The following is a 55,993-nucleotide window of genomic DNA, read 5'->3' on the forward strand; positions in this document are numbered from 1 at the left end:
GTTGGGGGCCCAGGTTTGACCCCGCCGGGGGGCCGGGGGCCCGGGGGGGGGGGCCGGGGGGCGGCCCCCCCCCCCCCGCCGGGGGGGGGGGGGGGGGGGGGGGGGGGGCCCCCCCCGGGGGCCCCCCCCCCGCCCCACGTCGTCATGGCCGGTTCGCCGTCACGGCCGGCTCATCGCACGGGCGGGTTGTTGCCGGCGAAATCGTTGCCGTTGTCACCCGGCCCGCCGGGGTCCTGGCCGTCGCCCGGGAGACCCGGGGTCTGGCTCGTCGGCGTCTCCGGAGACTGGCTCGGCGGCACCTCGGGCGGCGTCTGGACCGGCGGCGGCTCCGCCGACCGGCTGGGGGTCTGCTCCGGACGGGTCGGCTCCTGGACCGGGGTCTGCTCGGGGCTCTCCGGCGCCGAGGGCGGGCTCGACGGGGTGTGCCGCACAGTGGACTGCCCTTGCTCGACGTCCTCCAGGTCGAACCTCGCGGAGGATCCGCCGTTCAGCGCGGCGAGGGTGTAGCCGGCCCAGATCTGCGCCGGGAAGCCGCCGCCGTTGGCCCGTCCGGCGTTGGCGGTGCCGGTGAGACTGACCTGGGCGCCGCCCTGGGGGTTCTCGCCGAAGAGCGCGACGACCGTGGTGAGCTCGGGGGTGTACCCCGCGAACAGCGCGGCCTTGTTCTCCTCCGCGGTGCCCGTCTTGCCCGCGGCGTCGTAGGCCGTGGTGTTGGCCTCACGACCGGAACCCTCGTCCACGACGCCCCGCAGCACCGAGGTCGTGGTGTCGGCGGACTTGCGACTGATCACCTGCTCACCGATGCCCTCGACCGGCTCGTACACCCGGCTGCTGTGCTTGGCGGACTTCACGATGAAGGGGGTGACCTTCTTGCCGTGGTTGTCGAGCGTGGCGTAGACGCCCGCCATGTCCCAGGTGGAGGCGTTCATCGTGCCGAGCGTGATGGCGGGGCGCTCGGGGAAGTTCTTGTCGGGCACACCCAGCGCCAGCGCGGTCTTCTTCACCTCGGCCGGGCCGACGTCCACGACCATCTGCGCGAAGACCGAGTTGATCGACTTGTTCATGGCGGTCTGCACGGTGACGTCGCCGTAGCTGACGTCGTCCTCGTTCTGCGGGGCGAACGGGGTGCTGCTGCCGACGACGGGCCGCTTGCTGGTGCCGTCGTACCGGGTGTTGACGCCGATCAGGTCGCCGTTCTGGGTCTTCGACCCGTTCTCCAGCGCGGAGGCGAACACCAGCGGCTTGAAGGTGGAGGCGGGCTGGTAGTCCTGGCGGGTGGCGTTGGACGTGTAGTGCTTGACGTAGTCCACCCCGCCGTACAGCGCGACGACCGCGCCGGTCTTCGGATCGAGGGAGGTGGCGCCCGCCTGGACGGTCGCGTCGACCTTGTTGTTCTTGCGGTCGAGCTTGGACTCCAGCCGCTCGTCGACCGCCTTCTCCAGGGCCTTCTGCCGCTTCCTGTCGATGTTGAGGGTGAACGTCCAGCCGCCGGCCTGCCGCACCTCCGCCGTGATGCCCTGCTTGTCCAGCTCCTTGTTGGCGGCCTCGACGAGGTAACCGGCCTGGCCCTCCATGCCGGGGGCGGGCCTGGGCTTCATCGGGACGGGGAACTTCAGGGTGTCGCGCTTGGCCTTGTCGAGCCAGCGCATCTCGACCATGTTGTCGAGCGTGTAGTCCCAGCGCTCCCTGACGAGCTTCCGGCCGGTCGGTGTGGCGGTCGCCCAGTCGTACTGGCTCGGGGCCTGGAGCAGTGAGGCCAGGTAAGCGCCCTGGGCGACGTTCAGGTCCTTGGCGTCGACCCCGTAGTACGCCTGCGCCGCAGCCTGGATGCCGCTCGCGCCGCGCCCGTAGAAGGCCGTGTTGATGTACCCGGCGAGGATGTCCTTCTTCTCCATCTTCTGGTCGATCTTGAGGGAGATCACCAGCTCCTGGAGCTTGCGGCTGACCGTCGGCTCCTGCGACAGGTAGTAGTTCTTCACGTACTGCTGGGTGATGGTCGAGCCGCCCTGCTTGCCCTTGCCCATGAGCGTGTTCAGGATGCCGCGCGTGGTGCCCTTCAGGTCCACGCCCTTGTCCTGGTAGAACGTCTTGTTCTCGGCGGCGACGAAGGTGTGCTGCACGTCCACGGGGACCTCGGAGAGGTCCACGTTCTGGCGGTTGACCCCGTCACCGGTACGGGTCAGGAGGGTGCCGTCGCTGTACTGGTAGACGTTGCTCTGCCGCTCCGCGAGGGCGTTGGCCTTCGGTATGTCCACGTACAGGTAGAGCGCCACACAGGCACCCATGACCAGCAGACAGAGCCCGAAGAAGGCGCCCAGCATCTTCCGCCAGGTGAAGAGTCCGCGTATGCCGCCCCTCTTCGACGCCCGCCGCGCTCCGCGCTGCTGGGCTCGTCGCGCGTCCGCTCGACCCATCGCTGTTCCGCTCCTGTTTCTCCACTCGACCGGATGGTCGGCTCGACTCAGCTAACACCGTCCACACGGACGGAAAGCAAGCGATGCGGACTTTTCCGGACGTGACAATCAGCACGCGCTCTCTAAGGAACCGACTCACGAGCGGCGCCCAGGGTTGCGAAAACCAGAAATGTGTTATCACATTGCTAGCACACGATCTGCCGACGTAACGGGGGACCCCATGACCGAACGCACCGCCGAGCACACCGTGTCCGCGCCGGCCGCCGACCTCGCGCCGGACACCCCGCGACTGCCCGATCCGCAGGTGAGAGAGGTGACGGCGCACAGCATCCCCGGCGGACTCGGTCTGCTGCTGACGGTGCTGGGGGTGTTCGCCGGGATCGCGCTCGACGTCATCGGCGTCGTCGTCGGCTCGAACGGCAGCACCGCCGTGGGGGTCACGACCTTCATCCTCGGCCTCCTGCTCGTCATCGCCTCGTTCTTCTGCATGACCGGCGTGAAGATGGTCGCACCGGGTGAGGCAAGGGTCATCCAGCTCTTCGGCCGGTACGTCGGCACGATCCGCACGGACGGGCTGCGCTGGATCAACCCGCTCACCAGCAGTCAGAAGATCTCCACCCGGGTGCGCAACCACGAAACCGCGGTCCTGAAGGTCAACGACGCCTACGGCAACCCGATCGAACTCGCCGCGATCGTCGTCTGGAAGGTGGAGGACACCGCGCAGGCGCTGTTCGAGGTCGACGACTTCGTGGAGTTCGTCGCCACCCAGACCGAGGCGGCCGTCCGGCACATCGCGATCGAGTACCCGTACGACGCGCACGAGGAGGACGGGCTCTCCCTGCGCGGCAACGCCGAGGAGATCACCGAGAAGCTGGCCGCGGAGCTCACCGCCCGGGTGCGGGCCGCCGGTGTGCAGATCATCGAGTCGCGCTTCAGCCACCTCGCCTACGCCCCCGAGATCGCCTCCGCGATGCTCCAGCGCCAGCAGGCGGGCGCGGTCGTCGCGGCCCGGCAGCAGATCGTGGAGGGCGCCGTCGGCATGGTCGAGATGGCGCTGGCCCGGATCGCCGAGCAGGACATCGTCGAACTGGACTCGGAACGGAAGGCGGCCATGGTCAGCAATCTCATGGTGGTGCTCTGCGGTGACCGGGCCGCACAGCCGGTCCTCAACACGGGCACGCTCTACCAATGACCGAAAAGACGCCCGGCCTCCCGGAAGCCACGGGGCCGCCCGAACCCCCGGCGCCCGCCGGGGCCCCGGGCGCCGGCGGACGCCGGACAGCGCCGCGGCGCAAGCAGATGCTGCTCCGGCTGGACCCCGCGGTGCACGACGCGCTGTCCCGCTGGGCGTCCGACGAGCTGCGCAGCGCGAACGCGCACGTGGAGTTCCTGCTGCGCAGGGCGCTGACGGAGGCGGGCCGCCTGCCGGGCTCGGCCCGCCCGATCCCGCGCCGGGGACGCCCGCCCAAGTCCCCGGACCCGAACCCGGACCCGGGCCCGAAGCAAGGGCAGGGTTAGGGACAGGATCAGGACCACCCCGCACCATCCGACGGCGGGGCCCGGAGCGGATTCACTCCGCTCCGGGCCCCGCCGTCGGGCGTTTCCGCGCACCTCCCGGCCCGGATATACATCCGGTGTATACACACCATGTACAGTGCAGGGCATGTCTATCGGCCACACCTTGCTCGGACTCCTGGAGTCCGGCCCCCGCCACGGCTACGACCTCAAGCGCGCATTCGACGAGAAGTTCGGCCACGACCGGCCCCTGCACTACGGCCAGGTCTACGCGACCATGTCCCGGCTCCTGAAGAACGGCCTCGTGGAGGTCGAGGGCATCGAGAGCGGCAGCGGTCCCGAGCGCAAGTGCTACGCCATCACCGAGGCCGGGATCACCGATGTCGACACCTGGCTCGCCCGACCGGAGCGGCCCGAGCCGTACCTCCAGTCGACGCTCTACACCAAGGTCGTCCTGGCCCTGCTCACCGGCCGCAGCGCCAGGGCCCTGCTGGACACCCAGCGGGCCGAGCACCTGCGCCTCATGCGTGCCCTCACCGAGCGCAAGCGCCGCGGCGACCTCGCCGACCAGCTGATCTGCGACCATGCGCTCTTCCACCTCGAAGCCGATCTGCGCTGGCTCGAAGTGACCGCGACCCGGCTGGACCGACTGGCCGAGGAGGTCGGTCCGTGATTCCCGTGGGCTCCCTGCTCAGCGCCAGCGGACTGTACAAGTCCTACGGCTCCACCCCGGCGCTCGACGGCGCCTCCTTCTCCATCCACCCCGGTGAGGTCGTCGCCGTGCTGGGCCCCTCCGGCTCCGGCAAGTCGACCCTGCTGCACTGCCTCGCCGGAATCGTCACCCCCGACCGGGGCACGATCACCTACGCGGGCCGCGAGCTCTCCGCGATGTCCGACGCCGAACGCAGCGCCCTGCGCCGTTCCGAGTTCGGCTTCGTCTTCCAGTTCGGCCAGCTCGTCCCGGAACTGACCTGTGTGGAGAACGTCGCCCTGCCGCTCCGCCTGAACGGGGCCCGGCGCAAGGACGCCGAACGCACCGCCCGCCACTGGCTGGAACGCCTGGAGGTCGACGGTGTCGCGGGCCACCGCCCCGGCGAGGTCTCCGGCGGACAGGGCCAGCGGGTCGCCGTGGCCCGCGCACTGGCCGCGTCGCCGAAGGTGATCTTCGCCGACGAGCCGACCGGCGCCCTGGACTCCCTGAACGGCGAACGGGTCATGGAACTGCTCACCGAGGCGGCCCGGTCCGCCGGCACCGCCGTGGTGCTGGTGACCCATGAGGCCCGGGTCGCCGCGTACTCCGACCGCGACGTCACCGTGCGCGACGGCCGGGCCCTCGACCTGGAGCACACGGCATGACCCTGCTCGACGGCACGAAGGCCACGGCCGGTTCGCCGCCCCGGCCCGCCGGCTCCCCCTCCTCGCTGCGCGACCTCGCCCTGGGCATCCGGTTCGCCGCCGCGGGCGGGCGCGAGGGCTGGATCCGCACCCTGCTGACCGCCGTCGGCGTCGGCCTCGGCGTGGCGCTGCTGCTCACGGCCGCCTCCGCGCCACATCTGATCGATGAGCGTTCCGCGCGCAGCCAGGCGCGCTCCGTGAGCGAGGGGCCCGACTCGCCGGACGAAGCGGTGAAGAAGTCGTCCACCACGGTGGTCCGGGTCAACGCGACGACCGAGTACCGCGGCCGCGTCGTCGAAGGCTTCCTGATGCGTCCGGACGGGGCCCACCCCGTCGTCCCGCCGGGTGTGGAGCGCCACCCCGGAGCAGGCGACATGGTGGTCTCCCCGGCCCTGAAGGAGCTGCTCGGCTCCCCGGAGGGCAGCCTGCTCAGGGACCGGCTGCCCTACCGGATCACCGGCACGATCGCCGACCCGGGCCTGGTCTCCCCGGGCGAGTTGGTCTTCTACGCGGGCAGCGCCACGCTGACCACCGACAACGGCGGACACCGGATCGCCAGTTACGGCAACCCGGAACCGCCCGAGCCCATGGCGCCGATGCTCATCATCCTGATCATCCTGATCTGCGTCGTCCTGCTGATGCCGGTTGCGATCTTCATCGCGACATTGGTGCGGTTCGGCGGCGACCGGCGCGACCGGAGGCTCGCCGCGCTGCGCCTGGTCGGCGCGGACATCCGGACGACCCGCCGGATCGCGGCCGGCGAGGCATTCTTCGGGGCGATGCTCGGCCTCCTGGCCGGTGTGGCGTTCTTCCTGGTGGGGCGGCACTTCATGGGCTCCGTCGTGGTGTGGGACCTCAGTGCCTTCCCCGCGGACCTGGTCCCGGCCCCTTGGCTCGCGGCGCTGGTCGTGGTCGCGGTGCCGGTGGCGGCGGTCCTCGTCACGCTGCTCGCCATGCGTTCGGTGGTGATCGAACCGCTCGGCGTCGTGCGCGGCAGCCGCGACCACGGGCGCCGGCTCTGGTGGCGGTTGCTGGTCCCGGTCACGGGCCTGGCGGTACTCGTCCTGACCGGCGAGGTGGAGCCGCACGGCGATGTGAACCCGTATCCGGTCGCGGGCGGCGCAGTACTGGTGCTGGTCGGACTCGCCCTGCTGCTGCCCTGGCTGATCGAGGCGTGCGTGAACCGGCTGCGCGGCGGCCCGGTGCCCTGGCAGCTCGCCACCCGACGGCTCCAGCTCAGCAGCGGCGCGGCCTCCCGCGCGGTCAGCGGCATCACGGTCGCGGTGGCGGGCGCGGTGGCCCTGCAGATGCTGTTCGTCGCGGTGGGCGACGAGTTCAACCGGCTCACCGGCCAGGACGAGCGGCGCGCCCAGTTCTACACGTTCTCCGAGGTCGTCAGCGGTGACGCGGCCACCCGGACCATCGAGAAGTTCCGGGCCACCGAGGGCGTCACAGGCGTCATCGGCCTGGTCCAGTCGTTCGCGGTGAAACCGGGCAAGTACGAGGCGGAGGACGCCCGGCCCACCACCTCGCTGGTCATCGGCGACTGCCCGACCCTGCGCGAGATCACCCGGATCGGCTCCTGCGAGGACGGCGACGTCTTCGTCGCCCACCCCGAGGGCGACGAGGAGCAGGCCGACCGGATCGGCCAGACCGCCCGCAAGGGCAAGCCGGTCGAGCTGAACTATCTGGTGGGATGGCAGCCGGGCGGGAAGTCGGTGCTGTGGACCCTGCCCGCCGACACCCCGACCGTCACCACCCGCCTCGACCCGATGGGCCAGGAGCACACGGGCATCGTGGCCACGCCCGGCGCGATCGATCCGAGCACCTTGCCGCATGCCACGACCAACGCGCAGATCCAGGTGGACCGGAGCGTGAAGGACGTCTCGGAGTACGTACGGAACACGGCGGCCGAACTCGACCCGGGGATGCGGATCGTCGCCCTGACCTCGGTGGCCAAGGACCGGCAGTACCTCACCGTGCAGCGGGGTCTCCAGGCCGGTGCGACCGCGACACTGCTGCTGATCGCCGCCGCGATGCTGGTCTCGCAGCTGGAGCAGCTGCGGGAGCGCAAGCGCCTGCTGTCGGTGCTGGTCGCCTTCGGCACCCGGCCCTCGACGCTCGGCTGGTCGGTGCTCTGGCAGACCGCCGTTCCGGTGCTCATCGGCCTGGCGGTCGCGGTCGTCGGCGGAGTCGGCCTGGGGGCCGCGATGATCCGCATGGTCGGCAAGAAGGTGACCGACTGGTGGCTGTTCCTGCCGCTGGCGGGGGCGGGCGCCGCGCTGATCCTGCTCGTCACCCTGCTGTCACTGCCGCCCCTGTGGCGCATGATGCGGCCGGACGGCCTGCGCACGGAGTGACGGCGCGTAGGTGAAGGGGGTGCGGTTCCTCAGGGACCGCGCCCCCGCGCCCTCCGCGCGGCAGGCGGCAGGCGGCAGGCGGCAGGCGGCAGTGGAACAAGGCCGCCGGACCCCTACCGGTCCCCCTCGCGCCCACGGGCTGACGAAGCGCCAACATCCTTACGATCTGGGGAGCAAGAGGGAGTACGGCAAGGAGCGGTGTCCGGCAACGCCGCGAGCGGACGTGCCGGGCCTCGCGACGCCGCTCACTCCTGCTCCCCAGGTGGTTGGAGTGAGTCGGCGCTGGTCGTGTGCTCACACCGGACTTACCGACGGCAGTGCTGTCGGCTTCAGCTTGGAGAACTCGAAGAGACCGGCTTGTCGGACGACCAGAAGTCGGAGTGCACATTGGGAGTGGGCACGGCCTTCCCGCGGTAGTCAGTACCCTTCCCTGGAGTGGAGGGCTGCGCCACCTTCGACTCGTCCACGCAGGCCGTTTGAACAGTCAGGAAGAACTGTCCCTTGTACCCGACGAGCAAGCCCATCCTCAATACTCCGTCACCGGCATCGGCATAGACGGCGGGGAACGTCTTGTCGGGGTTGACCTTGGTGATGGTGTAACCCGACTTCTTCCATGACCGTTCGATAATTCCGAGAAGCGAACCTCTGCGTTCCTCTGAAACCTGAGTCATGACCACAGCACGACGCGTGACGTCGCCGAGCCCCGAGGCACCGCGGCACATTCCGCTATCGGATTCATCGTGCGTCCACTCCAAGGGAGGGTGCACAGAAGACAGCGTGTTACCGATGAGCCGGTCAGCCTTGTCCGCAGCCTGCTGCATATTCACGCCGGAACTCCTTTGGGGAGCATGGTAATTAATGCCGCCACCCCCGCAGCCTGCTACGAAGGCTACGGCAAGCATAGGGACGGCGATTCGAGTGGGAACGCACTTCACCGCGGGGCCTCTGTAGTGATCGAGTCTGCACGTCCGGCAACGATCATAGCGATATTGTCCGCCGCTGAACGGTTCTTGTCCGGGTCAAAATAACCAGAATGCGCGGGAGTTGGGCCTTGACCCGACAGCCAGAGCGGGAGCGGACCGTCGTCGCTCTCCATTCTCGTGGCCCCGAACTCCCTACTCGCCGGGTCCGTACCGAACCAGATGTCATGGCCTCCCGCTACGGCTATCCCTAAAATAGGGCTGACCACGCCGAGCAGATCCTTTTTTGCGGGCAGTTTTGTCACGGGATCGTTTTCAGCGGAGCTGACGAAAACGTGCCCCTTGCCGACATTCAATTCCGAAGCGTTGTCGGCCCCGACGCCCGGGCTGCCGAGCAGGACGATGTCGTCAGCACCCGGGATGCCGCCTTCCTGCCGGGCCGCGGTACCTACGGTGAGCGATCCGTAGGAGTGGCCGATCGCTGTGATGTGCGGGTCCTCGTTTTCGTTGGTCGCCTGAATGCCGTCCATGAACGAGTTGTAGGCAGGCGCGCCCTTGTTCGCGTTGGTCGTCCACATGACATCCTTGAAGCCGGGTGCGTCGTAGCCCAGCCAGACGATGGAGGCACTGGACGGGTCTAATGCTTGGGCACCCTTCGCGGTCCGGTAGGCCCTGCGCACAGTGTCCTCCGCGAATTCTTTGTCGAGAACCGTACCGAGGCCCGGCACGTACGAGGAAACATTCCTGGAGGTGTCGGGGTTGCCGTAGCTGATTATTGCTCGGCCTTTCCCCTCTGTTCCAAACCCAAGCAGGTACATGGGTGGTTTTGAATCGTGCGACAACTTGGACTGAATACCCTTCAGACCTGCGAGTTTGTCCTGTGCGCCGTCGGCCGTCTGGCCTTCGAGGCTGGCGATCACCAAGGGGAGGTTCGCGCGGTTCGCTTCATCACGCACCGTAGCCGGGATGCCGTCGAGGTTCCCGATCACGTCAGGGAAGGCCGTGATGTACTCCTGGCGCTCTTCCCTGCTCAAGTGGTCCCACCATTCCTTGCGCTCAGCCGGTGACTTGTCCAGCACTTGATCTGTCAGATACTCACGGGCCGCGTTTCCCACGGCGGTAACGTCCCCCGCCACGTTCGCCCAGGTCTTTTTGTCAACCGTGAGACCGGGCACAGCCTTGAGCTCTCGAAGCGCCGAACTGTACCGTTCGTCAATCAGGCAGGCCTCACTCAGGGCATGAGCAATGCGGTCCGCGACATCCTGAGCCCTGGCTCGGTGGGGGTTGGGACTCCTCAACTGCGGGGCATCCGGCCCCAGAGCGGGGTCGTACATGCCATTGGCGTCGCGGTACTGACCGGGGTTCCCAGCGCCGATCAGACCGTTGTTACCCATCACGGAGCCACCCGGTATCGCGTCACCAGTCATCGCGTTCTTGCCGCCGGCTGGGTAGTCAATGCTGCCGTTGCCGTTGACCTTGTAGCCCAGGGAGGTCAGGTCGTCGAGAGCATCACACAACCGGCGCTGCGGGGCAGCGAGTTCGGTGGCCAGGCCATCAAGTGTGCCTCGGATCAGGCCCGCCTCGGTCTGAATATAGTGGTAGTTCTCGCTGAGGCGCTTTAGCCGCTTGACGGCCGATTCCGCCGACTCGCTTTCCTGCGTCTTGGTGAGCTTTCCGCTCATGTCACCGTCGACGCGCTCGCGTGCGACATCAGCACGACGCATCAGCACAGCCCAACCGTCAGCTGCGTCGGTCAGCTCGGACAGCTTGAGGTCGCGGAGCTGCTGCCAGGTGAGTCCGGACGCCATGGCTACTGTCCCATCCTCGTGCCAGGAACCTTCACTGCCTCGGTCTTGGCACCCGCCTCGATGTCCACCTCTCTGAGGTCGACAGCCACCTGCCGCAGCTTGGGTTCGAGTGAACTGCACTCTTCCCGAACCGCTTTGAGGCGCTCTTCCCAGGAGTTGAGTACGGTCTTCAGCGAGCCAAGGCTGGCCAGCCCTTCAAGACCTCCGCCTATGCCCTCGTGAGCGGAGCGGAGTTCCACTCTGCACGTGCTCGTGGTGGTCTGCAGGTCATCAGCCGTACCGGCGGCCTCGGTCCACGGTCCGCCTTTGTGCTTCAGCCTGCCCCCTGTACCAGTCGACGTCGCGTATCCGCCTTCGTCTTGGAGGCTGTTGATCTGCGTCTGTGTAGTGTGGCGCTGCGCCGCATCGGCTTTGAGCTGTTCCCATTCGTCCCAGGCCATGTCTGGTCTCCCCCGCGTCCCGGATGCCACCGGGCACCCCATGGGTCCGTCGCACTCATTGAGGTTGCAGTCGCAGATCCTACGTGTCCAGTGCGCCAAGTGACGTCCGTACGATCACTCACATTCCGGCCTGCAGTATCCGTACCTGGGAAAGTCTGCATAGGTAACTTGGCTTGAAATATTGCCCGTTGCCGACCATCCGGGACGACCGCCATAGGTCCTGGGGTTTCCCGGCACCGAGCCGCTGCTCACAGCGTCGCGCCCCCGCTCGGGCTCGATCGACCAACGTCCGGCCTCCCGGGCGGAAGACCTCCGCCTACGCCTCAAACAGGCCTCGTTGGAGCAACAGGGCCCGGACGGGCTACGCACGGAGTGACGGGCCACGGGGTGCGGACTCTCAGGGGAGGCACTCCCGCGCCTGACACACCCTAAGACCAGCCTGCCGGTCCGGCTCGGGCCCGAGATGCTGATGACGGCCGACCGGGGCATCACGGTCTTCGAACTGTGGCAGGCATCATCAAATCCGGTCTCGCCCCGGACCGGGTCTCCTTCACGCGCACCCTGAACGCCGCCCGCCGCCACGTCACCGACCAGGCAGCACTTTCCCCCTCACTGCTGAAACGAGCCCTCTCCCACACCAGCCGTGAACTGCTGGAACGAATCCAGCCACCCCGCAGACCACGCACCAACCCCCGTGTCATCAAACGCAAGATGTCCAACTGGCACCTCACCCCCCCCATCACCGCAACCCACCACGACCACCAGCAGGAACAGTCACACTGATCCCACCCGCCAAACCCGCCAGCAAACACCATAGAAGCCCTTGGAGCAGCGGTATTGCCTCTAAGGGCCGCCCGTCACCCGGACCGGCAGCGTCCGCATGGCCTCCCGCAGCGCCTCCGCGAACTCCTCGAACTGCTCGTGCCGCGCCGCCCCCGTCCGCATCGCCAGCGCCACCCGGCGCGAGGGCGCGGGCTCCGCGAAGTACCCGGTGGCCAGCGCGTCGTTGCGGGCGGTCTCGACCGTCACCGCGGTACGCGGCAGCAGCGTCACCCCCAGCCCCCCGGCCACCAACTGCACCAGCGTGGAGAGCCCGGCCGCGGACGTGGTGACCGCCGCGCCCTCCGTGCGCCCCGCCTCCCGGCATATGTCGAGCGCCTGGTCGCGCAGGCAGTGTCCCTCGTCGAGCAGGAGCAGCGGCAGCTCGCGCAGCGCCTCGCGCGGGATGTCGGCGCGCCCGCCCAGCCAGTGGTCCCGCTCCGTCACCAGTACGAAGTCCTCGTCGAAGAGCGGAAGTTCGCTCACTCCCAGTACCCCGAGCGGCACGGCGAGCAGCAGCAGGTCCAGTCGTCCGGCGGCCAGTCCCTCCAGCAGCGAGGAGGTCTGTTCCTCATGCACCTGGAGGTCGAGTTCGGGATAGCGGTCGTGGACCAGGCGCAGCACGGTCGGCAGCAGATACGGGGCGACGGTCGGGATCACGCCGAGCCTGAGCACCCCGGTGAAGGGCGCCCGGGCGGCCTCGGCCTCCTCCATCAGCTCGCCGACCGCGTCCAGCACCGCGCGCGCCCGGGCCGCGAGCCGCTCCCCCGCCGGCGTGAGCAGTACCTTGCGCGTCGTACGCTCGATGAGCTGCACGCCCAGCGTGTCCTCCAACGCCGACACGGCACCGGAGAGCGCCGGCTGGCTCATCCCGATGGCCACCGCCGCGTCCCTGAAGTGCAGATGCTCGGCGACGGCCGTGAAGGCACGCAGCTGCGACAGGCTGGGCTGTTTCGTCCGGTGGCCGTGATGGCCGTGATTACCGCGCGCCACTGATAGGCACCTCCGATCAACACGACCGATTATAGCTATTTCCATTATCAATGCACTCTGTGCCAAGGTGGTGACCGTCCAACCCTCAGGAACTCCCCCACCAGGGAATTCCACACTGCAAGGAGAGCGCGTGCTCACTGTCGGTGACAAGTTCCCCGAGTTCGACCTGACCGCCTGTGTCTCGCTGGAGAAGGGCAAGGAGTTCGAGCAGATCAACCACAAGACCTACGAGGGCAAGTGGAAGATCGTCTTCGCGTGGCCGAAGGACTTCACCTTCGTGTGCCCCACCGAGATCGCCGCCTTCGGCAAGCTGAACGACGAGTTCGCCGACCGTGACGCCCAGGTCCTCGGCTTCTCCGGCGACTCCGAGTTCGTGCACCACGCCTGGCGCAAGGACCACCCGGACCTGACCGACCTGCCCTTCCCGATGCTGGCCGACCCGAAGCACGAGCTCATGCGCGCGCTCGGCATCGAGGGCGAGGACGGCTTCGCCCAGCGCGCCGTCTTCATCGTCGACCAGAACAACGAGATCCAGTTCACGATGGTGACCGCCGGTTCCGTGGGCCGTAACCCCAAGGAGGTCCTGCGGGTCCTCGACGCCCTCCAGACCGACGAGCTGTGCCCGTGCAACTGGTCCAAGGGCGACGAGACCCTCGACCCGGTCGCGCTGCTCGCGGGCGAGTGAGCTGACGGCACCATGGCACTCGACGAACTGAAGGCCGCTGTCCCGGACTTCGCCAAGGACCTGAAGCTGAACCTCGGTTCGGTCATCGGAAACAGCTCCCTCCCGCAGCAGCAGCTGTGGGGCACCGTCCTCGCCTGCGCGATCGCCTCGCGCTCGCCGAAGGTGCTGCGCGAGCTGGAGCCGGAGGCGAAGGCCAACCTCTCCGCGGAGGCGTACACCGCCGCGAAGTCGGCCGCCGCCATCATGGCGATGAACAACGTCTTCTACCGGACCCGGCACCTGCTGTCGGACCCCGAGTACGGGACGCTGCGCGCGGGGCTACGGATGAATGTCATCGGCAACCCCGGTGTGGAGAAGACCGACTTCGAGCTGTGGTCGCTCGCCGTCTCGGCGATCAACGGCTGCGGCCAGTGCCTGGACTCCCACGAGCAGGTGCTGCGCAAGGCCGGCGTGGACCGTGAGACGATCCAGGAAGCCTTCAAGATCGCTGCGGTGATCCAGGCGGTCGGCGTGACCCTCGACACCGAGGCCGTGCTGGCCGAGTAGGACCGGCACCGCTCCTGGCACGGGAAGAGCCCCGAGGACGATCACGAGAATTCGAGTCGGTCGTCCTCGGGGCTCTTGCCTGTGCGCGCCGCTCGCGTCGTCTCCTCACGGCCTGCCGATCCCCGCGGGCGACCGCTGCCCTCGGCGCCGCACACCCCGCCACGGCACTACACGCCACCGCTCCCGGCTTCGCCCACGCGGGTTTCGGGCGAGGCCCCGGGGGCGGGTGTGGGAGCGATCTCCGCCGCGGTCGCCCCGTGCGGCTGCGGGGAGTGCCTCAGCGCCTCCTCCCGCCCGTACGCGCGCAGATAGCCGACCACCGTGTTGGTGACCGCGACCAGCGGCACCGCGACGACCGCTCCCCCGATGCCCGCGACCATGCCGCCCGCCGCGACGGACAGGACGACGGCGAGCGGATGCACCCGCACCGCGCGCCCCAGGATGAACGGTTGCAGGACGTGGCCCTCGATCTGCTGCACCGCCAGCACCACGACCAGCACCATCAGCGCGGTGAACACGCCCTCGGTGACCAGCGCCACGATCACCGCAAGCGTCCCGGAGATCACCGCGCCGACGAGCGGGATGAAGGCGAAGAGGAAGATGAACACGGCGAGGGGCACCGCCATCGGCACGTCCAGGAACCAGATCCCGAGCCCGATGAAGATCGCGTCGATCAGCGCCACGATGACCGTGCCCCGCACATAAGCGGTCAGCGTCCGCCAGGCCCGCGGCCCCGCGCCCGCGATGCCCGGCCGGGCCTGGGCCGGCACCAGCTTGAGCGTCCAATGCCAGATGCGCCTTCCGTCGTACAGGAGGAAGAGCGTCGAGAACATCGCCAGCAGCGCCCCGGTCAGGAACTCCACCATCACAGTGACGCCCTGGAGACCGGCGGAGGTTATCTCCTCGGTGTTGGTGCCGATGGTGTCGCTGAGGTTCTTCGCGACATCGTTGATCTGCTGCTCGGTGACATGGAACGGGCTGTCGAGCAGCCAGTGCTTCAACTCCTCGATCCCCGCCCGCACCTTGTCCGAGAGGGTGTCGAGGTTGTCCATCACCTGCCAGACCACGAACCAGCTGACCAGGCCGATGATGACGAAGCCCAGGACCGCGGTGACCGCGGTGGCCAGCCCGCGCGGCAGCCCACGCCGCTTCATCCAGGCGACGGTCGGCTGGAGCATCGCGGTGATGAGCAGCGCGGCGACGAACGCCAGCACCACCAACTGCACGGTGCTGATGATCTGCGCCAGTACCCAGAGCGTGCCCGCCAGGACGAGCAGCCGCCAGCCTGCCTCGGCGGCGACCCGCAAACTCCAGGGGAGCGCCGCTACCGGGTCGGGCCGGGCGGTGACCGAGGGGGCGTACGCGGGCGGGGGCGGCACATGATCGGCCGCATCGCGCCGGACCGTTTCGTCCGGTACGGGCGCGCTCGTCATCGGCGGCTCGATCGGCTCATGCTCGTCCCCCTCGGCCCGGGCCTTGCGCTGGTCCAGCCGCTCGCCCAATTCGGTCAGTTCCGCACCCAGGCGGCCGAGCCACCCCGGAAATCTCGACATGATCGTTTCTCTTTCCCCCGCTCACTCTCCAGCCTCGCGGCGTTCCCCCACTCGCCCGCCTGGCCGCCTGGCCGCCTGGCCGCCTGGCCGCCTGGCCGCCTGGCCGCCTGGCCGCCTGGCCGCCTGGCCGCCTGGACCGACCGTACACGCGCAAAGCCCCCCACCATAGGACGGTGAGGGGCTTCGGAAGGTTGAGCGGTGAACCTCGGCCGGCGCATGTCCGCCGACTCCGGTGCCGTGACCGGCGACCGCGACCGCGCGCGCCGGGCGGCGCGGCGGGGCGAACGTTGCCGGGAGCGGTACTAGTACCAGTGGTTGGCCTGCCAGAACGACCAGGCGCCGCACGGGCTGCCGTAACGGCCGTCCATGTAGCTGAGGCCCCACTTGATCTGGGTGGCCGGGTTGGTCTGCCAGTCGGCGCCGGCAGAGGCCATCTTGGAGCCCGGCAGCGCCTGCACGAGGCCGTAGGCACCGGACGAAGGGTTGCTCGCCCGGTAATTCCACGTCGACTCATGGCTCACGATGTTGCTGAAGCACTGGAACTGGTCGGCGGGCACCAGCTGACGCGCGATCGCCTGAACCTGAGCGACGGTGTACGAGCTCTGCGGGGCGAAGGTGGCCGTGCTGCGCACCTGGGAGCGGCTGGCGCGCTCGGCTTCCCTTTCCTTTTCCTTCGCCTTCTGAGCCTGGCGCTCCTGCTCCAGCCTCTCCTCGGCCGCCCGCTTCTTCGTCTTGGCGTCCTTGGCCGCCTGGATACGGGCCGCTTCCTCCGCGGACTTCTTCGCCGCCGCATTGGCCGCGGATGCCTGGGCATCGGCCTGCTGCGTGAGCGAGGCGGTCTGCACCTGGGCCTGCTGACCGGCGGGGATGTCTGCGAGCAGCGTGGTGTCGGCTGCGGTCGCCTCGAAGTTGTTGTCATCGGCAGCGGGAGTGCTGCCCGAGGCCACGCCTACGACGGCGCCGACGGTGGTGACCGCGGTGGCCGACGCCACTGCGAACCCCCGGACCGAGATCCGGCTCACACGGTTTCCTTCCAGCATCGCTCGCTTAGGTGACCTCGCGGGCGCAATCGTGCCCCTGACACTGGCCTCCCTACTGCTTGGGTCACGGGAGGCACGGGCCCGGTGGGCGGCTCCCGTGGGGGGAGCGCCGCGTGGTACTCGCGGGCGGCATACGGCCAACGGTTGTTGAGTTGTGTGGTGCGTGGCACCTCGGGAGGTGCGGGTGTGCCGTATGCGGGGCCTGACGGAAGCAAGACTCTGCCGGAACGTCACGCCAGGAAGCAATTCTCCGTTGCGTGGGAAAGCTCACACCTCGTTCGGAGCAAATGATTTAAGGAAACAACACCGCAGCACGGTGCCGCCCGGCTAAGCTACGCCGCTCGCCGGGCGGCACCAACTCCTGCATCCCGTATCAGATCTGCCCGTCCTCCAGCATTTCGGTCACCAGCGCGGCGATCGGAGAACGCTCGGAACGGGTGAGCGTGACGTGGGCGAAGAGCGGATGCCCCTTCAGCTTCTCGACCACGGCGACCACCCCGTCGTACCGCCCGACCCTCAGGTTGTCCCGCTGGGCCACGTCATGCGTGAGGACCACCCGCGAGTTCGCCCCGATCCGGGACAACACGGTCAGCAGGACGTTCCGTTCCAAGGACTGCGCCTCGTCGACGATCACGAAGGAGTCGTGCAGCGAGCGGCCACGGATGTGGGTGAGCGGCAGGATCTCCAGCATGCCGCGCCCCAGCACCTCCTCGATCACCTCGCGTCCGGCGACCGCGGACAGGGTGTCGAAGACGGCCTGCGCCCAGGGGCTCATCTTCTCGGCCTCGGTGCCGGGGAGGTAGCCCAGCTCCTGACCGCCGACCGCGTACAGCGGGCGGAAGACCATCACCTTCTGGTGCTGCCTACGCTCCAGCACGGCCTCGAGTCCGGCGCAGAGCGCCAGCGCCGACTTGCCGGTACCGGCCCGGCCGCCCAGCGACACGATGCCGACCTGCTGGTCGAGCAGGAGGTCGAGCGCGATGCGCTGCTCGGCGCTGCGTCCGTGGATGCCGAAGACCTCACGGTCGCCGCGCACCAGCCGGACGTTCCCCTCGGCGGTGACCCGTCCGAGGGCCTTGCCGCGCTCGGACTGGAGGACCAGCCCGGTGTGCACCGGCAGCTCGGCCGCCTCGGGCACGTACAGCGCCTCCTCCGCGTAGAGCAGGTCGATCTGCTCGGCGGCGAGTGACAGTTCCGACATTCCCGTCCAGCCGGAGTCGGTGATGGCCAGTTCGGCGCGGTACTCCTCGGCGAGGAGACCGACCGAGGACGCCTTGATGCGCAACGGCAGGTCCTTGGACACGACCGTGACGTCGTACCCCTCGGCCTGGAGATTGCGCGCGACCGCGAGGATCCGTGAGTCGTTGTCACCCAGCCGGTACCCGGCGGGCAGTACGCCGGGGTCGGAGTGGTTGAGCTCGACGCGCAGCGTCCCGCCCAGGTCCCCCAGGGGGATCGGATCATCCAGCCGGCCGTACCGGATCCGCAGGTCGTCCAGCCGGCGCAGGGCCTGCCGGGCGAAATACCCCAGCTCCGGGTGGTGCCTCTTGGCCTCCAGTTCCGTGACCACGACGATCGGGAGCACGACCTCGTGCTCGTCGAACCGGGCCATGGCGTGGGGATCGGCCAGCAGGACGCTGGTGTCGAGAACGTAGGTGCGCCTGTCGGACATGCGGCGCTTTGTGCTGGTCACCACGGAAGGACGTACCCCCTCGGACGAGGTTGGGGTGGACGGCGTCGCGGGGCATCCCAAAAGGAGAGAACGGGCCGGGCCGCGGCCCCGTTGCACGGGCCGGGCGCCGGCCCTCCGCGTCGGACGCGCTGTGTACGGTCCTTCGTGTGCAAAGGGCCTCCCGGGCGAGCGGACTCCGTGCCGCTCACTTGACACGACGTCCGCCTTGCCCGCGACCGGACGTCGACCTGCCAGAGGTATTCCCTCGAACAAGCGAAGCCATGCCGCCGAGCGAAGCCATGCCGCCGAGCGGGGCCATGCCGCGCCACGGGCGCGGGCGGACCGACGAGATGTCCCGGGAAGGGGAAGGGGAAGGGGAGCCGGTGAGCGGTCGGGCGAAATCCGGGAGGAGGCGCGAGCCCGGTGAACGGGCGGTGTCAGCCGCCGAACCGGCGGTGGCGGGCCGCGTAGTCACGCAGAGCGCGCAGGAAGTCGACGCGGCGGAAGGCCGGCCAGAAGACTTCGCAGAAGTAGTACTCGGAGTGCGCGCTCTGCCAGAGCATGAAGCCGGACAGCCGCTGCTCGCCGCTGGTGCGGATGACCAGGTCCGGGTCGGGCTGGCCCCGGGTGTAGAGGTGCTCGGAGATCAGGTCGGTGGAGACGATCTCGGCGAGCTCCTCGAAGGTCGTGCCCTTGGCCGAGTGCTCCAGCAGCAGCGAGCGGACCGCGTCCGCGATCTCCTGGCGCCCGCCGTAGCCGACGGCGACGTTGACCAGTATTCCGTCGACACCGAGGGTGGCCTGCTCGGCCTCCTTGATCACGGTCTGGGTGTGCGCGGGCAGCAGGTCGAGCGTGCCGACATGGTTGATACGCCAGCGGCCATCCGCCGCGAGGTTCCGCACAGTGTTCTCGATGATGCCGAGGAGCGGGATCAGTTCGGACTCGGGCCGGTCGAAGTTGTCCGTGGACAACAGCCAGAGGGTGACGACCTCCACGTCGGTCTCGCTGCACCAGCCGAGCAGTTCCTGGATCTTGTCGGCCCCGGCCTGGTGCCCCTCCGCGGCCGTGCCTCCCGACGCCTTCGCCCAACGCCGGTTGCCGTCGAGGATGACGCCGATGTGCTTGGGCACCTGGGTGTGGTCGAGGCGGGCCTCCACCCGGCGCGCGTAGAGCCTGTACACCAGGTCACGCAAGTTCACTGAGTTCACCTCTCGGTTCCGTGCGGGCCCGCCCGCCCCTCCGACCGGGGTCCGGGTTCGCCTCTCTGGGGATCACGGCACCGCTCCGCAGAATCCATCGCTCCGCGCGTTCCCTCGCCATCCCCGGGACCGCAACATTACTGCGCGGGCGGCAGACCAACCCAACCCGGTCTGTCACAAGTCCGTGATAAGGAGGGAAACGTGACTGATTCCCCTCTCTTCTACCGAGCCGCCGACACGCGTTACGACTCCATGGAGTATCGCCGCACCGGCCGCAGCGGACTCAAACTCCCCGCCGTCTCCCTCGGCCTGTGGCACAACTTCGGCGACGACCGCACGCTGGCCTCCCAGCGGGCGATCCTGCGCCGCGCCTTCGATCTCGGCGTGACCCACTTCGACCTGGCGAACAACTACGGGCCGCCGCCCGGCTCCGCCGAGCTGAACTTCGGCAAGATCTTCCGCCAGGACTTCGCCCCGTACCGGGACGAGCTGATCATCTCCACCAAGGCCGGCTATGACATGCACCCCGGCCCGTACGGCGAATGGGGTTCCCGCAAGTACCTGCTGTCGTCGCTGGACGCCTCGCTGCGGCGGATGGGCCTCGACTACGTCGACATCTTCTACTCGCACCGCTTCGACCCGGACACCCCGCTGGAGGAGACGATGGGGGCGCTGGCCTCCGCCGTCCAGCAGGGCAAGGCGCTGTACGTGGGCGTGTCCTCGTACGACGCGGCCCAGACCGCCGAGGCCGCCCGGCTGCTGAGGGAGATGGGCGTGCCGGCCCTGATCCACCAGCCCTCCTACTCGATGATCAACCGCTGGATCGAGGACGACGAGCTGCTCGACACCCTGGAGGCGGCCGGCATGGGCTGCATCTCCTTCGTGCCCTTGGCGCAGGGACTGCTCACGAACAAGTACCTGGCGGGCATCCCGGAGGGTTCGCGGGCCACCCAGGGCAAGTCGCTGGACCCCGGCCTGCTCTCCGAGGAGGTGGTCCGTCGCCTGAACGGGCTCAACGACATCGCCGAGCGGCGCCGCCAGTCGCTGGCGCAGCTCGCGCTGAGCTGGGTGCTGCGGGACAGCCGCATGACTTCGGCGCTGATCGGGGCCTCGAACGTGCGACAGCTTGAGGAGAACGTCGCGGCGCTCTCCAGCCCGCCGCTGTCCTCCGAGGAGCTTCGGGAGATCGACACCTTCGCCGTGGACACCGCGGGCACCAACATCTGGGCCGGGCGCGGCTGACGGACGCCGGGGCCCGAGCCGAACCGGACCGGGTCAGGGCCCGGTCGGGGCTGAGCCGACCGAGCTGTGGCCGGTCGGGGGTCGGAGACCAGGGCCGGTCGGGGGCTGGTGCCGGTCGGGGGCCGGGCCGTGGCTGGTGGGACGAGGACGGCGCGGCGGGCCTCGCGGGGTGGTCTTGACGGTCCGCGTTGACGGAGCCGTCACCGATCCGCGTTGACGGGGCCGACGCGACGGGGCGCCCCTACCGGGGAGGCGCTGGAGGCACTGCGGGAGACGGCCTGGACGGGGGCGCGGTGCCCGAATGGGCCACCGGGATTCCGGCGCAGAAAAACGGGCCGGTCCGTGGGGGGGGGGTTACGGACCGGCCCGAGGGGGGGTTTCCACCATAACCCTTCGTAAGTCGTCCTGGGTGCCACGCCACTCCACAATTACTCTGCGAATTCGCGGGACTCCGGTCCGAGCACTCCGGGGGCGGTGCGCACCGGAGCCGGACCGACCGACGCGCCGCAAAGCCGTGCGGGCGCGTCGTCGGGGCCGCCCGGGACGGGCCGCAGGCGGGCCTTCCGCTCAGGCGGTGGCCGGTGCGCCGCGGTGGTCGCGGGTGAAGCGGATCGTCAGGGCCTCTCCCCCCATGACGACGAAGCGTCCGTCCTCGCACCGGATGACGGCCTCGTACACCTCGCCCCGCCCGTCCCTGCGCTCCTCGGTGCGGGTGACGGTCCAACCGCCCTCGGGGGGCCGCGGCAGATTGGGCACGGCGGCGAACTCCCACTGCCCGGACGGTACGCACCAGGCGGGCAGGCGCGGCCAGGCACCGGGCCCCACCTTCAGGGTCTGGTCGAAGGCGCAGGTCAGCAGCACCGACTGTCCGTCGGCCAGCAGGAACTCGACGGCCTCGGGCTCCCCCATATGCCCCTCCGGCCGGTAGCGGACGCCGAAGACTCCGACGATCCGCGCCCCCCTGAGCCAGTCGGCCCTGCCCTGCCGCGGAACTCGCGGTGCGCCCTCTTCGTTGCCCGCCCTCATGGCCTGTTCCCTCCCATGTACTCTCCGTACAGGGTCGCATCACCGGCGGGAGGCGGCGTTCGCGGCCCACCCGTGTTGCCGGGCCTGCGAGTTCAGGGCCGGGCCGGCTGTCTACCCGGGTTTGCGGGCCTCGATCAGGAACCGGGTGGTGTGGGCGACGAACGGCCCCTCGGTCTCGATCTGGTGGTGCAGTTCGGCGAGGCGCGGGCGGTACTCCCCGACGGTGAAGCCCGGCACCATCCAGATCACTTTCCGCAGGAAGTAGACGACGGCACCGATGTCGAAGAACTCGGTGCGCAGCCTCTCCATCCGCAGATCGACGACGTCGAGTCCGGCCGACTCGGCCTCGGCCCGGGCCCGTTCGGGGTCACGGGCGCCACGCACCTCGGGCGGTTGCGGCCCGAGGAAGTACTCGACGAGTTCGAAGACGCTGGCCGGACCGACCTGCTGTGAGAAGTACGTGCCCCCGGGAGCGAGCACCCGCGCGATCTCCGACCACCAGGTCGTCACCGGATGCCGACTGACCACCAGGTCGAAGGCGCCGTCCCCGAACGGCAGCGGCGGCTCGTCCGCGTCGGCGACCACGGCCACGCCGAGCGGATGCAGCAACGCGGTGGCCCGGGCGATGTTCGGCGGCCATGCCTCGGTCGCGACGACCAGAGGAGGCAGCCTGGGTACGGAGGCCAGGACCTCGCCCCCGCCCGTCTGGATGTCGAGCGCCGCCCCGGCCCGGCTCATCCGGTCCGCCATCGCGCGGGCGTAGCCCCAGGAGGGGCGCTGTTCGGTGGCCCGCCCGTCGAGCCAGGAGAAGTCCCAGCCGTCGACGGAGACGGCGGCCGCCTCGGCGACGAGGGCGTCGAAGCGCGCGCTTTCCGAGACCGTTCCCGCCACTGTGTCCGCCCCTGCCACGGTTTCCGCCGGCCCGTCTCCCGATTGCGGCCGCGGTGGTGACTGCGGTTGTGGCTGTGACTGTGGTTGCGGCTCTGATCGCGGCTGTGGCTCCGAGGGCGCTCCGGGCATACGGGGATCGTGTCACCGCGAGGCGGTCTGCGCGACCGCATTTCGGGGGCGGGGGCTCGCGGCTCGGGTCAGGGGGCACAGCTCGGATCAGGGGTTCGCGGCGGGCCGGAGTCAGGGGCCTCACGGTCGGCCGGGGCCAGGGGTTCGCGGCGGGCCGGGATTCACGGCGGGCCGGGTCAGGCGGCCAGGCCGCCGAGCAGGATGCCGAGCCATGCGCCCGTGATCATGAAGGGGCCGAAGGGGATGCCCGTCTTGCGCCCCGCCCGCTTCAGGACCATGAGCCCGAACCCGTACACCGCGCCGAGCAGGAAGCCCGCGAAGCCGCCGACGAACAGGACCGCCCATCCGTACCAGCCGAGGGCCACGCCCAGGGACAGGGCGAGTTTGACGTCGCCGAAGCCCATTCCGTTCGGGTTGATCAGGAAGAGCAGGAAGTAGAACCCGCCGAGCACCGCTCCGCCGAGGAGACCGGACACCCAGTCACCGGCGTGCTCCGGGAGCAGCGCGGCAACGCCGAGGAGTACGGCGGCCACCACGGCGGCGGGCAGGGTCAGCCGGTCGGGCAGCCGGTGGACCCGGCGGTCGATGGCCGCGAGGAGCACACCGACAGGGGCCAGCAGCAGCCACACCGCGAGTTCGGGGCGGGGGCCGGTGGCCGCCGCGAGCAGGGCGCAGGCGAGCGCGGTGACGACGGGCATGAGCACAGCGGGCGCGTAGTGGGCCGAGGACCGCACAGTGTCCTGGCCACCGCCCGGATTCCCCGGTCCGGCGCCCGGCTCCCCCGGCTCGGCGTCCGGCTTCCCCGGTCCGGTACCCGGATTCCCCGGCTCGGCGTCCGCGTCCGCCGAACCGCTGCCCTCGGTCGTGGTGGCGGTGGCGGTGGCCGTGACGATGGCGGTGTCCGGATCTTCCTGGCCGCTGCCAGGGGCTGCGGTCTCGGTGCCCGCGGCGGTCGTCACCGGAACCACTGCCGCGCAGGCGGCGCAACGGGTGGAGCCCAACCAGCCGCCGAAGGCCCCGGTCAGGGCGTGACCCGCAGGGCAGGTGTCGCGCCAGGCGTCCTCCGGTTCGACGGAGAAACGGTAGGCGGCGCGCGGGACCAGCAGCCCGGACGCCGCTCCCCATAGTGCGGCGAGCGCTGTCAGCATGGCGTACACATGGCCGACCCTAAGCGGGTGCCGGACACGGGTCATGGGTCCTGGGGCCCACCGCGCACTGTTCCGGACCCAGCGACCATCACCGGACGCTACCGTCGTGGCCATGGCTCAATGGCGCAATGGCAACGGCATGTTGACGGTCACCGATGCAGGGGGAGGACAAGTTCCGGGGATACCGAACGCGCCGGACACCCCGGCGATACCACTGCGGATCGCGGCCACGTACCGGGCCAGGAGCCGGGGGCTGCTCGGCCGGGACGGGATCGACGGCGCCCTGCTGATCACTCCTTGCGGGAGCGTGCACACCTTCGGGATGCGGTTCACCATCGATGTGGCGTACGTGGACCGGAAGTTCAACGTGATCGCCGTCCGCACGATGAAGCCCGGCCGGCTCGGCCTGCCCCGGCTGCGGGCCAGGCATGTGATCGAGTCGGAGGCCGGGGCGATGCAGGCATGGGGCCTGCGGCCGGGGGCCCGGGTGAGGATCGTCCAGGAGGAGACGGACCGGGGCCGGTGACGCGCCGACGGCCTCCGGAAGGGGCCGCGCGCGGGGACGTACGGGGTCGAGTGGGGTCGTGCGGGGTCGTGTGGAGGGGGCGCACCGGACCGCGCGGCGCCCTGCACAACCGTAAGAAGCCCGGAGCGGTGCGGAGTCTGAGGCTGACGCTGACGCTGACGTATGGGATCGTGCGGGATCCCACGCACCGGGCCGCAGGGCCCCCGCGGCCCGCACAAGCGGTTCCCTCCGCGGCCGCACGAAATGCCGCACAAGGAAATGCCGCACAAGCGCACGAGGCCCCGCTCGCCGGGCTCATCGGGCCGGGTGCACCGAGCTCGCTCGGGCCTGCATACCCGCCGGGCCGTGAAAGGTCGATCTACGAGCGGAGCTTGGTGCGGGAGCGCGGCAGCGCCGGGGCGATCGACCACAGGACCTCGGCCTCGTCCGCGCCCGGGTTGTCCCAGGCGTGGGCGGCGCGCGCCGAGAAGGTCGTGGAGTCCCCCGCCTCCAGGAACCTGGGCTCGCCGTCCACGGTCAGCCGCAGCGTGCCCCGTACCAGGTAGGCGAAGACCGTCTCGGCCTCCAGGCTGTACGCACCGCCCGAACCGCCGCCGGGGCTCAGGATCGTCCGCATGACCTGGACGTGCCGCTCCTCGGCCGGGGTGAGGAGGAACTCCTCGATGCCGTGGCCGCCCATCTCCAGCCTGGCACCCTGTCCGCTCTTGACGATGTCCTGGTCCGGATAGTCGAAGAGCGTGGCGATGCCCGTGCCCAGCGCCTCGCAGATGCGGATCAGGGTGGGCACGGAGACCGAGGTCTTGCCGCGCTCGGCGAGGCTGACGAAACCCTTGGTGACGCCCGCCGCCTCGGCGATCTGAGCGAGCGTCAACCTCTGTGCCAGGCGGAGCTCGCGCAGCCGGGGACCGATCGTGGACATGTGACTGTCAGCGGCTTCGGACATGACGGACACGCTACCTGGCGTTGGGGTCACGGGGAGTGGCCGGGGACGAACGCATATCGGAGTACATGTCGGAAGGGTCTTTACTCGTCGAGTTTAGTGCTGTAAAACTCTGACGAAAGTTTAATGGCACTAAACCCGGCGCTCGGGTGGCCGTCCGTCCTCAGTGACGCCCGCTCCCCTTACCGCCTCCCCTCCCCCCTGCTCGTCCCGCACCACCCGAGGAGTAAGCCCATGAGCTCCCCGTCTTCCCATGAGAGCACCGCACGCTCCGTGCGCGGCGTTGTCTTCCGCTCACCCGGGCAGGAGGTGACCGTCACCGACGTCACTCTGGCCCCGCCCGCCCCCGGAGAGGTCGAGGTCGCCGTCGTCGCGGCGGGCGTCTGTCACTCCGACCTGCACGTCATCCGCGGCGAGTGGGACCACCCCGTCCCGGTCGTGCTGGGGCACGAGGGCTCGGGCGTCGTCACCGCGATCGGCGAGGGCGTCACCGGTCTCAAGCCCGGCGACCACGTCGTGCTCTCCTGGGTCCCGTCCTGCGGCACCTGCCGGTTCTGCCTCTCCGGGCGGCCGGCCGCGTGCTCCCTGGTCGCCGAGGTCGTCGCGCCGGGCGGGGTGCTGTACGACGGCACCAGCCGACTCTCGGTCGACGGCGAGCCCGCGCACCACTACCTCGGCGTCTCCTCGTTCGCCGAGCGGGTCGTCGTTCCCGCCTCCGGCGCGATCAAGGTGCGCGAGGACGCCCCGCTCGACGTGATCGCGCTGGTCGGCTGCGCCATCGCCACCGGTGTCGGCGCGGTCCGTAACACCGCGGGGGTCGAGGAGGGTGCCACCGTCGCCGTCATCGGCTGCGGCGGGGTGGGGCTGTCCTGCGTGCAGGGAGCCCGACTGGCGAAGGCCGGCCGCATCGTCGCCGTCGACGTCGTACCGGAGAAACTGGAGCTGGCGCGCCGGCTCGGCGCGACGGACGCGGTGGACGCGCGCGACGGCGATGTCGTCGAGGCGCTGGGGGCCCTGGTCCCGGAGGGCCTGGACTACGTGTTCGACGCCATCGGCAAGATCGAGACCACCGAGCAGTCCATCGCGGCACTCGGCCAGGGCGGCGCCGCCGTCATCGTCGGCCTGCCCCCCGCCGGCCGCACCGCGCGCTTCGACCCGCTCGCGCTCGCCGAGGCCGACCAGCGCATCCTGGGTTCCAACTACGGCTCGGTCGACGCCGCCCGCGACATCCCGGCCCTGGTGGACCTCGTGGTGTCGGGCGACCTCGATGTGGAGTCGATGATCTCGGCCCGCCGCCCGCTGGACGAAGCGGGCGACGCCCTGGCCGACCTCGCCGCGGGTCACGCCCTGCGCCAGCTGCTGATGATGGAGAAGGAGGAGAACCGGACATGAGCACCGCCAGACAACGGGACAGACAGCGGACCGAGCAGCAGACCGGTTCCCGGACCGGCTCGCAGGCCGACACACACAAGCAGGCCGACGGACTGGCCCACCGCTCCGTCTCCACGTTCGAGGTCGGCGCGCAGAGCGTCGCGAACGTCGCGCCCAGCGCCGTCATCGCGTTCGCGCCCGCCAGCATGGCGGCGTCCGCGGGCAACGGCGCCTGGTTCTCCTTCTTCCTGGCCATGGCCGCCGTCCTCGCCATCGCGTACTGCATCTGCGTCTTCGCCCGCAGGCGCGCCGGGGTGGGTTCGCTGTACGCGTTCTCCCGGCTCTCGCTGGGGGCGCCTGGCTCCTTCGTGACCGGATGGGCGCTGCTCATCGGAGCGGTGTGCATCGGTTCGGGTTCGCTCGCCGGCGCCGGGTACTACACGGCGCGCGCCCTGGACCAGATCGGCATCGGGGTCTTCACCGGCGTCACCGGCCAGATCCTGCTGGACGTGCTGCTGGCCGCCGTCGCCATGCGGCTGACGATCGCCAGCGTGCGGACGGCGGCACGGGTCGCCTCCGTGCTGGAGGTCGTGTCGATCGTCCTCATCGTCGTCGTCCTGCTGCCCGCCTTCTTCAAGAGCGGGAACGTCATCGACACCGACCAGCTGACCCTGAGCGGTTCCACCCTCGACGGGGTCGTCTTCGCCGTGGTGCTGGGCGTGCTCGGTTTCGTCGGCTTCGAGGGCGCCGCCTCGCTCGGCGCCGAGGCCACCGACCCGTACCGGGCGATCCCCCGCTCGGTGATGGGCAGCGCGGTGCTGGCCGGTGTGCTGTACATGTTCGCCACATACGCGCAGGTCGCCGGGTTCGGCGGGGCGGACGCGCTGGCGAAGAGCTCCGACCCGATGGACCAGCTGGCGGAGATGTCCGGCCTCGGTTTCCTGAAGTTCTTCCTGCACGCGGGCTTCGCCGCGTCGTTCGTGGCCGTGGTGATGGCCTGCATCACCGTCGCCGCCCGGCTGCTGTTCGGCATGGCGAACGAGGGCGTGATGCCGGCCCGGCTCGGTGTCGCCCACCCCCAGCACCGGACCCCGTCCGCGGCGATCTGGACCATCTCCCCGTTCATCGCCGTCCCGGCGGTTCTCGTGGTCGGCGCCGGGACCGCACCGCTGGACGCGACGACGTACATCGACACCATCGGCGTCTTCGGCTACATGCTCAGCTACACCTTGGTGTGCCTGGCGGCGCCCCTGTTCGTGCGCCGGATCGGGGCCCGCGGTCTCCTCCTCACCTGGGGGCTGGGTCTGATCGGCGCCGCCGCGATGGTCTACGTCTTCTACCGCAACCTGTGGCCCGTACCGGAGTGGCCGCTGAACGTGCTGCCGTACGTGTTCGTCGGGGCACTGGTCCTCGGGGTCATCGGCTTCGCCGCACTGCGGATACGGAATCCGGAGGCCGCGGAGCGGGCGGGAACGTTCGCGGACGACCTGGACTGACGGCCTGGACCAGCGGACCTGGAGTGACGGCCCGGACCACCCGTCCCTCCGCCCCTCCCGCCCGCCTCGCCGTTCTCCTTACCGCCTCGATGCCCCGCTCCCCCGCGCCTCGCGCGGGCGGTGCGGGGCATCGAGGCATCGGAGCATCGGGCTCGACCATGCGCGGAAACGCGCCACCGCGCCCGGCGGATCGCCCGGCCCACGGCCGCGGTGCGCCCCCGGTCCATCCGGCGCATCGGCCACAGAGCGCACCGGTCCGTCGGGCACAACGACCGTTGGGCCCGACTTTGGGGCCAAGGGCCCAGGTCACCCGGCCCGTGCCCCCGTACGCTCACGTCCACCCCGCATGCACAACCGCGGGGACTGGCAAGGCATGTGGGCGTCGGAGAGGAAGAGTCGTGACGGCTGGCGGGGGCTGGGAAAGCGGAAACGCGGGCCACATACCACCGAGGGGCGGAGGTGGTGCCTCCGGAGCGGGTAGCGGCGTCTTCTTCGCACTGACCCGCAGCTGGGCCGCGGGGGCTCTGGTCTACATCGCCGCCGGGTACCTGGTGTCGCGCGGGCTCGTCGAGCTGCTCGCCACCGAGGAGCGGCTCGCCTCGTTCGGCTGGCGTCTGGGCCTGCTGCATGTGCCGAACGTCATCACGACCGTGCTCACGGTCCTCGCCTCGATCCGGGTGCTGCCCTACGAGCGGCGCGAGTCCCGGCTGCTGACGCTGCTCGCGGCCCTGGGCATCCCGGTGGCCGCGGTCGTCTACGGGCTCGCCGTCTCCTGGCACCTCGTGGGCTTCGAGGGCACATTGATGCCGATCGTCACGCTGGCGACCGGTTCCGCCGCCGGGCTGGCCGTGCACCGGCTGCTGGAGGACCGCGAGGACCAGGAGTCGTCCACGTCGTACCCGTACTCCTGGCGGGACAACGGGGCCACCGCGATGGAATACCTCGGGGTGATCATCCTCGTCGTCACGATGATCGGCGCGATGGCCGTGGCGGGCATCGGTGGGCAGATCGGTGAACGCATCCTCTGCGTGATCAGCTCGATGGGCGGCGGCGGTGGCAGCTGCTCGACGGGCGGGGGCGGCGACACCACCGCGAAGCCCAGGACGGATGCCGACTACGAACCCAAGATGTGCCAGGTCTCCAGCATCTCCGACACCGTCGGCGGCAAGGTCAAGGTCGGCTGGTTCGAGTGGGGCAACGAGTACGGCTTCCAGCAGAAGGTCAGCCAGGCCAACACGGACGTGAACGGCGACGGCAAGGTCGACGAGAACGACAAACTGGTCTACATGACCTTCACGGACGCCGCCTCGGCCGGCGCCACCGCCAGCACCCCCGGTGTCAAGCTCGGCAAGCTGGGCAAGGCGGACGTGGACGTCGGCGGCGGCATCAAGATCACCAACGGTGACACCTGGGTCTTCAAGAGCGAGGAAGAAGCCCAGCAGATGCGCGACGACATCGAAGAGATGAAGATGTGGGAGACCTCCACCAAGTACAGCGGTGGCTACGGCGGTGGCTGGTACTCCGGCATGAAGTGGGCCGACAAGAAGAAGGACGTCGAGAACAAGATCGGCGACAAGAAGATCTCGTACTCGACCATCGGCCTCAACGTGTACGCCGACGGTGGTCTCTCCATCAGCGCGGGCGACGACTCCAAGCTGGGCGCCAAGCTCGGTGGCAAGGCCAAGTTCTCCCCCGAGGTGACCATCACCAAGGACGGCATCAACGGCAACGAGTCGTACACGTACACCGCCAAGCTCGAACTGGAGGGCAAGGTCAGCGGCACGGTCGGTCCGTACGGCGGCGCGGCCTCCGCGAAGGACAACCGGACCGGGGCGATCACCGTCACCCGCGACCAGAAGACCGGCAAGATCGTCCGCATCGACATGACCCAGACCCATGAGGGCGGTTCGACGGCCAACAAGGGCGACATCAGCGGCGACAACGGCAAGAAGGGCGGCGACAAGCGCGGCGGCAAGATCAGCGGCTCCGACTCCTCCGGCGAAACCGGCATCGAGGTCAAGACGAACTCGATCATCTTCGGCAAGGACACGGACCAGGCCACCGAGGCCAAGCGGGCCATCGCCGAGCAGTGGCTGGGCGGCTCCGGCGACAACACCGCCCCGTTCGAGTACCTGTTCGGCGACCACTCGATGGAGCAGAAGCCCACCGGGAACGACCCGTTCGAGCAGCTGATGTTCCAGGACGGCCTGTCGAGCTCGATGAATTACCACGGTCAGACGGACGCCCAGGAGTTCGGCTTCGAGATCTCGCTCGGCATGAGCCTCGGGCTCTCCATCTCGGACGAGCACAAGCAGGAGACCCTGACGGACGCGCAGTTCCTCGGGGCCCCGAACGGCGACAAGCGCTCGTACCTCCCGTACAGCTACTGCGCGAAGTAGCGGGGGCAGCCCGGAGACTTACGGGCAGCCCGCACGGGTAGCCAAAGAGGCGGCCGCACCTGTAGCTGTAGTCCTGGCCACGGGTGCGGCCGACCGCACGGCGTACGGCATATTGGCGCACACCGTGCAGACCGTACGGCGCACGCGCCGCACGGCACGCACCGCACGGGGCGCATCACGCACGGCAATCACGCACGACGAAGAGGCGATAGGCGATGACGACGATGAAGATATCCCGGGCAATCGGCGCTGTTGCCGCCGCCGCCATCGGTCTCACCCTGCTCACGGGCTGCGGAGACGAGGCCGCCTCCGTGCCGGAGGGCTGGGGCACGCTCGACACGAAGAGCCTGTCCGTCGGGTATCCCGAGAAGAAGGGGTACAAGGAGCAGCCGTCCGCCGAACGTGCGAAGGCCAACGCCGCCGTGGCGCTCAAGGAGGAAGGCGGGCTGCGCACCGGCATGGTCTCCGTGCAGCTCGACTTCGCGACGGGCGTGAACGACGCCGACAAGGCGGCGGCCGCCGCAGGCGCCGGAATCGGTCTCGGGACGACCCGCAAGGAGACCTCGGACGTGCGGCTCACGGGGGCGGAGAGCGCCCGTGACGCCCGCAGGATCGACTACGAATTCACGTCGAGCGGCAAGGACCGGACCCCGGCGCCGGGCACACCGATGACGGGTGTGGTGGTCGCGGGCGTCGACTCGAAGCACGTACCGTTCGCCGTCCGGATCAACGCGGTGAAGGGCTCGCTGAGCCGGCAGGACCTCGACGCGTTCGTGAAGTCGATCACGGTCAAGTAGGGGGTCGGTTCTCCACACCGCTCCGCTTCTCCACACCGCCGCTTCTCCACACCGTCGGGTCAGCACACCGCCGGGTCGCCGCGTCGTTCGCCAGGAAGTCGTTCGCCATGACGTCGCTCTCCGCGGCGTCGCTCACCCGCGGCGTGGGTCCCCCACGACGCGGAGTCATCATGTAGTCGATCAGCGGATCAGGGGCGCTCGTTCATGCAGATCCTGCCCGGAGGCACGGCCACCTTCCTCCTTCTGTTCGGCCTCTTCCTCGGCGCGTTCGCGCTCCGCTCCGCGCTGCGCCTGCGCCGGGTGCTGCGGCTGATCCGGCATGGCGAGCACGTCGAGGGGCGGTGCGCGGACCGTCGGACGGTCGACCGCGGCCCCGGCATGGACCGAAGTTACGCCACCGAGTACGTCTTCACGTTCCGCACCCGCGACGGCCGCGAGATCGAGTTCACCGACCACGCCCCGGGGCCGTTCGGCTTCGAGGTCGGCGCGCCCGTCCGGGTCAGCTACGACCCGGCGGACCCGGCCGGGCGCGCCACGGTGGCCGGGCCGGGGGCGTGGGGGCCGGTGGTGATGCCCGCGCTGCTCGCGGTCGTGCTCGGGGTGTTCTCGGTAGGGCTGCTGGCCGGGTTCGCGGCGATGCGCGGGTGGCTCTGAGGGGCGAGCCGGTCTGCGGCAAGCGGCAAGCGGCAACATCCAACAACGGACGTCCAGCTGCGGAGATCCGGCAGCGGACGTCCGTCAGTGGACCGCGGACCGCGAACCGCCGACTTGCCGTGCCAGCGGCTGCGGGAGCCCCGCTACCGGCTGGGGACCTCGCTCCCGAACAGCATCCACGGCGACTGGTCATACGACGCCACTCCGGACAACTGCGGTTGCCTCGCGGCGATTTCGTGCCGCACGGCGAGCGTGTCCGGCCAGCTGTCGAAGAATGTCGTCCCATTGACGACGACCCCGCTCCAGTCGGTCGCCGCGGAGGCACCTTCCCGGTCGACGACGAAGCCGATGCAGAGCACCGAGGCCCGCCCTATCGCCTCCCGGATGGCCCGCGCGGCAAGTTCCTGCTCGTCCCGCGTCAGCTGCCCGATCGCGAATTCGAGTGCGACAACACCGTCCCTCATCTTCCTGACACGCGCCGGAACGTCTGCCCCGCCGTCCGTCCAGAGCAGGAAGTCGACGCTGTCGATCCGTTGCAGACCGGCCAGGAGCACGAGTTGCTCGCGGGTCACCCATGACAGGGTGCCCCACGGGTCGGGGCCAGGCCCGATCAGTGTGACCCGCCTGGTCACAGGGTGATTGAGCCGGAGTCCCGCCGCGTCGAGGTCGCCGAAGAGCGACTCGGCGTCCGGGCGACTCCAGCCGAGGTGGTACGAGTAGAAAAAACCGTCACTCATCGACACATCACTCCATGAAACGGAATCAGGTGGAGCGTGCAGATCAAGGTGCGCGTGGGCGCGCCGGGACGGGCGCTCTGGACGGCGCCGGCCAGGTGGTTCACGGTTGGTCGGGTACGAGCGTAATGAGCACTGTCCGTCCGGGCGTGGGCCCACGGACCCAGCCATGGACCCCATTGGCGGAATGCGGTGGACACGACTTCCCGGATGGCAGATCGTGTACGCCCTTGACTTCCTCTTCCTCGTGAACGAGGGAGATTCCTACGGCTCGCGCCGTGGGGTTTCCTGCTTCATCGCCGACTGCCCGCCCGGCATACGCCGTTGGGGTCTTACACCAGCTCCACAGGCAGTGACCGCCAGTCCGGCGGCCAGGAGATTCTTCGCGGCGTTCACGTCACGGTCATGCGTAACACCACACCCGCACGTCCACTCACGAGCGCTGAGCGGCATCTTGCTCTGCAAGGTGCCGCAGTTCGAGCACAGCTTCGAGGAGGGGAAGAACCGGTCAACCACAACCACGTCCCGCCCGTACCAGTCGGCCTTGTACTCCAGCATGGACCGGAACTCCGACCACGACGCATCACTGATCGCGCGAGCCAGGGCCCCGTTCTTCACCATGTTCCGGACGGTCAGGTCCTCGATCACGAGCGTTTGGTTCTCACGCACGAGACGACTCGTCAGCTTATGAAGGTGGTCACGGCGCCGGTCGGCGATCCGGGCATGCACCTTCGCGACCTTCCGGCGGGCCCTGGCCCGGTTGGCAGAGCCCTTCTGCTTCTTCGCCAGGTTCCGCTGGGCCTTCGCCAGCCGGGCCCGGTCCTTGCGTTCATGCCGGGGGTTACTGATCTTCTCTCCGGTGGAGAGGGTCATCAGGGTGGTGAGGCCGACGTCGATCCCGACCGCCGCGTCCGTGGTGGGCAGTGCCTTCACGGTGGGGTCCTCGACGAGCATCGACACGAACCAGCGCCCCGCCGCATCCTGAGACACCGTCACCGTGGACGGGGCCGCACCCTCGGGAAGGGGACGCGACCACACGATGTTCAGCGGTTCACGCATCTTCGCCAGGGTCAGCCGTCCGTCGCGGTACCGGAACCCGGAGGTGGTGTACTCGGCGGACTTGCGGGACTTTTTCTTCGACTTGAAACGCGGGTACTTGGCCCGCTTCGCGAAGAAGTTCGCGAAGCCGGTCTGCAAATGCCGCAGGCACTGCTGCAAAGGCACCGACGACACGTCGTTGAGGTACGCGAGTTCTTCGGTCTTCTTCCAGGCCGTCAGCATCGCGGAGGTCTGGTTGTAGTTGACGCGCTCTTGCCGGGCCCATGCTTCGGTGCGGGCGGCAAGGGCCATGTTGTAGACCTTCCTCACGCACCCGAACGTACGCGACAGCTCAACTGCCTGCGCGTCCGTCGGGTAGAAGCGGAACTTGAACGCCCGCTTCACATGAGTACCGGTCATAGCTCACAAACTAGTATGGGTTCTGTAAAATTCAAACCTGCTGGTCAGAGCACGGGTTTTCGCCTTGGCGGCGAAACCCCGCTTCTTACCCTGCTCCGCAGGAGCTTCGTTTCCTCCCCCACGTGGACGTGGGGGTATCCACTCAGGAGGCCCAGATGACACGCACCGATTCGCCTCCCGCATGGGACGAGCGCACCCAGCTGGCCACCTTCCTCGACTACGTACGCGACACGGCGCGCGCCAAGTGCGAGGGGGTCTCACCGAAGAACGCCCGCCGGGCCCCGCTCCCAGGGTCTCCGCTGATGACGATCGCCGGGCTGATCAACCATCTCAGCTGGGTCGAGTACTACTGGTTCGAGGTGGCGTTCCTCGGCGGTGAGGACGAGGGGCCCTGGACGGATGAGGACCCCGACCGCGAAATGCGCATCGCGGTGGACATGCCGCTGGCCGACGTGCTGGCGGCCTACGAAGCGCGGACGGCCCGCTACCGCGAACTGGTCGCCTCCCACGACCTGGACACACCGGCCAAGCGCCCGCGCGCGGACGGCAGACAGCCCGACCTGCGGTGGATCGTGCTGCACCTGATCGAGGAGACCGCCCGGCACAACGGCCATCTCGACATGATCCGGGAGATCGTCGACGGCACCACCGGGGTCTGAGGGCCGGGCAGCGCCCCGTTCCCGGCCCCGTCACCGCCGCCTCGACCCTGCCACTGCCACTGCCACTGCCACTGCCACCGGGCCTCGTCGTCACCGCCCGGGCCCTATCCGATCTCTGCCGCCCGCGGCACGATGTGCTCGGCGAGCTGGTGGGTGAAGCTGACCGGGTGGCGGTCCGGGAGCACCTGGATCTCGCCGATACCCAGGCCCGCGTACGCCTCCGCGTCGGCGAGGAACGTGTCCGGGCGGTCCAGCACGGGACCGTTGTACAGCACGGTCTTCTCGATGGCGTCGTAGTCACGGTCCTCCGCCGTGCAGTGCGCACGCAACACGTCGAGCTTGTTGGCGACTTCCTCGGGTGAGGTGGCGAACAGGTTGCAGGCGTCCGCGTACCGGGCGACCAGACGCAGGGTCTTCCGCTCGCCCCCGCCACCGATCATGATCGGCGGGCGTTCGCCGATCGGTTCGGGTACGCACAGCGTCTCGGCGAGGCGGTAGTGACGGCCGTGGAACGGGCCATTGTCGTCGCTCCACATCTGTAGGCAGATGAGGAGCGTTTCCTCCAGCCGTTCGAAGCGTTCGGCAACCGGGACGACCGGGACGCCGAGCCCGTACTGCTCCCGCTCGTACCAGGACGCCCCGATGCCGAGCCTGGCCCGGCCGCCGGACAGCACGTCGAGAGTGGTGACGATCTTCGCCAGCAGGCCGGGGTGCCGGTACATCACGCCCGTGACCATCAGGCCGAGCGTCATCCGCTCGCTGAGCGCCGCCACGTAGCCGAGGGTGGTGTACCCCTCCAGCATCGGTTCGTCGACGGCGCTCCGCCCGGTCTCCATCTGGAAGTAGTGGTCCATCACGGTGAACGACGCGATGTCCGCCTGTTCGGCGACGCGTACGGATTCCGCGAGGGTCGGCGCGATGAGTGCGGGGTCGGCCGGTGTCGAGTAGTTCCAGTAGTGCAAGCCGAGCTTCACGTACGACCTCCGCGGGTCGGGGAGAGCGGGCGGCGCGGAGGCCGGACCGACGGCCGCCCGCACCCCGATCACCGCTCGGGGTGCCCGTCGGGTGCCCGAAGGTCACGCTATGCGAGGTCGTGCGCCCCCTGCCGCCCGGCCGACGCAAACGGGTCAGAGGGCTGGGCCGGGCCGGGTCCGGGGCGCGGTGAGGCCGGAGCGAAGCCGGACCGGAGCGAGGCACGGCCGGGGACCGGCAACCGGGACACGGAGAGCTAGGTGCGGGGTGCGGGGTGCGGGGTGCGGGGTGCGGGAGACCGAGGCACGAAAGCGCGGAAGTGCGGGAGAGCTCGCCCCGATCAGTTCCCGGCTCGATGCCATGGCCGGTCGGGGCGGGTGGGACACGCGTCCCGGGCCAGCCGCAGGGCATATGTCGGCCGTTCACCGGGGACGGGCCCGAGGTACTCGTGGCCGGTCATGTGGCACCAGGCGGGAAGGTCGAGCGGGGCGGCCGGGTCGGTGGCGATCACATGCACGACCGTGCCCGCCTCCACGCCCTCGATCGCCTTCCTCAGGCGGAGCAAGAGCGTGACGCACAGCAGGCCGGTGCCGTCGACGGTGAGCCGCGCGGGCGGAGAGGGCTCCTGCCCGTACATCCCCGGGTGCGAACCGTCGGTCCGCTGCCCGTGCTCGCGCTGGGCCTCGCTCAGCCCCTGCCCGTCGCCGCTCATGCCGTGTGCGCTCCTCATCGCTTCCCGGCCGGCCTCATGCTCCAGGGCCGCCGGTTCCGTGGCCTCCGCCGACCAGCCTAGATCGGCCCCGCCCAGGCCGTACCGGCGCATCAGCCCTGCTGCCCCGTGCTCCCATCGGCCTGGTGACCGCTCGCCCGGCAGCCTCCCGCGGCGGGACGCCGGGGGCCGCTGAAGCCACGCCTCGGAGCCGGCAAGGCCCGGCCCCTCTCGTCGCGACACACCAGGGCCCGGCCCCCGCAAGCGTGGCTGCGGGGGCCGGGCCCTGGTACTGACGCGGTTGGCTCAGGAAGAACTACCGCGCGGGAAGGAGACTTCCACGCGACGGTTCTTCTTGCGGCCTTCCTCCGTGCTGTTGTTCGCGACCGGGTACTGCTCGCCGTACCCACGGATGTCGAAGGTGACGGTCGACCCCAGGTCCTTGACCAGCACCGATTGCACCGCGTTGGCACGCTGCTTGGACAGCACGTCACCGTGGGCCGCCGAACCGAGGTTGTCGGTGAAGCCGAACACCCGCACCTTGGTGGCGTTCTGCTTCTTGATCTCGGCGGCGATGGCCGCGATACGGGAATGGGCCGCAGGGCTCAGCTTGGCGCTGTCCTTGCCGAAGAGAACCTCCGCCTGGAGCGCGAACTTGACGTTCGCGTTGCTGTCCTCGCGGCGCTCCTCGCCGCCCTCGTCCTCGATCACCTGCACTATGTCGAGGACCTTGGCGGGCGCGAGCGTGCCACCCTCGGGCATCCTCAGGCCGGGGCTGTTGGGGTTGAGCTCCACTGGCGGCACCGACGTGGCCTCGGTGCCCGGTGGCACGCTGGGACCGTCGTCAGCGGCTGCGTTCGCCGCCCCCAAGACAGTGGCACTCGCCGTGAGCAACGCGGCTGCGACGACATGGCCCGCAATCCGCATTGACCTGCGGCGTGTCAGGGTCTGGGTCATGTCAGCCATCACCCAGAAATCTTCAGCGAGGCAGTGGCGAACGTCGGCAGCGTGAAGTCGACTTCAGTCGTGGTTTGCGGCGGCGCCGGGAACTGCATGAAGACAGAGACAGACTTTCCGGCCGGGATCGCTGTCAGCCCGGTGGTGCAGAGGCACCGCCCATCCGTGTCCCGAAGAATGTAGTAACGCTTCTTGCCGACCTTGTCCACAAGTGTCGCGCCCGCTACAGAATTCGGATTCTTGGCCAGGATGACACTTTCACTGCCCGACCACTGACTGCCGCTTTGAATACGGTTCCCGTCATTCTTGATCACGCCGCTGACGGTGACGAACCCGCCATTGTCACGCTTTACCTCATTGACGACAAGAACCAGGCCATCACGACCATTGACCTGAGCGAGTTTCACATTCGGGTCCACGTTGTCCCCGGCAGCGGTGTCCTCCTGCTTCGCCCCCTCGTCCTCACCAGAGGGATCAGAGGGGGCGGAGGAGTTGACGGAAGACGGCGAACCGGTGTCCTTCGTCTTCCCGCCGTCATCCTTACCGCAGCCAGTCACGGCGAGAGCCAGGGCAGCCGCCACCGAGACGGCTACCACCGCCCTTCGGGACTTGGTGGAGCATCGAATGCTCATCGGTTCTGGTTCCTTTACTCGTCGTTCGCCATCAGTTGTCGACCAGGCGCACATCAAAGAGAATCTTGCTCACTTGGGACCACGGCGGAGGGCTGCTCGTCTTGATCACGACCGACCCCTTGGCGCAGGTGAAGTAGTAGATGTCCTCGATGCTGTCCCTGTTGAAGTCCACGGACGTCCACGAGCACTGGAATCGGACTTCGGCAGTGGCGTGAAGCTTTGCCGTCTTCTGCTTCGAACCAGGAATCACCGGCGAGTCCACCGTCTTGCGGCTTTCGGCCTCGACCCTGACCGTGTCGCGCCGGCCACCCGGCCAGACCTGGCAATCCGTGACATCCGCCTTGTTGGACGAGGCGAGCCTCTGCGCCTCGGCGCATGGCATCGCTGAGGGAACTGCGTGACCCGACAGGAAAACCGGCAGCATTCGCTCGGGAAGCGCTGCGAGGAACTGGTCTTCCAGATCTTCGCGGATCTGCCGAGCCGCAGCCAGTGCGGCGGCGTCCGCCGCACCCTGGGCCCCATTACGCAAGGCAGCGGCCTTACCGACGGCAAAGAATGCGAACACGAGGAAGAGCAGGCCCGCCACCATCACTACGTAGATGGGGAAGGCCTGCCCTGCGTCGCGGCGACTGCGCTCGATCACGTGCCCGAGGTGATGCTGTCCACCAGGCCGGAGATCCGCTCCGAGATCGCGCCACCGATGCCCGTGGCCATGATCGCGCCGATGATCGCCACGACCACCAGGATGATGCCCAGGTACTCGAACGCCGTCTGGCCGCGGTCCTTGGCCTCGTAGCGCTTCTGGATCGCGCCGACCGCGGTGTTGGCCCAGCCGTTGACGCGCACGGCGGTCTTCAGGGTGATGTTCGACATGGTGGTCCCCTCCGGGTTCGGCCGACCGGTGGCCGGCCGACTCGCACGTTTCTTGGGCGTCGCCTGCGGATCCGGCTTCCTCCTGGCCGGAGCCGCTGGCGACATGAGAAACATACGGCCGCACGCCCTGCGCCCCGGAGGGCCCCAGGGCCCATTCCCGGGCCCAAAACGTCAGTTGGGTCTCTTCCGGTACGCGCTGGGCCCCACGCCTCACGCGCACGACCACGGCCCCACTGCCGGCCTCGCTGCGCCGCTCAGCCACGATGACCACCGGCCCCGCGCACCCCAGGTCCCGCCGCGGGGGCCGTACCGAGCCAGCGGGCGATGGCCTCGCTGCGACTTGCGCTGTGCAACTTGGTGAAGATGCGGTTGATGTGGTTCTTGACCGTCTTCTCGCTGATGAAGCAGGTAGCGGCGATCTGCTGATTGCTCATGCCGGAAGCGATCAGCTCCATGACCTCCGCCTCCCGTGAACTCAGCCCGTATTGACGCCTGTTGACGGCAACATCCGTCTCCCTGGTCTTGGAAGACTGTGCCACAACTGGTTGCAGATGCGAAAGACCCTGCGATGGTAGAACTGCTCGCGCCGCAGGTGGGGAAGGTTCCGGCTTGGGTGCATGTGCAGGCGCACCGTATGGCAGGACGGGGCTCGGGGCGTGGCCGTCGTAGCCGGGCCCCTGGTACGGAACGCCCGTGGTCAGGGCCGTTCCGAGCCCTTCCGGAAGGGGTCGTCCCTGTGGTCCTGGGCCCTGGCGCATGTGGGCCAGAAGGGCGTTGGCCGCAGTGGCGGTGAAATGGGCGCGGCCGTTCTTCGTGTCGCGTACGGCCTGCACCAACTGATCGGCCGTGAATTCGCCGTGGACCAGGTAGCCGCTCGCGCCCAGGCGCAGCGCATCGTGGACTATCTCGTTCTCGCGGCTGTAGGTCAGCATCATGACCGGTGCGACCTGTACGAGGTGCGGCAGCGCGGAAATGCCGTCGACGCCGGGCATGCGGACGTCGAGCAGGACGACGTCCGGGCGCTGCCGGACAGCCATGTCGTATGCCTGGCGGCCGTCCGTCGCTTCCGCAACGACCTCGATGTCGTCCCGGCCGGAGAGCAGTACGCCCAGGCCGGCCCGGACCACGGGGTTGTCGTCGGCCACGACGACCCGCAGAGCGGTGGCGACAGGGGTGGGCGGCGGCCCGGGGAAGGGGGGCATGGACTCGGATGCCGCAGACTGCTGGGAGACGGGGGCGGGGGCGGGGAGCCCACTGGATCCGGTGTTCGAGGTGAGCGGGGTGCCGTGCGGGGACGGGTGCTGGGATGCGGGGTTCTGTGCTGCCCAGTTCTGGCCCGACGCGCGGGAGACGTCGTCCGGCATCTGCAACCTCCTCTCAGGGTTTTATGGGGGGTGAGGGTGATGGTTGGAGCTGTTCGGTTCTTTCGGTCGGTTCGCTGTTCAGTCCGGTGGCGTTGCCTCTGTGGCGGTGCTGAGTGCTGCGATCGGGAGGTCCAGGCGGACTTCGGTGCCCTTGGCCGCCTGGCCCTTTCCGATGCGGATGCGGGCGCCGATGGACGCGGCGCGTTCGACCATGCCGACGAGGCCGAAGTGTCCGGCGTGCCGGAGGTCGTCGAGCGTGACTCCTGCGGGCAGGCCGCGCCCGTCGTCATACACGCTGACGCGCAGGACATCGCCCTTCACGCCTGCGAGTACGACGAGGTATGTGGGTTGTGCGTGCCGGTGTGCGTTCTCCATCGCCTCGGAGGCGATGGTGAGCAGCTGCCGCGCCACCGCGTGCGGGACGCTGGGGACCGGGATGTCGTTGTACAGGCGGAAGGTGGCCGTGAGGCCATGGCGCCGGGTGAAGTCGTCAGAACGTGCGTGGAGTTCGCGCACCACGTCGACTCCGCCATCGAGTCCGGACTCGCGGCGCAGGTCGGAGAGGAGTTCTCGCGATTCGGCCGCAGCCCGGCGGGCCGCGCGGGCGACCAGTTCGGCCTGGTGCTTCACGGTCAGCGGGTCCATGCGGTCGGACGATCCGGCGAGGCCGTCGGCGGCCAGGGCCAGGCCGTGCAGGGTCTTGGCGACCGAGTCGTGCATCTCCCGGGCGAGGCGGGTGCGTTCGCCCTCCACGGCCTCATTGACGGCGAGGCGGGCTCTGGTCTCGGTGAGGGCCTGGCTGGCCTTCCCGAAGCGGAGGAGCAGGTTGCGCAGCGTCACGCCGACGGCGCCCGCGATGATGCAGAAGCCGGGGAGCAGGAGCGCCGTGGCGCCGGCGGGGTGCAGTTTCGGGTCGGTGGCGTACACGCCGAGGACGATGACGGTCTGGAGTGCGGCGAAGACCGCCGCGCCCCGCCACCCGGAGACGAGACCGGCCAGCAGCGGGGTACACACCGTGACGTACGCGAGGGTGGACTCGGGGGACGCGGTGATCAGCAGCAGAGCACCGAAGAAGGCGTCGATGCCGAGCAACCAGGGGTGGCGCAGCAGGACCGGGCCGAAGCGTTCCCAGTCGCGGAACAGGACGTAGCTGCCCATGAACGTGACGAGGATGGCCGAGCCGATCAGCCACATGGGCGCACCCGGGGCGGTGTGAGCGATGGCGAACGGGGTGGCCATGGCGATCATCGCGAGCCGGAAGCCGAAGACCTGTCTGCACATCGCCTGGAGCGCATTGAGCTGGATGGCGAACGCCGGGCGCGAGCCGGGATCGGCTATCGCCTGGCGAACTTCCGCACCCAGTCCGGTCTGGATTCCGCCGAGTTGGAATGCCATGAGCCTGTCACCTCCCCTGCTCCGTTCAGTCCGTCGCCCGCATCGTCCACGTCAGCCGCCCGCGAGGAAGCCCAGGTCGATGTCGGCTCCGTAGACGAAGCCGACCGTCAGCAGCACCAAGGTGCCGGGGAGCAGGAAGGTGGTGACCGCGAAGGTCGCCTTGGGGACCGCCCTGGCCGCCTTCCGGCGAGCGTTCTGGGCGTCGGTGCGCCGCATGTCGTTGGCGATCTGGATCAGCGTCTCGACGATCGGGGCACCGAGCTCCTCACCCTGCTGGAGCGTGGTCACGAACATGGCGACCTGTTCCGAGTCGTTGCGCTTGCGGAGTTGGTCAAAGGCTTCGCGCCGGCTGACGCCCATGTCCATCTGACGGAGCGTGATGCGGAGCTCGTCGGCCCAGGGGCCCTCGTACTTCTCGGCGACGCGTCCCAGCGCCTGGCGGAAGCCGAGGCCGGCGGAGACCACGACGGCCAGCACGTCGAGGAAGTCGGGAAGCGTCCGGTCGATGTGGTCGCGACGAACGCGTACCGCCGACCAGATACCGACCTCGACCCAGAACACGCCGAAGGCGATCAGCAGCAGAGCGAAGAAGATCTGCCCGCGCATGAGCATGGTCAAGGCGCCGAGCGCGCCGAGACCACCGTAGACGGCGCGACGGGCGGCGTAGCGGTCGATGGTGAGACCGCCCGGGTTGCCCGCCAGGTCGATCTGACGGCGCTTCTTGTTGACGGCCTTCGGGCCCATCATCCGCAGGATCATGGGGGCCCAGCGCATGCCGAGCCGGTCGATGCCGGAGCCGACCGCGCTGGTACGGGAGGCACCGACCTCCAGGGCGACCGCGAGGTCCCCGGGGAGCTTCGCGTCACGCCGGTACATGCGGATACCGGCGATGGCTCCGTACACCGCCAGGCCCATCAGGGCGGCAAGCAGCAGACCCATGTTTCCCCCGCTCATCAGACATCGATCCGGGACATGCGGCGGATCACGATGAATCCGATCGCATACAGGGCGATGGAGACGACCACCGCCACCTGGCCGATGAAGGCTCCGGTCATGCGGTCGAGTGCGCCGGGCATCACCGCGTTCATCAGGAGCATGGCGCCGAGGCCGAACATCGGAACGGCGTACGCGGTGACGGTCACCTGGGACAGCTGGGTTTTGATCTCGCGTCGGGTCTCCTTGCGCTCCTCCAGTGTCTCGGTGAGGTTGCGCAGGGAGCTGACGACCGTACCGCCGGCCCGGTTGGACAGGACGAGGGTCGTGACGAGGACGACGAGTTCGCGGGAGGGCAGTCGGTCGGTCAGCTCGCTCATCGCGTCTTCGAGGGGTTCGCCGACGGCGAGACGGCGGGAGACCCTGGCCAGTTCCTCGCCCGCCGGGTTCTCCATCTCGTCGGCGGCCATGCCGATGGACGTGCGCAGGGCGAGACCTGCCTGGGTGGCGTTGGCGAGGATCCGGGCGAGCTCGGGGAGCTGGTTGATGAAGCGTTCGGTGCGCTTGGTCCGCTGCCAGTTCAGGAAGGCGTTGGTGCCCCAGAGGCCGATGAGTGCGGCAACCGGGCCGAAGAAGCTGGCGAGCATGGACGCGGCGATCATCCACAGCCCGGCCATGGCGAGGACCGCGTAGACGACGAACTCGCCCGGACTGATCTCCAGACCGGTGGCGGCCAGCTTCAGTTCCAGCTTCCGGCCGAGACCGGTCTTGCACAGCCACGCGTCAAAGCCCCGGAAACGGCGGTGGCGGCCGGCCTCCGGGACGTGGCCGGTGCGTGAGAGGCGGTCCACCAGGGCGTCGCTGTCGGCCTTGCCTCCGGAATAGGCGTGCAGGCCGGCGACGCCCGTGACACCGGCCAGCAGGGTGACGCCGATCGTGAGAAGGGGGAGATTGGTCATGGCTCGGTACCTAGTTGGCCTCTCGGGTGGCGAGCTGTTCGGCGGATGCGGCGACCCCGAATGCCTGCGGAATGGGCTGGCTGGCGATGTAGAGGCGGTCGGCGATCTTGCGGGGGATCGGGAGGTACTGGAACTCGCCGTTGATCCGCCCCTCGGCGTCCATCGGCCGGGCGTTGAACCGGGCGACGGTCACGATGCGGTACGGGTCGCGGCCGTGCGAGTCCAGCACCGCGATCTCGGTGATCTTTCGGGAACCGTCGGCGTGCCGGGTGAGCTGGACGATGACGTCGACGGCGCTGTTGATCTGGTCGTGCAGCGCCTCGAAGGGGATCTTGATCTCGGACATGGACGCCAGGGTCTGCAGACGCATGAGCGCGTCCTCGGCGTTGTTGGCGTGGACGGTCGCCAGCGAGCCGTCATGACCGGTCGACATCGCCTGGAGCATGTCGAGCGACTCGCCGCCACGGACCTCACCGACGACGATGCGGTCGGGGCGCATACGCAGGGAGTTGCGGACCAGATCACGGATGGTGATCTGGCCCTTGCCCTCGACGTTCGCCGGGCGGGACTCCAGCCGGATCACATGGCTCTGCTGGAGCTGGAGTTCGGCGGAGTCCTCGATGGTGACGATGCGTTCGCTGTCCGGGATGAGCCCGGAGAGCGCGTTGAGCAGCGTCGTCTTCCCGGTGCCGGTGGCGCCGGAGACGATGACGTTGAGCTTGGCCTGGACGAATCCGGCCAGCAGGATCAGCATCTGCTCGTCGAGCGAGCCGACGTTGATCATCTCCTGGAGCGTGAACGCCCTGGGGAACCGTCGGATGGTGAGCGTGGCACCGGTGAGCGACAGCGGCGGGATGATCACGTTGACACGCTCGCCGCTGGGTAGACGCGCGTCGACCATGGGGTTCGACTCGTCGACGCGGCGGTTGACGGTCGACACGATGCGCTCGATGGTCTGCATCAGCTGTTCGTGCGAGCTGAAGCGCATCGGCAGCTGTTCGACCCTGCCGCTGCGTTCGACGAAGATCTGGTCCGGTCCGTTCACCATGATTTCGGTGATGGACGCGTCCTCGAGGAGCGGTTCCAGGATGCCGAGGCCGAGCGCCTCGTCGACGACCCGGCGGATCAGCTGGGTGCGTTCGACGGTCGAGAGGACCGGTCCCTCGCGGCTGATGATGTGGCTGAGTACGCGTTCCAGCCTCGCCCGCCGGTCTGCGGCGGCGAGCGAGGACATCTCCGCCAGGTCGATCTCTTCGAGCAGCTTGGCGCGGAAGACGGCGACCATGTGGCCGTCTTCCCGCCCCCCGTTGCCGCCCTTGTCGGGGGCGCTCATACGTGCCCGCAGACTCATTCCGTCACTCCTCGTTCACACGTGCTTGTTGAGCCGCCGGCCAGGCAGCGGTGCGGTGCGCCGCAGGGGTCAGGTGCGGGGCATCGTGGAGCTTCGTTCGGCCCAGCCCCAGATGTCGACGCCCGGAATGATGCGGGGGACCTTGACCCGGGCCTTGCAGGTGACCTCGTCGTGGGAGGAAGGTCCCGGGGTGATGAGCGCCCGGCGGGCCGTCCAGTCGCTCATCGCGTCCTTGGCCGCCTGCTGGTCGCAGCCCCTCATGGACATGCTGGCCATACGGGCGCCCGCGCGGGCCCCGGTGCCCGCCTGGTTGGCGGCGTACGCGGCGAGACCGGCCTGGATCGCGAGGAGGCCGACGAGGAGCATCAGGGGGATGAAGCCCAGGTACTCCATGGCGACCTGGCCGCGGTCGCGCCGGGGGGCGGCCGTCCGGCCGGATGTGTGCATGCGCATGCTCATCGTTCAGCCCTCCAGCGGCGTGGCCGCGTGGCCGGTGACCGGGTACTTCCAGTTGAGGATGCCGGGTACCAGGATCGGCACCTGGAGCTCGACCTCGGCCTTGTACAGGCCTGACGAGGCGTAGCACGACTTCTTCTTGACCGACTCCCGCCAGGCCTTCGGCAGGTGTTTCTCGATCGCTTCACGGCATTGCCCGATCCTCAGGCCGCCGGCGATCGCGCCCTTGTGCGCCGCTTCGTCGGCCGCGTTCGCCGCGAGGGAGAACGTGTAGCCGATCAACGCACACTGCCAGAGCACGAGCATCAGCAGGATGATCAGCGGCGTCATGCCCAGGAACTCGATCGCGGTCTGGCCTCGGTCGCGGTCGCGCCCCGGGAGCCGGGCGTACGCCCGGCCCTTCGTCCGCCCGTATGTCGAGTTCCGCGTCCGGCTCGGCGCCGGGGAAGGGTCACCGCGACGCCTTCCCCGTATCTCCATGTCTGTCGTCTCGGTGAGTGCCATTGGTCAACTTGCCCCCTTGGTCGTCGCCCGGTTCCGGGAGTCGCCGTCGCGTCGTCCGACGCGTGGGCGGCCGATCGAGCCTCGGTCGTTCTTGAACCTCGCGCCGCCCTTCGCGCCGTTCTTCTCCGGCTTCTCAGGAACCTTGACGATGCCGAGCTCGCCCGCAAGGGCCCAGAGGGCCTGTTTGACGGTGCTCTTGGAGTCGAGTTCGTGGAGCCGGCCGGCGTCGAGGACACTCTGGAGTTCCTTGAAGTTGGCGGGAACAGCCGTTTCGGCCATCCGTGTGCCGGTGATCTTCTCGACGAGGGGCGGCTGGATCTCGGTGTTGCGGATGAAGCGGTTGACGAGCGTGACCGTCTCCTCCGCCTTGCGGATCTGGAGGCGTTCCCACATCCGCACGAGGCGCTTGGCGCCGCGTACCGCGATGACGTCGGGGGTGGTGACCAGCAGGGCGGTGTCGGCCATCTCGATGGCCGCCGCGTTCGCCCCCTGCAGCTGGCTGCCGCAGTCGATCACCACCACTTCGTAGCGGGTGCGCAGCGCGCTGACGATCTGGCGGGCCGAGCGGTCGCTGACCTCCTCGGCGCTCTCACCCTCGCCGGGTGCCAGGAGCAGCGACAGTCCGGTGCCGTGGGTGAAGATGGCGTCGGACAGGACGCGCGGCGAGATGTCGGTGATCGTGGAGAGGTCGACGATGGAACGTCGGAACTGCACGTCGAGGTACGAGCCGATGTCGCCGGCCTGGAGGTCCATGTCGACCAGGGCGACGTTGCGTCCGGACGCCTGGGCCGCAAGGGCGATCTGGACGGCGGTGACGGTGGTGCCGACGCCGCCCTTGGCGCCGCTGACGGTGATGACGGTGCCGCCGGGGCCGGTGAAGACCTCGGTGCCGCTGCTCAGGTGCCGGCGGACGCCGACGGACCACTGGGCGGCGGACTGGACCCGGTTGACGAGTTCCTCGTAGCTCAGCGGCAGGGTGACGACACCTCGCGCGCCCGATTCCATCGCGGACGAGAACAGGCCGGGCGTCACATCGGCGCTTATCAGCACGACCCCGATCGCGGGGAAGCGCAGCGAGACCTCCCGGATCAGCTCCAGTGCCGGCACCGGGCCGATCCGCTCGTGGACCAGCACGACCTCCGGCAGTTCGTCGAGCGACTCGCCCGCCAGCCGGGCGAGGGTGTCGATGAGCTGCGTCGAGTCCCCGACCGGGGCGGCCGGATCGGCGTCGGGAAGCTGGCTGAGCAGTGTGGTGACGGATCTGGCCGCGTCGACGTCACCGACGGCCGGGAGGATCCTCGTGGTCATTCGATCCTCACTTGTCCTTGTCGAGCGTGTAGGTGCGGTCGCCCGGACGGATGGTGCTGTCGCTGCCGGAGGCCAGGAGGGCGAGGCGTACGTGCTGCGCGAACGACTCGGCGTAGGCGATGCGCTGGGTGTCGAGCGTGTTCAGGGCGAAGGTGATCGGAACGGCCTCGGTGCCCATGTTGGACTTGCCGTCGCGGTTCGGCTCCAGGGCGGTCAGCTTGCCGACGTCCAGCACCTTGGCGTTGGAGACGATGACCTTCGAGGTGGAGGGGGCGCCGTCGCGCTCACCGGCGAACGTGGCGTAGACGTTGACCGTGGAACCGGGGGTGATCTTGCCCGCGACGCCGGTGGCGGCGTCGATCATGATGGCGATCTCCTGCTCGCCGGGCTGCAGTTCCGGACGCTTCTGCATCATGTCGGACTGGAGCAGCGAGCCCCTGCGCAGCTGGGTGACGGCGATCTTTCCGTTCACCTCGGAGAGGTCGGTCACGGCGTTCTCGGAGAGCCAGCGCTTCGGCATCGAGATCTTCTCGAACTGCCCGGGTGACAGGGCGCTGTAGGGCGCGACGTCGGACTTCAGCTGGTAGGCCGAGACCTCGGGGCCCACCTTGGAGTTGACGTCGCTGATCACCGATAGCACACCGGCGAAGGCGCCGAAGGCGCACAGAACCGACAGGAGCAGGAGTATCACGCCGCGGCGCTGGCGGGAGTTCATGGGCCGGACAACCTCGTTCGATTCGGATGCGTGGGGCAGCGGACAGGAGGGCGTCTACGGAGGAAAGCGGAAGCGCTAGGACTGCGGTGGAGCGGGCGCTCCCTGGCTGAGGACACCGGCGTGGTGCATTCGGTTCTCCGCTGCGGGAAGCGGCGAGGAGCAGAACCCGCAGAGGTCTCCGATGAGTTCCAATCCGCACCAGTGGCAGATCTCCCGGCGGACGGAGCAAACCAGTTGGTACAGGACGGAGATGTCTGGCAGATAAGCAGCGAATTCCACCAGCTTTCCCGTTCCCCACCAGGCCGGGGAATCGGAGGGAAGTTCGGCCTCGTGAATGGTCTGAACCTTCCACGCGGGCGCGAGGGTCTGTTTCACCCACTCCGACTGCGACTGCCCCTTGGCGGTCATCAGTTCGGTGGGAAATTCCGGGCCGGTCGGAGGTTCCGCCTTCGGGCCGATGGTGACGAGCTGCGGCTGCGGACTCGCGACGACCGCGAACTGGGAGCCGGGCACCCATGACTTGGCGTGGGTGCGGAGGTCTACCGGCACCCTGTCGAACTTGGTGACGGAGTGCAGCAGCGCGCCCGCGTGGATGTAATGGGACAGCAGCCGGGCGGCGGAGGCGATCACTCCCGGACTGAAGTCGCAGATGGACAACTGGCGCAGCTGCCGCACGAGTACGGCGATGCCCAGCGGAGGAAGGTCCACCTTGAGCAGAGCGATGCGATCGCTCTCCAGCACGGAACGCACGGAGTATAGACGACGTTCATGAGCGGGAGCGATGGCGCTCGGGTAGACGGCGACGACGTAGCCGTGCTGCTCCAGCAGCACATGCATGTCTCCGATCGCCATCTCCAGCGACTGGACATCCGGAGCCTGCAACAGAGCGGCGGTCGGCGTCTGCTGGTCGGTCGGAGGCAGTACCAAATCAACACTGGTCACTGCTATTGCGGTCGGCACACTGTTCCCCGTTTCGGCTCCGGCCGGACGTCGGTCAGGACGTCGGCCGCAATCGCTCCTGCTCCGCGCTTTCTGCCTCAGCACTTTATCCACGTCTTACCTGGCAGAGAACACTTTCCGGAGGCCAGTACGACAACGCGAGGGGGACGCCCGGTCAACACACCGGCGTCAAATCGGATCAAATCGAAAATCGTTAACTTCTGTACCACTGCGGAGAGTTACTGGTTCACCTTCCGACTGCCCCCGCCCCGAATTCGTCCCCGCATGTCAGACCGGATGCGGAACCCGGCACTTGCACCCGGGATGCGGCCGGCCGGTCACCGTCCGAGCACTCGGACCGCATCACCCGCACGAGGCGACTCAGAGTCAACAAACTGTCAACTTGTGGAGGATCAGCGAGGATCGTGAAGGGTTCGCAAGGCGTTCACGCGGGGTTGGCAGAGGGGCGGCGGGGCGACTGGGGTCCGGCTCGGCGAACCCGCCCCGAACAGCCTTCACTGCCAGAGGTCTTGACAACTCGATTGGTCTGGACCAGCTTTATCCGCCAGCGGTGACCGCCGCCGTCCGGGACCCGCCCCTCCATCCCCCGCCACCCCCGGACGGCTGCGGTTCCGCCGACCGACCTCGTCGAAGACGCCCCCGTTCCCTCCTACTTCCCCGGCCGACCTCTCTCATCCCCCGCAGACCACCGCCGAGGCCCGGCCCCGAACCCCGGGCCCGAACCCCGTCACCCCACCCCGTCCGTACTCCGGTCCGTCCCCCAAGGCACCGGCCCGCGAGCCGCGCCCGGCTTTGCCCCCCATCCGTCGGCCCTACCCGACGCCCCCGTCGTGACACCCCACCGTCCCCCCTCCCGCACCGTCCGATTCCCCCGAACTCCCCACGGAGGCAGCAAGTGGAAAACTCCCCCGCCCACGGGCCCAGAGCCCGGATGCGCCACACCCGGCCGCTGCTCGGCACCGCGATGGCCGTACTCGCGGCCGGCGCGCTGACCGCCACCGCCCTCGTCGGCAGCGCCCAGGCCGCCGACGTCAACGTCGCCAAGAACCCGGGCTTCGAGTCGGGGCTCTCGAACTGGACCTGTTCCAACGGCAGCGGCGAGGTCGTCTCCTCCCCCGTGCACAGCGGCACCGGTGCCCTCAAGGCCACCCCGTCCGGTCAGGACACCGCGCGCTGCTCCCAGACCGTCTCCGTGAAGCCGGACTCGACGTACACGCTCAGCTCCTGGGTGCAGGGCGGGTACGCGTACCTCGGCGCGAGCGGCACCGGCACCACCGACGTCTCCACCTGGTCGCCCGGATCCACCAACTGGACCCAGCTCACGACCAGTTTCAAGACCGGCCCGAACACCACCTCGGTCACCGTGTACACCCACGGCTGGTACGGACAGTCCGCCTACGTGGTCGACGACGTCTCCGTCAGCGGCCCGGACGGCGGTGGCGGGAGCGGCGAGACGCCGCAGATCCCCGGCGCGCCCACCGGTCTCGCGGCCGGCACGACCACGACCTCCTCCGTGTCCCTGTCCTGGAGCGCGGTGTCCGGCGCGACCGGCTACACCGTCTACAAGGACGGCGCCAAGGCCACCACGACCACCGGGACCTCCGCCACCATCACGGGCCTGTCCGCCGACACCGCGTACCAGTTCGCCGTGTCCGCGACCAACGCGGCCGGCGAGTCCGTCAAGTCCGCGACCGTCAGCGCCCGTACGGCCAAGGAGGGCGGCGGCACCCCCAACCCGAACCCCTCCGTGCCCAAGCACGCCGTGACCGGCTACTGGCAGAACTTCAACAACGGCGCGACCGTGCAGAAGCTCAGCGACGTGCCGGCGGGTTACGACATCATCGCGGTCTCCTTCGCCGACGCCACGACCACCCCGGGTGCCGTCACCTTCAACCTGGACACGGCCGGGCTGAACGGCTACACCGTCGACCAGTTCAAGGCCGACGTCAAGGCCAAGCAGGCCGCCGGAAAGAGCGTCATCATCTCGGTCGGCGGCGAGAAGGGGACCATCTCGGTCAACAACGACGCCTCGGCCACCAACTTCGCGAACTCGGTCTACGCCCTCATCCAGGAGTACGGCTTCAACGGGGTCGACATCGACCTGGAGAACGGCCTCAACTCCACGTACATGACGAAGGCGCTGCGCTCGCTGTCGCAGAAGGCGGGCCCCGGCCTCGTCATCACGATGGCCCCGCAGACCATCGACATGCAGTCGACCTCGGGCGAGTACTTCAAGACGGCGCTCAACATCAAGGACATCCTGACCGTCGTCAACATGCAGTACTACAACAGCGGTTCGATGCTCGGCTGCGACGGCAAGGTCTACTCGCAGGGCTCGGTCGACTTCCTGACCGCGCTCGCCTGCATCCAGCTGGAGGGCGGCCTCGACGCGTCGCAGGTCGGCCTCGGTGTCCCCGCCTCGACCAGCGGTGCGGGCAGCGGCTACGTGTCCCCGTCGATCGTGAACGCCGCCCTGGACTGCCTGGCCTCCGGCACCAACTGCGGCAACTTCAAGCCCGCGAAGAAGTACCCGGGGATCCGCGGTGCGATGACCTGGTCGACCAACTGGGACGCCAAGTCGGGCAACGCCTGGTCGAACGCGGTGGCCCCGCACGTCCACGGACTGCCGTAACCCCCGCCACGGCGGTCACCGCCGTGCGGCACCCATGACCAGCAGCGCCGCCGCTCTCCCGGCGGCGCTGCTGCGTGTTCGGGGCCGGATCACGGGGTCACCCGCCCGACCTGCGTGGGGAGTTCGGCGGCCGGCCGTCGCGACCGACTCCGGGCGGACGCCGGGGCGGGGACCGAGGGGAAGCGGATGGGGCGGTGGCGGGTGCGCACATCGGACATGAGCAGGTCCGAGCTGAGGATGTGCCCGCAGCCGATCGCCGCCGAGCCCCGCGTCTGCGGCTCTCTGCCTGCGGCCTTCTGAAGGGGGCGCGGAGGCGGGGCCGTGCGCGGGGGCGGCAGGACCGGAACTCCTGCCGGACATACGACGTGGGCGGCGGCAAGAGCGCCCTGTGCACGACGTACCGCCGCTGACCGGGGCGGGGCGCGGGGAGCGCGGCACGCGCCCCCCGCGGCGGCGCGTCCGCCGGATCAGCCGAGGACCGCGAGTGCGTCGATCTCGATGAGCAGGCCCTTGGGGAGGCCGACGTAGACCGTGGTGCGGGCGGCGGGCGGCGCCTTCAGGTCCTGCTCGGCGAAGTAGGCGTTGTAGATCTCGTTCATCTCGGCGAAGTGGTCCACGTCCGTGAGGTAGACGCGCATCATCATCACGTCGTCCCAGGTCGCGCCGCCCTCCTCCAGGATCGCCTTGACGTTGGCGAAGGTCTGGAGGGTCTGCTCGCGCAGCGTCGGGCCGGCGGGGGTCGGTGCCTGGCCCTCCACGGCGGGGAGGAAGCCGACCTGGCCGGCGACCTGGAGGATGTTCCCCTTCTTCACCCCGTGCGAGAACTTCGCCGGCGGCGTGGTGTGGGTGCTCGGGGTGAGGGCGGTCTTCTCGGTCATGGCTGTTCAGGCTCTCCTGGGTTGGTTGGTGCCGGAGTAGTCCCGGCTGATGGCGTCGGCGGTGCGGCGCACCAGCGGGAGCAGGGTGAGGAGCTCCTCGGCCGTGACGACGACGTTGGGCGCGGAGACCGACATCGCGGCGACGACGCGTCCGTCCGCTCCCCGGACGGGGGCGGCGACGCAGTTGATGGACTCCTCGTGGCCGCCGAGGTCGGTGGCCCACCCCTGTTCGCGGACGACGGCGAGTTCCTTGAGGAAGGCACCGGCGTTCGGCGTCGAACGGGGCGTGTACAGGGGATAGTCGAGCCTTTCGGCGATGGTGCGCCGCTCGGGCTCCGGAAGGTCGGCGAGGAGCAGTTTCGCCACGGCGGCGACGGTGATCGCGACGGGCTTCCCGATCCGGGAGTACATGCGTACCGGGTAGCGGCTCTCGACCTTGTCGATGTAGAGGACCTCGTTCTCCTCGTACACCGCGAGGTGCACGGTGTGGCCACAGTCCTCGTTGAGCTCGACGAGGTGCGGGTGGGCGATCTCGCGCACATCGAGGTTCTCGACGGCCTCCTGAGCGAGGGCGAAGAGGCGGGCGCCGAGGCGGTAGCGCTGGTCCTGCTGGCGGTAGACGAGCCCGTGGTCGTGGAGCGTACGGAGCAGGCGCAGCGCGGTGGACTTGTGGACGCCGAGCCGTTCGGCCACCTGCCCGAGGTCGGCGGGCCCCTGGGCGAGCAGCGGCAGGATGCTCAGCGCGCGGTCGACGGTCTGGCTCATGCGCGCACCTCGCCGCCTGGGCGTCCCTGACGGCCCCGGCCGTACGCCGCCCGGCCACCCACGTGGTGCCCGGTCCGGTGGGCGCCCAGGCCGTGTTCGGCCCGGTGGGCGCTCTTCGTTCCGGGCTCGGCCGGGGCGCTCGCCCCGCCCGTTGGCTGCTCGCGGTCGCTCACGTCGTACGTACCTCCTGGTCCTCCCCCGTCCACCCGGGGCCGAGACGAAGTCTCCCCCAGGCGTCGTCGTCCAACGCGGCAAGGGCGTCGGCACGGGCGCGGGACGGCGGATCGGTGAGATCGCCGGGGACGGTGAGCACGGCGGCGGCCATGAGGTGGCCGTGCCGGCCCCGGTCGCGTACGCCCAGCCCCCGCAGAGTGGCGGAGAGGAAGCCTGCGGCGAAGGCGTCCCCGGCGCCGACGGGGGCGACGACGTCGACGCACAGAGCGGGGACGGTGGTGACGGTGTCCGCCCCGTCGGTGCGCGAGAAGACCGTGGCCCCCTCGGCCCCGCGCTTGACTACCAGGACCGCCGGCTGCGGAACCGCCGCACGGATCGCTCCGGCCCCGGTCAGCCCCCACGCCTCCTCCGCCTCGTCCTCGCCCACGAAGACCAGGTCGCAGCCGCGCGCCAGGTCCAGGAGCACACCGGGACCGGCGGCGGCACCGCGCCACAGGCCCGGCCGGTGGTTCACGTCGAAGGAGAGCAGCGGGCGGCCGGGGCGGGGCGCGGTCAGGTCGCGGAGCAGGGCCAGGCAGCCGGCGGAGAGCGCCGCCGTGATGCCGGACAGATGCAGGACGCGGCCGGCGAACAGCGCCTCGTAGGGGATGTTGTCCGGGGACATCGCGGAGGCGGCGGACCCGGCCCGGTAGTAGGCGACCTCGTGCACATCGGTAGCCCGGTCCGTCGCGGTGCGGAAGTAGATACCGGTGGGCCGCGCCGGGTCGCGCCGCACCGCCGAGGTGTCGACCCCGTACCCGGCGATCGTCTCCACCAGATGGTCCCCGAAGCCGTCCGCGCCGACCCTGCTGACCCAGGCCGTCCGATGCCCGGCCGCGGCGAGCGCGCAGGCGACGTTGGACTCGGCGCCGCCGATGCCGCGGCCGAAGGAGGGGACGTCGGCGAGACGGCCGGGCCGCGACGGCAGGAACGTCACCATGGACTCGCCGAGGCACACGACATCGGCGCGCGTACCGCTCCGGGCGTGCCCCTCGGTGCCGGAGTCCGCGTGCTCGTCCGTCTCCGTGCCGACGGGCATGGCGGAGCCGGTGCCGGCGTGCCGGTCGCCGCTTGTTCCGACAGGCGTGGCGGAGCCGGTGTCGGCGGTCCTGGCCGGGGTTCCGGGCACTCGTGGCTCCTCGCGTGATCGATGGGTTCGGTCGTTCGGGGCGGTGGGCAGGGTGGTGGGAGCCGGTGGCCGGGCCCGTGTTCCCCGGTGGGGAGCGGCGTGCATGTGGCCGGGGTGGTGCCGGGTCCCGCCGGTGCCCCGGCGTCGGCGTCGCTGCCGTGCTGCCATTGACCCGGTGTCGGCTCGGATGTTAGACAGCGACAAGCGATATACGCAATGGACGTTGCATATGATGCAACAACGGCTTCTGCTGCGACGACCACTTCGATCGAGGAGGCACCCTTGGCCGCCCACCGCCCCGTGGCCGGACTCGCCGACGAGCTGGTCGATCACCGCTTCAAGGCGCTTCCGCCCGACGCCGAGGGCCTGACCGTCGGCGCCCTCGCCGCCGAGCGGCGCGATCTCTTCACGGGCGGCTTCACCACCCCCGTGCTCGCCCTGTCCGCCGAGCCGGTCGAGCACAACCTCGCGCTGCTGGAGTCCTACACGGAACGCCATGGGCTGGCCTTCGCCCCGCACGGCAAGACCTCCATGTCCCCGCAGCTCTTCGCCCGCCAGCTGGAGCACGGCGCCTGGGGCATCACGGCGGCCGTGCCGCACCAGGCGCGGGTCTACCGGGCGTATGGGATCCGGCGGATCCTCCTCGCCAACGAAATCGTCGACCCCGCGGCCCTGCGCTGGCTCGCCGGCGAGCTGGACCGCGACCCGGAGTTCCGTTTCGTCTGCTACGTCGACTCGGTGCGCGGCGTGGAGCTGATGGACGAGGCCCTGAGCGCGGCGGGCGCGTCCCGCCCCGTGGACGTCGTCGTGGAGCTGGGCGCGGGCGAGGGCGCGCGCACCGGCGCCCGTACCGAGGCGGAGTGCGCGGCGGTCGCCGACGCGGTGGCCGCGACCGGGACGCTGCGGCTGGTGGGCGTGGCCGGGTACGAGGGCGAGGTGCCGGACGCGTCGGACGAGCGGGTCCGGGAGTGGCTGCGACGGCTCGTCGCGCTGGCCGTCGCCTTCGACCGGGAAGGCCGCTTCGCGCCGTCCGGAGCGGCTGAGGGAGCGGCTGAGGGAGCGCCGGCCGGGACGGCCGCGGGGGCGCTTCCGGGGGGCACGGGGGGAGTCGCGGGCGCCGCCGACGAGGGCATCGTGATCAGCGCGGGCGGCAGTGCGTGGTTCGACACGGTGGCGGACGTGTTCGCGGAGATCCCCGAGCTCTCCCGCCCCGTACTGAAGCTGCTGCGCTCGGGGGCCTACGTCTCGCACGACGACGGCCACTACCGCCACCTCACCCCGTTCAACCGCGTCCCCGAGGAGGGGGCCCTGCGGTCCGCCTTCCGGCTCTGGGCCCAGGTCGTCTCCCGGCCCTCCCCAGAGCAGGCGTTCCTCAACGCGGGGAAGCGGGACGCGGCGTACGACCTCGATCTGCCGCAGGCCCAGGTCGTGCGCTCGGGGCGCGACGGCACCATCCGGC

Annotated in this window: 53 protein-coding genes (1 of these 53 cut by a window edge); 18 read left to right on the forward strand and 35 right to left on the reverse strand. The window is 69.4% G+C overall.

Going from position 1 to position 55,993, the window contains the following annotated elements:
* Positions 1-170: 170 nt before the first annotated feature.
* Entirely contained in the window at positions 171-2,414 is a 2,244-nt protein-coding gene (locus ACIHCL_RS24020; protein ID WP_399864637.1) for a transglycosylase domain-containing protein, read from the reverse strand.
* 220 nt (positions 2,415-2,634) lie between these two features.
* Here ACIHCL_RS24020 and ACIHCL_RS24025 point away from each other — a divergent pair, with 220 nt between their 5' ends.
* From ACIHCL_RS24025 to ACIHCL_RS24045, 5 genes are all read left to right on the forward strand, one after another.
* The gene (locus tag ACIHCL_RS24025) at positions 2,635-3,606 is read left to right on the forward strand and encodes an SPFH domain-containing protein (protein WP_399864638.1); all 972 of its coding nucleotides are present in this window, start codon (positions 2,635-2,637) and stop codon (positions 3,604-3,606) included.
* The gene (locus ACIHCL_RS24030; protein ID WP_399864640.1) at positions 3,603-3,932 is read left to right on the forward strand and encodes a hypothetical protein; all 330 of its coding nucleotides are present in this window, start codon (positions 3,603-3,605) and stop codon (positions 3,930-3,932) included. Before ACIHCL_RS24025 ends, ACIHCL_RS24030 begins: the two co-directional genes overlap by 4 nt.
* 145 nt (positions 3,933-4,077) lie before the next feature.
* The gene (locus ACIHCL_RS24035; protein WP_399864641.1) at positions 4,078-4,602 is read left to right on the forward strand and encodes a PadR family transcriptional regulator; all 525 of its coding nucleotides are present in this window, start codon (positions 4,078-4,080) and stop codon (positions 4,600-4,602) included.
* Positions 4,599-5,285, forward strand: a complete 687-nt coding sequence (locus tag ACIHCL_RS24040; RefSeq protein WP_399864642.1) for an ABC transporter ATP-binding protein — start codon at positions 4,599-4,601, stop codon at positions 5,283-5,285. The genes ACIHCL_RS24035 and ACIHCL_RS24040 overlap by 4 nt, the downstream gene beginning before the upstream one ends.
* Positions 5,282-7,684, forward strand: coding sequence for an FtsX-like permease family protein (locus ACIHCL_RS24045; RefSeq protein ID WP_399864643.1), 2,403 nt, complete (start codon positions 5,282-5,284; stop codon positions 7,682-7,684). Before ACIHCL_RS24040 ends, ACIHCL_RS24045 begins: the two co-directional genes overlap by 4 nt.
* Positions 7,685-8,013: 329 nt before the next feature.
* On the opposite strand, the gene ACIHCL_RS24050 is transcribed toward ACIHCL_RS24045, so the two are convergent.
* The 3 genes from ACIHCL_RS24050 to ACIHCL_RS24060 form a co-directional block, all read right to left on the reverse strand.
* On the reverse strand, positions 8,014-8,505 hold the full coding sequence (locus ACIHCL_RS24050; protein WP_399864850.1) for a hypothetical protein: 492 nt from the start codon (positions 8,503-8,505) through the stop codon (positions 8,014-8,016).
* A 110-nt stretch (positions 8,506-8,615) separates the two neighbouring features.
* Positions 8,616-10,412, reverse strand: coding sequence for an alpha/beta hydrolase (locus ACIHCL_RS24055; RefSeq protein ID WP_399864644.1), 1,797 nt, complete (start codon positions 10,410-10,412; stop codon positions 8,616-8,618).
* A 2-nt stretch (positions 10,413-10,414) separates the two neighbouring features.
* Positions 10,415-10,852 carry an amino acid ABC transporter permease gene (locus ACIHCL_RS24060; protein ID WP_399864645.1) on the reverse strand — a complete coding sequence of 146 codons (438 nt, stop codon included), beginning with the start codon at positions 10,850-10,852 and terminating at the stop codon, positions 10,415-10,417.
* Positions 10,853-11,356: 504 nt separating this feature from the next.
* On the opposite strand from ACIHCL_RS24060, the gene ACIHCL_RS24065 reads away from it, so the two are divergent.
* The gene (locus ACIHCL_RS24065) at positions 11,357-11,635 is read left to right on the forward strand and encodes a hypothetical protein (protein ID WP_399864646.1); all 279 of its coding nucleotides are present in this window, start codon (positions 11,357-11,359) and stop codon (positions 11,633-11,635) included.
* Between the two features lie 60 nt (positions 11,636-11,695).
* Here the strand turns inward: ACIHCL_RS24065 and ACIHCL_RS24070 are convergent, their stop codons facing one another.
* The gene (locus ACIHCL_RS24070; protein WP_399864647.1) at positions 11,696-12,664 is read right to left on the reverse strand and encodes a LysR substrate-binding domain-containing protein; all 969 of its coding nucleotides are present in this window, start codon (positions 12,662-12,664) and stop codon (positions 11,696-11,698) included.
* Between the two features lie 130 nt (positions 12,665-12,794).
* On the opposite strand from ACIHCL_RS24070, the gene ACIHCL_RS24075 reads away from it, so the two are divergent.
* Together ACIHCL_RS24075 and ACIHCL_RS24080 are read left to right on the forward strand one after the other, a co-directional pair.
* On the forward strand, positions 12,795-13,349 hold the full coding sequence (locus ACIHCL_RS24075) for a peroxiredoxin (RefSeq protein ID WP_399864648.1): 555 nt from the start codon (positions 12,795-12,797) through the stop codon (positions 13,347-13,349).
* Positions 13,350-13,361: 12 nt separating this feature from the next.
* Complete coding sequence (locus ACIHCL_RS24080) at positions 13,362-13,895, forward strand: alkyl hydroperoxide reductase (protein ID WP_399864649.1); 534 nt, start codon at positions 13,362-13,364, stop codon at positions 13,893-13,895.
* A 167-nt stretch (positions 13,896-14,062) separates the two neighbouring features.
* On the opposite strand, the gene ACIHCL_RS24085 is transcribed toward ACIHCL_RS24080, so the two are convergent.
* The 4 genes from ACIHCL_RS24085 to ACIHCL_RS24100 form a co-directional block, all read right to left on the reverse strand.
* Positions 14,063-15,448, reverse strand: coding sequence for an AI-2E family transporter (locus ACIHCL_RS24085; protein ID WP_399864650.1), 1,386 nt, complete (start codon positions 15,446-15,448; stop codon positions 14,063-14,065).
* Positions 15,449-15,750: 302 nt separating this feature from the next.
* A complete protein-coding gene (locus ACIHCL_RS24090; protein ID WP_399864651.1) occupies positions 15,751-16,470 on the reverse strand; it encodes a lytic transglycosylase domain-containing protein in 720 nt (239 codons plus the stop codon).
* 391 nt (positions 16,471-16,861) lie between these two features.
* A complete protein-coding gene (locus tag ACIHCL_RS24095) occupies positions 16,862-18,184 on the reverse strand; it encodes a PhoH family protein (protein ID WP_399864652.1) in 1,323 nt (440 codons plus the stop codon).
* A gap of 413 nt (positions 18,185-18,597) precedes the next feature.
* Positions 18,598-19,359 (reverse strand): isoprenyl transferase, encoded by a 762-nt coding sequence (locus ACIHCL_RS24100; RefSeq protein WP_399864653.1) that lies wholly within the window; start codon positions 19,357-19,359, stop codon positions 18,598-18,600.
* A 201-nt stretch (positions 19,360-19,560) separates the two neighbouring features.
* Between ACIHCL_RS24100 and mgrA the strand changes: the two genes are divergently transcribed.
* Positions 19,561-20,601 (forward strand): L-glyceraldehyde 3-phosphate reductase, encoded by a 1,041-nt coding sequence (gene mgrA, locus ACIHCL_RS24105; protein ID WP_399864654.1) that lies wholly within the window; start codon positions 19,561-19,563, stop codon positions 20,599-20,601.
* 567 nt (positions 20,602-21,168) lie between these two features.
* On the opposite strand, the gene ACIHCL_RS24110 is transcribed toward mgrA, so the two are convergent.
* From ACIHCL_RS24110 to ACIHCL_RS24120, 3 genes are all read right to left on the reverse strand, one after another.
* The gene (locus ACIHCL_RS24110) at positions 21,169-21,627 is read right to left on the reverse strand and encodes a hypothetical protein (protein WP_399864655.1); all 459 of its coding nucleotides are present in this window, start codon (positions 21,625-21,627) and stop codon (positions 21,169-21,171) included.
* A 111-nt stretch (positions 21,628-21,738) separates the two neighbouring features.
* Entirely contained in the window at positions 21,739-22,536 is a 798-nt protein-coding gene (locus tag ACIHCL_RS24115; RefSeq protein WP_399864656.1) for a class I SAM-dependent methyltransferase, read from the reverse strand.
* 287 nt (positions 22,537-22,823) lie between these two features.
* Positions 22,824-23,804: a prepilin peptidase gene (locus tag ACIHCL_RS24120; protein WP_399864657.1), complete on the reverse strand. Its 981-nt coding sequence runs from the start codon at positions 23,802-23,804 to the stop codon at positions 22,824-22,826.
* Between the two features lie 103 nt (positions 23,805-23,907).
* Between ACIHCL_RS24120 and ACIHCL_RS24125 the strand changes: the two genes are divergently transcribed.
* A complete protein-coding gene (locus tag ACIHCL_RS24125) occupies positions 23,908-24,321 on the forward strand; it encodes a DUF192 domain-containing protein (protein ID WP_399864658.1) in 414 nt (137 codons plus the stop codon).
* Positions 24,322-24,679: 358 nt separating this feature from the next.
* On the opposite strand, the gene ACIHCL_RS24130 is transcribed toward ACIHCL_RS24125, so the two are convergent.
* Complete coding sequence (locus ACIHCL_RS24130; protein ID WP_399864659.1) at positions 24,680-25,264, reverse strand: helix-turn-helix domain-containing protein; 585 nt, start codon at positions 25,262-25,264, stop codon at positions 24,680-24,682.
* A gap of 231 nt (positions 25,265-25,495) precedes the next feature.
* Here ACIHCL_RS24130 and ACIHCL_RS24135 point away from each other — a divergent pair, with 231 nt between their 5' ends.
* The 5 genes from ACIHCL_RS24135 to ACIHCL_RS24155 all read left to right on the forward strand — a co-directional run bounded on the left by ACIHCL_RS24135 (position 25,496) and on the right by ACIHCL_RS24155 (position 31,978).
* Positions 25,496-26,653: a Zn-dependent alcohol dehydrogenase gene (locus ACIHCL_RS24135; RefSeq protein WP_399864661.1), complete on the forward strand. Its 1,158-nt coding sequence runs from the start codon at positions 25,496-25,498 to the stop codon at positions 26,651-26,653.
* Positions 26,650-28,128: an APC family permease gene (locus tag ACIHCL_RS24140; protein ID WP_399864662.1), complete on the forward strand. Its 1,479-nt coding sequence runs from the start codon at positions 26,650-26,652 to the stop codon at positions 28,126-28,128. Before ACIHCL_RS24135 ends, ACIHCL_RS24140 begins: the two co-directional genes overlap by 4 nt.
* Before the next feature lie 398 nt (positions 28,129-28,526).
* Positions 28,527-30,527, forward strand: coding sequence for a hypothetical protein (locus ACIHCL_RS24145; protein ID WP_399864663.1), 2,001 nt, complete (start codon positions 28,527-28,529; stop codon positions 30,525-30,527).
* Between the two features lie 215 nt (positions 30,528-30,742).
* Positions 30,743-31,324, forward strand: a complete 582-nt coding sequence (locus ACIHCL_RS24150; RefSeq protein ID WP_399864664.1) for a hypothetical protein — start codon at positions 30,743-30,745, stop codon at positions 31,322-31,324.
* A 204-nt stretch (positions 31,325-31,528) separates the two neighbouring features.
* Positions 31,529-31,978, forward strand: a complete 450-nt coding sequence (locus tag ACIHCL_RS24155; RefSeq protein WP_399864666.1) for a DUF3592 domain-containing protein — start codon at positions 31,529-31,531, stop codon at positions 31,976-31,978.
* Positions 31,979-32,121: 143 nt separating this feature from the next.
* Here the strand turns inward: ACIHCL_RS24155 and ACIHCL_RS24160 are convergent, their stop codons facing one another.
* Positions 32,122-32,715: a hypothetical protein gene (locus tag ACIHCL_RS24160; protein WP_399864667.1), complete on the reverse strand. Its 594-nt coding sequence runs from the start codon at positions 32,713-32,715 to the stop codon at positions 32,122-32,124.
* Positions 32,716-32,976: 261 nt separating this feature from the next.
* Positions 32,977-34,170, reverse strand: coding sequence for an RNA-guided endonuclease InsQ/TnpB family protein (locus ACIHCL_RS24165; RefSeq protein ID WP_399864668.1), 1,194 nt, complete (start codon positions 34,168-34,170; stop codon positions 32,977-32,979).
* A gap of 155 nt (positions 34,171-34,325) precedes the next feature.
* On the opposite strand from ACIHCL_RS24165, the gene ACIHCL_RS24170 reads away from it, so the two are divergent.
* The gene (locus tag ACIHCL_RS24170; protein ID WP_399864669.1) at positions 34,326-34,829 is read left to right on the forward strand and encodes a DinB family protein; all 504 of its coding nucleotides are present in this window, start codon (positions 34,326-34,328) and stop codon (positions 34,827-34,829) included.
* 104 nt (positions 34,830-34,933) lie between these two features.
* Here ACIHCL_RS24170 and ACIHCL_RS24175 read toward each other — a convergent pair whose 3' ends face one another.
* The 16 genes from ACIHCL_RS24175 to ACIHCL_RS24250 all read right to left on the reverse strand — a co-directional run bounded on the left by ACIHCL_RS24175 (position 34,934) and on the right by ACIHCL_RS24250 (position 48,899).
* Positions 34,934-35,803: an LLM class F420-dependent oxidoreductase gene (locus tag ACIHCL_RS24175; RefSeq protein ID WP_399864670.1), complete on the reverse strand. Its 870-nt coding sequence runs from the start codon at positions 35,801-35,803 to the stop codon at positions 34,934-34,936.
* A gap of 338 nt (positions 35,804-36,141) precedes the next feature.
* Positions 36,142-36,513: a sulfurtransferase TusA family protein gene (locus ACIHCL_RS24180; RefSeq protein ID WP_399864671.1), complete on the reverse strand. Its 372-nt coding sequence runs from the start codon at positions 36,511-36,513 to the stop codon at positions 36,142-36,144.
* 303 nt (positions 36,514-36,816) lie between these two features.
* A complete protein-coding gene (locus ACIHCL_RS24185) occupies positions 36,817-37,437 on the reverse strand; it encodes an OmpA family protein (RefSeq protein WP_399864852.1) in 621 nt (206 codons plus the stop codon).
* Positions 37,438-37,475: 38 nt separating this feature from the next.
* Positions 37,476-38,099, reverse strand: coding sequence for a hypothetical protein (locus ACIHCL_RS24190; protein ID WP_399864672.1), 624 nt, complete (start codon positions 38,097-38,099; stop codon positions 37,476-37,478).
* Between the two features lie 31 nt (positions 38,100-38,130).
* On the reverse strand, positions 38,131-38,742 hold the full coding sequence (locus ACIHCL_RS24195; RefSeq protein WP_399864673.1) for a pilus assembly protein TadG-related protein: 612 nt from the start codon (positions 38,740-38,742) through the stop codon (positions 38,131-38,133).
* Positions 38,739-38,972: a hypothetical protein gene (locus tag ACIHCL_RS24200; protein ID WP_399864674.1), complete on the reverse strand. Its 234-nt coding sequence runs from the start codon at positions 38,970-38,972 to the stop codon at positions 38,739-38,741. The genes ACIHCL_RS24195 and ACIHCL_RS24200 overlap by 4 nt, the downstream gene beginning before the upstream one ends.
* A gap of 254 nt (positions 38,973-39,226) precedes the next feature.
* Complete coding sequence (locus tag ACIHCL_RS24205; RefSeq protein ID WP_399864675.1) at positions 39,227-40,336, reverse strand: response regulator; 1,110 nt, start codon at positions 40,334-40,336, stop codon at positions 39,227-39,229.
* 78 nt (positions 40,337-40,414) lie between these two features.
* A complete protein-coding gene (locus ACIHCL_RS24210) occupies positions 40,415-41,731 on the reverse strand; it encodes a sensor histidine kinase (RefSeq protein ID WP_399864676.1) in 1,317 nt (438 codons plus the stop codon).
* A 51-nt stretch (positions 41,732-41,782) separates the two neighbouring features.
* Positions 41,783-42,670, reverse strand: a complete 888-nt coding sequence (locus tag ACIHCL_RS24215) for a DUF5936 domain-containing protein (protein WP_399864853.1) — start codon at positions 42,668-42,670, stop codon at positions 41,783-41,785.
* Between the two features lie 14 nt (positions 42,671-42,684).
* Complete coding sequence (locus ACIHCL_RS24220; RefSeq protein WP_399864678.1) at positions 42,685-43,623, reverse strand: type II secretion system F family protein; 939 nt, start codon at positions 43,621-43,623, stop codon at positions 42,685-42,687.
* Between the two features lie 10 nt (positions 43,624-43,633).
* Positions 43,634-44,974 (reverse strand): CpaF family protein, encoded by a 1,341-nt coding sequence (locus ACIHCL_RS24225; RefSeq protein ID WP_399864680.1) that lies wholly within the window; start codon positions 44,972-44,974, stop codon positions 43,634-43,636.
* 69 nt (positions 44,975-45,043) lie between these two features.
* Positions 45,044-45,421 carry a TadE family protein gene (locus ACIHCL_RS24230; protein ID WP_399864682.1) on the reverse strand — a complete coding sequence of 126 codons (378 nt, stop codon included), beginning with the start codon at positions 45,419-45,421 and terminating at the stop codon, positions 45,044-45,046.
* A 15-nt stretch (positions 45,422-45,436) separates the two neighbouring features.
* A complete protein-coding gene (locus ACIHCL_RS24235; RefSeq protein ID WP_399864683.1) occupies positions 45,437-45,760 on the reverse strand; it encodes a septum formation initiator in 324 nt (107 codons plus the stop codon).
* Between the two features lie 177 nt (positions 45,761-45,937).
* The gene (locus tag ACIHCL_RS24240) at positions 45,938-47,242 is read right to left on the reverse strand and encodes a CpaE family protein (protein WP_399864685.1); all 1,305 of its coding nucleotides are present in this window, start codon (positions 47,240-47,242) and stop codon (positions 45,938-45,940) included.
* Between the two features lie 7 nt (positions 47,243-47,249).
* Positions 47,250-47,957, reverse strand: a complete 708-nt coding sequence (gene cpaB, locus ACIHCL_RS24245; RefSeq protein WP_399864687.1) for a Flp pilus assembly protein CpaB — start codon at positions 47,955-47,957, stop codon at positions 47,250-47,252.
* A gap of 75 nt (positions 47,958-48,032) precedes the next feature.
* Entirely contained in the window at positions 48,033-48,899 is an 867-nt protein-coding gene (locus ACIHCL_RS24250; protein ID WP_399864689.1) for a hypothetical protein, read from the reverse strand.
* 949 nt (positions 48,900-49,848) lie between these two features.
* On the opposite strand from ACIHCL_RS24250, the gene ACIHCL_RS24255 reads away from it, so the two are divergent.
* Positions 49,849-51,549: a chitinase gene (locus ACIHCL_RS24255; protein WP_399864855.1), complete on the forward strand. Its 1,701-nt coding sequence runs from the start codon at positions 49,849-49,851 to the stop codon at positions 51,547-51,549.
* Positions 51,550-52,016: 467 nt separating this feature from the next.
* Here ACIHCL_RS24255 and ACIHCL_RS24260 read toward each other — a convergent pair whose 3' ends face one another.
* From ACIHCL_RS24260 to ACIHCL_RS24275, 4 genes are read right to left on the reverse strand one after another with little or no spacing between them, the layout of a single operon-like run.
* The gene (locus ACIHCL_RS24260; protein WP_399864691.1) at positions 52,017-52,427 is read right to left on the reverse strand and encodes a RidA family protein; all 411 of its coding nucleotides are present in this window, start codon (positions 52,425-52,427) and stop codon (positions 52,017-52,019) included.
* Between the two features lie 6 nt (positions 52,428-52,433).
* Complete coding sequence (locus ACIHCL_RS24265; protein WP_399864693.1) at positions 52,434-53,192, reverse strand: IclR family transcriptional regulator; 759 nt, start codon at positions 53,190-53,192, stop codon at positions 52,434-52,436.
* Positions 53,189-53,365 carry a hypothetical protein gene (locus ACIHCL_RS24270; protein WP_399864695.1) on the reverse strand — a complete coding sequence of 59 codons (177 nt, stop codon included), beginning with the start codon at positions 53,363-53,365 and terminating at the stop codon, positions 53,189-53,191. The genes ACIHCL_RS24265 and ACIHCL_RS24270 overlap by 4 nt, the downstream gene beginning before the upstream one ends.
* Positions 53,362-54,444, reverse strand: a complete 1,083-nt coding sequence (locus ACIHCL_RS24275; RefSeq protein ID WP_399864856.1) for a sugar kinase — start codon at positions 54,442-54,444, stop codon at positions 53,362-53,364. The genes ACIHCL_RS24270 and ACIHCL_RS24275 overlap by 4 nt, the downstream gene beginning before the upstream one ends.
* Positions 54,445-54,816: 372 nt before the next feature.
* Here ACIHCL_RS24275 and ACIHCL_RS24280 point away from each other — a divergent pair, with 372 nt between their 5' ends.
* Positions 54,817-55,993: the 5' portion of an alanine racemase gene (locus ACIHCL_RS24280; protein ID WP_399864696.1), read on the forward strand. 197 nt of this gene lie beyond the right edge of the window; the window shows 1,177 of its 1,374 coding nt (coding positions 1-1,177); it begins with the start codon at positions 54,817-54,819; the stop codon falls past the right edge of the window.

It is taken from the genome of Streptomyces sp. NPDC052042 (genome assembly GCF_044548345.1).
Classification (GTDB): domain Bacteria; phylum Actinomycetota; class Actinomycetes; order Streptomycetales; family Streptomycetaceae; genus Streptomyces.

Excerpts from the sequence above, each read along its gene's own strand:
- ACIHCL_RS24220 (WP_399864678.1), bottom strand. The coding sequence starts at position 43,623 with ATGACCAATCTCCCCCTTCTCACGATCGGCGTCACCCTGCTGGCCGGT.
- ACIHCL_RS24045 (WP_399864643.1), top strand. The coding sequence starts at position 5,282 with ATGACCCTGCTCGACGGCACGAAGGCCACGGCCGGTTCGCCGCCCCGG.
- ACIHCL_RS24180 (WP_399864671.1), bottom strand. The coding sequence starts at position 36,513 with ATGAGCGGCGACGGGCAGGGGCTGAGCGAGGCCCAGCGCGAGCACGGG.
- ACIHCL_RS24085 (WP_399864650.1), bottom strand. The coding sequence starts at position 15,448 with ATGTCGAGATTTCCGGGGTGGCTCGGCCGCCTGGGTGCGGAACTGACC.
- ACIHCL_RS24050 (WP_399864850.1), bottom strand. The coding sequence starts at position 8,505 with ATGCAGCAGGCTGCGGACAAGGCTGACCGGCTCATCGGTAACACGCTG.
- ACIHCL_RS24255 (WP_399864855.1), top strand. The coding sequence starts at position 49,849 with ATGCGCCACACCCGGCCGCTGCTCGGCACCGCGATGGCCGTACTCGCG.
- ACIHCL_RS24060 (WP_399864645.1), bottom strand. The coding sequence starts at position 10,852 with ATGGCCTGGGACGAATGGGAACAGCTCAAAGCCGATGCGGCGCAGCGC.
- ACIHCL_RS24265 (WP_399864693.1), bottom strand. The coding sequence starts at position 53,192 with ATGAGCCAGACCGTCGACCGCGCGCTGAGCATCCTGCCGCTGCTCGCC.
- ACIHCL_RS24230 (WP_399864682.1), bottom strand. The coding sequence starts at position 45,421 with ATGCACACATCCGGCCGGACGGCCGCCCCCCGGCGCGACCGCGGCCAG.
- ACIHCL_RS24140 (WP_399864662.1), top strand. The coding sequence starts at position 26,650 with ATGAGCACCGCCAGACAACGGGACAGACAGCGGACCGAGCAGCAGACC.
- ACIHCL_RS24225 (WP_399864680.1), bottom strand. The coding sequence starts at position 44,974 with ATGAGTCTGCGGGCACGTATGAGCGCCCCCGACAAGGGCGGCAACGGG.
- ACIHCL_RS24150 (WP_399864664.1), top strand. The coding sequence starts at position 30,743 with ATGACGACGATGAAGATATCCCGGGCAATCGGCGCTGTTGCCGCCGCC.
- ACIHCL_RS24030 (WP_399864640.1), top strand. The coding sequence starts at position 3,603 with ATGACCGAAAAGACGCCCGGCCTCCCGGAAGCCACGGGGCCGCCCGAA.
- ACIHCL_RS24260 (WP_399864691.1), bottom strand. The coding sequence starts at position 52,427 with ATGACCGAGAAGACCGCCCTCACCCCGAGCACCCACACCACGCCGCCG.
- cpaB (WP_399864687.1), bottom strand. The coding sequence starts at position 47,957 with ATGAACTCCCGCCAGCGCCGCGGCGTGATACTCCTGCTCCTGTCGGTT.
- ACIHCL_RS24135 (WP_399864661.1), top strand. The coding sequence starts at position 25,496 with ATGAGCTCCCCGTCTTCCCATGAGAGCACCGCACGCTCCGTGCGCGGC.
- ACIHCL_RS24190 (WP_399864672.1), bottom strand. The coding sequence starts at position 38,099 with ATGAGCATTCGATGCTCCACCAAGTCCCGAAGGGCGGTGGTAGCCGTC.
- ACIHCL_RS24215 (WP_399864853.1), bottom strand. The coding sequence starts at position 42,670 with ATGGGTCTGCTGCTTGCCGCCCTGATGGGCCTGGCGGTGTACGGAGCC.
- ACIHCL_RS24235 (WP_399864683.1), bottom strand. The coding sequence starts at position 45,760 with ATGACGCCGCTGATCATCCTGCTGATGCTCGTGCTCTGGCAGTGTGCG.
- ACIHCL_RS24130 (WP_399864659.1), bottom strand. The coding sequence starts at position 25,264 with ATGTCCGAAGCCGCTGACAGTCACATGTCCACGATCGGTCCCCGGCTG.
- ACIHCL_RS24055 (WP_399864644.1), bottom strand. The coding sequence starts at position 10,412 with ATGGCGTCCGGACTCACCTGGCAGCAGCTCCGCGACCTCAAGCTGTCC.
- ACIHCL_RS24025 (WP_399864638.1), top strand. The coding sequence starts at position 2,635 with ATGACCGAACGCACCGCCGAGCACACCGTGTCCGCGCCGGCCGCCGAC.
- ACIHCL_RS24165 (WP_399864668.1), bottom strand. The coding sequence starts at position 34,170 with ATGACCGGTACTCATGTGAAGCGGGCGTTCAAGTTCCGCTTCTACCCG.
- ACIHCL_RS24210 (WP_399864676.1), bottom strand. The coding sequence starts at position 41,731 with ATGGCATTCCAACTCGGCGGAATCCAGACCGGACTGGGTGCGGAAGTT.
- ACIHCL_RS24080 (WP_399864649.1), top strand. The coding sequence starts at position 13,362 with ATGGCACTCGACGAACTGAAGGCCGCTGTCCCGGACTTCGCCAAGGAC.
- ACIHCL_RS24125 (WP_399864658.1), top strand. The coding sequence starts at position 23,908 with ATGGCTCAATGGCGCAATGGCAACGGCATGTTGACGGTCACCGATGCA.
- ACIHCL_RS24020 (WP_399864637.1), bottom strand. The coding sequence starts at position 2,414 with ATGGGTCGAGCGGACGCGCGACGAGCCCAGCAGCGCGGAGCGCGGCGG.
- ACIHCL_RS24110 (WP_399864655.1), bottom strand. The coding sequence starts at position 21,627 with ATGAGGGCGGGCAACGAAGAGGGCGCACCGCGAGTTCCGCGGCAGGGC.
- ACIHCL_RS24200 (WP_399864674.1), bottom strand. The coding sequence starts at position 38,972 with ATGTCGAACATCACCCTGAAGACCGCCGTGCGCGTCAACGGCTGGGCC.
- ACIHCL_RS24155 (WP_399864666.1), top strand. The coding sequence starts at position 31,529 with ATGCAGATCCTGCCCGGAGGCACGGCCACCTTCCTCCTTCTGTTCGGC.
- ACIHCL_RS24275 (WP_399864856.1), bottom strand. The coding sequence starts at position 54,444 with ATGCCCGTCGGCACGGAGACGGACGAGCACGCGGACTCCGGCACCGAG.
- ACIHCL_RS24170 (WP_399864669.1), top strand. The coding sequence starts at position 34,326 with ATGACACGCACCGATTCGCCTCCCGCATGGGACGAGCGCACCCAGCTG.
- ACIHCL_RS24035 (WP_399864641.1), top strand. The coding sequence starts at position 4,078 with ATGTCTATCGGCCACACCTTGCTCGGACTCCTGGAGTCCGGCCCCCGC.
- ACIHCL_RS24185 (WP_399864852.1), bottom strand. The coding sequence starts at position 37,437 with ATGCGGATTGCGGGCCATGTCGTCGCAGCCGCGTTGCTCACGGCGAGT.
- ACIHCL_RS24205 (WP_399864675.1), bottom strand. The coding sequence starts at position 40,336 with ATGCCGGACGACGTCTCCCGCGCGTCGGGCCAGAACTGGGCAGCACAG.
- ACIHCL_RS24240 (WP_399864685.1), bottom strand. The coding sequence starts at position 47,242 with ATGACCACGAGGATCCTCCCGGCCGTCGGTGACGTCGACGCGGCCAGA.
- ACIHCL_RS24160 (WP_399864667.1), bottom strand. The coding sequence starts at position 32,715 with ATGAGTGACGGTTTTTTCTACTCGTACCACCTCGGCTGGAGTCGCCCG.